Source organism: uncultured Rhodococcus sp. (assembly GCF_963525155.1).
Lineage (GTDB): Bacteria > Actinomycetota > Actinomycetes > Mycobacteriales > Mycobacteriaceae > Rhodococcus_F > Rhodococcus_F qingshengii.
In genome coordinates this window covers 1-57671 of sequence record NZ_CAURKP010000005.1, presented here as the reverse complement: position 1 = coordinate 57671, position 57671 = coordinate 1, and the positions used below count along the sequence as shown (strand labels likewise).

50 protein-coding genes (1 of these 50 running past the window's edge) are annotated in these 57671 nt (G+C 63.6%); 27 read left to right on the top strand and 23 right to left on the bottom strand.

Features of this window, described 5'->3' with window-relative positions:
* Positions 1-935 carry the 3' portion of an ABC transporter ATP-binding protein gene (locus tag RWT78_RS02310; protein ID WP_314673520.1) on the top strand. Its footprint begins 964 nt before the window's first position, so the window shows 935 of its 1899 coding nt (coding positions 965-1899); the start codon falls outside the window, past its left edge; it ends in the stop codon at positions 933-935.
* A 101-nt stretch (positions 936-1036) separates the two neighbouring features.
* On the opposite strand, the gene RWT78_RS02305 is transcribed toward RWT78_RS02310, so the two are convergent.
* Positions 1037-2812, bottom strand: a complete 1776-nt coding sequence (locus RWT78_RS02305; protein ID WP_003945121.1) for a DEAD/DEAH box helicase — start codon at positions 2810-2812, stop codon at positions 1037-1039.
* Between the two features lie 102 nt (positions 2813-2914).
* Here RWT78_RS02305 and RWT78_RS02300 point away from each other — a divergent pair, with 102 nt between their 5' ends.
* The 4 genes from RWT78_RS02300 to RWT78_RS02285 all read left to right on the top strand — a co-directional run bounded on the left by RWT78_RS02300 (position 2915) and on the right by RWT78_RS02285 (position 7175).
* Positions 2915-3742, top strand: coding sequence for a carbon-nitrogen hydrolase family protein (locus RWT78_RS02300; RefSeq protein ID WP_314673519.1), 828 nt, complete (start codon positions 2915-2917; stop codon positions 3740-3742).
* Positions 3743-3797: 55 nt separating this feature from the next.
* Positions 3798-4424: a phosphoribosyltransferase gene (locus RWT78_RS02295; protein ID WP_054825881.1), complete on the top strand. Its 627-nt coding sequence runs from the start codon at positions 3798-3800 to the stop codon at positions 4422-4424.
* Positions 4425-4549: 125 nt separating this feature from the next.
* Positions 4550-5248, top strand: coding sequence for a heme peroxidase (locus RWT78_RS02290; RefSeq protein WP_314673513.1), 699 nt, complete (start codon positions 4550-4552; stop codon positions 5246-5248).
* A gap of 139 nt (positions 5249-5387) precedes the next feature.
* Positions 5388-7175 (top strand): long-chain fatty acid--CoA ligase, encoded by a 1788-nt coding sequence (locus RWT78_RS02285; protein ID WP_003945133.1) that lies wholly within the window; start codon positions 5388-5390, stop codon positions 7173-7175.
* 56 nt (positions 7176-7231) lie between these two features.
* Here the strand turns inward: RWT78_RS02285 and RWT78_RS02280 are convergent, their stop codons facing one another.
* From RWT78_RS02280 to RWT78_RS02270, 3 genes are all read right to left on the bottom strand, one after another.
* Positions 7232-8218 carry an NAD-dependent epimerase/dehydratase family protein gene (locus RWT78_RS02280; RefSeq protein ID WP_241199014.1) on the bottom strand — a complete coding sequence of 329 codons (987 nt, stop codon included), beginning with the start codon at positions 8216-8218 and terminating at the stop codon, positions 7232-7234.
* 87 nt (positions 8219-8305) lie between these two features.
* Complete coding sequence (locus RWT78_RS02275) at positions 8306-9676, bottom strand: FAD-binding oxidoreductase (RefSeq protein ID WP_215516012.1); 1371 nt, start codon at positions 9674-9676, stop codon at positions 8306-8308.
* The gene (locus RWT78_RS02270) at positions 9673-10374 is read right to left on the bottom strand and encodes a FadR/GntR family transcriptional regulator (RefSeq protein WP_007736157.1); all 702 of its coding nucleotides are present in this window, start codon (positions 10372-10374) and stop codon (positions 9673-9675) included. Before RWT78_RS02270 ends, RWT78_RS02275 begins: the two co-directional genes overlap by 4 nt.
* A 92-nt stretch (positions 10375-10466) precedes the next feature.
* Between RWT78_RS02270 and RWT78_RS02265 the strand changes: the two genes are divergently transcribed.
* Complete coding sequence (locus tag RWT78_RS02265) at positions 10467-11084, top strand: cysteine hydrolase family protein (RefSeq protein WP_030536921.1); 618 nt, start codon at positions 10467-10469, stop codon at positions 11082-11084.
* 5 nt (positions 11085-11089) lie between these two features.
* Here RWT78_RS02265 and RWT78_RS02260 read toward each other — a convergent pair whose 3' ends face one another.
* On the bottom strand, positions 11090-11731 hold the full coding sequence (locus RWT78_RS02260) for an alpha/beta hydrolase (RefSeq protein WP_208690434.1): 642 nt from the start codon (positions 11729-11731) through the stop codon (positions 11090-11092).
* An 83-nt stretch (positions 11732-11814) separates the two neighbouring features.
* Between RWT78_RS02260 and RWT78_RS02255 the strand changes: the two genes are divergently transcribed.
* Positions 11815-15258 carry a bifunctional RecB family nuclease/DEAD/DEAH box helicase gene (locus tag RWT78_RS02255; RefSeq protein WP_042923388.1) on the top strand — a complete coding sequence of 1148 codons (3444 nt, stop codon included), beginning with the start codon at positions 11815-11817 and terminating at the stop codon, positions 15256-15258.
* A gap of 46 nt (positions 15259-15304) precedes the next feature.
* On the opposite strand, the gene RWT78_RS02250 is transcribed toward RWT78_RS02255, so the two are convergent.
* The gene (locus RWT78_RS02250) at positions 15305-16480 is read right to left on the bottom strand and encodes an amino acid deaminase/aldolase (RefSeq protein ID WP_003945107.1); all 1176 of its coding nucleotides are present in this window, start codon (positions 16478-16480) and stop codon (positions 15305-15307) included.
* A gap of 70 nt (positions 16481-16550) precedes the next feature.
* Entirely contained in the window at positions 16551-17198 is a 648-nt protein-coding gene (locus RWT78_RS02245; protein WP_020908434.1) for a TetR/AcrR family transcriptional regulator, read from the bottom strand.
* A 78-nt stretch (positions 17199-17276) separates the two neighbouring features.
* On the opposite strand from RWT78_RS02245, the gene RWT78_RS02240 reads away from it, so the two are divergent.
* Positions 17277-18590 carry a D-arabinono-1,4-lactone oxidase gene (locus tag RWT78_RS02240; RefSeq protein ID WP_003945122.1) on the top strand — a complete coding sequence of 438 codons (1314 nt, stop codon included), beginning with the start codon at positions 17277-17279 and terminating at the stop codon, positions 18588-18590.
* 3 nt (positions 18591-18593) lie between these two features.
* Here RWT78_RS02240 and RWT78_RS02235 read toward each other — a convergent pair whose 3' ends face one another.
* The 4 genes from RWT78_RS02235 to RWT78_RS02220 all read right to left on the bottom strand — a co-directional run bounded on the left by RWT78_RS02235 (position 18594) and on the right by RWT78_RS02220 (position 22451).
* Entirely contained in the window at positions 18594-19559 is a 966-nt protein-coding gene (locus RWT78_RS02235) for an adenosine deaminase (RefSeq protein ID WP_003945144.1), read from the bottom strand.
* Between the two features lie 7 nt (positions 19560-19566).
* Positions 19567-20328, bottom strand: coding sequence for a crotonase/enoyl-CoA hydratase family protein (locus tag RWT78_RS02230; protein WP_003945127.1), 762 nt, complete (start codon positions 20326-20328; stop codon positions 19567-19569).
* 35 nt (positions 20329-20363) lie between these two features.
* Complete coding sequence (locus RWT78_RS02225) at positions 20364-21557, bottom strand: class I adenylate-forming enzyme family protein (RefSeq protein WP_007736152.1); 1194 nt, start codon at positions 21555-21557, stop codon at positions 20364-20366.
* 93 nt (positions 21558-21650) lie between these two features.
* Positions 21651-22451: an enoyl-CoA hydratase/isomerase family protein gene (locus RWT78_RS02220; protein ID WP_007736151.1), complete on the bottom strand. Its 801-nt coding sequence runs from the start codon at positions 22449-22451 to the stop codon at positions 21651-21653.
* Between RWT78_RS02220 and RWT78_RS02215 the strand changes: the two genes are divergently transcribed.
* Complete coding sequence (locus tag RWT78_RS02215; protein WP_314673495.1) at positions 22450-23850, top strand: FAD-binding oxidoreductase; 1401 nt, start codon at positions 22450-22452, stop codon at positions 23848-23850. The two genes, RWT78_RS02220 and RWT78_RS02215, sit on opposite strands and share 2 nt — an antisense overlap.
* On the opposite strand, the gene RWT78_RS02210 is transcribed toward RWT78_RS02215, so the two are convergent.
* Entirely contained in the window at positions 23810-25294 is a 1485-nt protein-coding gene (locus RWT78_RS02210) for a DHA2 family efflux MFS transporter permease subunit (RefSeq protein ID WP_314673492.1), read from the bottom strand. The genes RWT78_RS02215 and RWT78_RS02210 overlap by 41 nt on opposite strands.
* Positions 25295-25296: 2 nt before the next feature.
* Positions 25297-25920, bottom strand: coding sequence for a PadR family transcriptional regulator (locus RWT78_RS02205; RefSeq protein ID WP_003945150.1), 624 nt, complete (start codon positions 25918-25920; stop codon positions 25297-25299).
* A 126-nt stretch (positions 25921-26046) separates the two neighbouring features.
* On the opposite strand from RWT78_RS02205, the gene RWT78_RS02200 reads away from it, so the two are divergent.
* Entirely contained in the window at positions 26047-26736 is a 690-nt protein-coding gene (locus tag RWT78_RS02200; RefSeq protein WP_003945114.1) for a hypothetical protein, read from the top strand.
* Between the two features lie 23 nt (positions 26737-26759).
* Positions 26760-27794, top strand: a complete 1035-nt coding sequence (locus RWT78_RS02195; RefSeq protein WP_003945145.1) for a glutathione S-transferase family protein — start codon at positions 26760-26762, stop codon at positions 27792-27794.
* 11 nt (positions 27795-27805) lie between these two features.
* Here the strand turns inward: RWT78_RS02195 and RWT78_RS02190 are convergent, their stop codons facing one another.
* Entirely contained in the window at positions 27806-28216 is a 411-nt protein-coding gene (locus RWT78_RS02190) for a VOC family protein (protein ID WP_003945129.1), read from the bottom strand.
* Positions 28217-28370: 154 nt separating this feature from the next.
* On the opposite strand from RWT78_RS02190, the gene RWT78_RS02185 reads away from it, so the two are divergent.
* The 5 genes from RWT78_RS02185 (at position 28371) to RWT78_RS02165 (ending at position 38743) form a co-directional block, all read left to right on the top strand.
* A complete protein-coding gene (locus RWT78_RS02185; RefSeq protein WP_003945111.1) occupies positions 28371-29120 on the top strand; it encodes a hypothetical protein in 750 nt (249 codons plus the stop codon).
* Between the two features lie 68 nt (positions 29121-29188).
* Positions 29189-30190, top strand: a complete 1002-nt coding sequence (locus tag RWT78_RS02180; protein WP_003945125.1) for an ABC transporter ATP-binding protein — start codon at positions 29189-29191, stop codon at positions 30188-30190.
* On the top strand, positions 30187-30960 hold the full coding sequence (locus RWT78_RS02175) for an ABC transporter permease (RefSeq protein WP_046378894.1): 774 nt from the start codon (positions 30187-30189) through the stop codon (positions 30958-30960). The genes RWT78_RS02180 and RWT78_RS02175 overlap by 4 nt, the downstream gene beginning before the upstream one ends.
* Before the next feature lie 36 nt (positions 30961-30996).
* Positions 30997-34806, top strand: coding sequence for an ABC transporter ATP-binding protein (locus RWT78_RS02170; RefSeq protein WP_314673489.1), 3810 nt, complete (start codon positions 30997-30999; stop codon positions 34804-34806).
* A gap of 175 nt (positions 34807-34981) precedes the next feature.
* Complete coding sequence (locus RWT78_RS02165; protein ID WP_047268983.1) at positions 34982-38743, top strand: multifunctional oxoglutarate decarboxylase/oxoglutarate dehydrogenase thiamine pyrophosphate-binding subunit/dihydrolipoyllysine-residue succinyltransferase subunit; 3762 nt, start codon at positions 34982-34984, stop codon at positions 38741-38743.
* Positions 38744-38815: 72 nt separating this feature from the next.
* On the opposite strand, the gene RWT78_RS02160 is transcribed toward RWT78_RS02165, so the two are convergent.
* The gene (locus tag RWT78_RS02160) at positions 38816-39445 is read right to left on the bottom strand and encodes a TetR/AcrR family transcriptional regulator (protein WP_007736130.1); all 630 of its coding nucleotides are present in this window, start codon (positions 39443-39445) and stop codon (positions 38816-38818) included.
* A 71-nt stretch (positions 39446-39516) separates the two neighbouring features.
* On the opposite strand from RWT78_RS02160, the gene RWT78_RS02155 reads away from it, so the two are divergent.
* The 3 genes from RWT78_RS02155 to RWT78_RS02145 all read left to right on the top strand — a co-directional run bounded on the left by RWT78_RS02155 (position 39517) and on the right by RWT78_RS02145 (position 42923).
* Positions 39517-41091: an NAD(P)/FAD-dependent oxidoreductase gene (locus RWT78_RS02155; RefSeq protein WP_314673488.1), complete on the top strand. Its 1575-nt coding sequence runs from the start codon at positions 39517-39519 to the stop codon at positions 41089-41091.
* Positions 41088-41918 (top strand): SDR family oxidoreductase, encoded by an 831-nt coding sequence (locus tag RWT78_RS02150; RefSeq protein WP_007736128.1) that lies wholly within the window; start codon positions 41088-41090, stop codon positions 41916-41918. Before RWT78_RS02155 ends, RWT78_RS02150 begins: the two co-directional genes overlap by 4 nt.
* A 63-nt stretch (positions 41919-41981) precedes the next feature.
* Positions 41982-42923, top strand: coding sequence for an alpha/beta hydrolase fold domain-containing protein (locus RWT78_RS02145; protein WP_007736126.1), 942 nt, complete (start codon positions 41982-41984; stop codon positions 42921-42923).
* Here the strand turns inward: RWT78_RS02145 and RWT78_RS02140 are convergent.
* Positions 42917-43801: an ABC transporter substrate-binding protein gene (locus tag RWT78_RS02140; RefSeq protein ID WP_314673487.1), complete on the bottom strand. Its 885-nt coding sequence runs from the start codon at positions 43799-43801 to the stop codon at positions 42917-42919. The genes RWT78_RS02145 and RWT78_RS02140 overlap by 7 nt on opposite strands.
* Positions 43802-44004: 203 nt before the next feature.
* Here RWT78_RS02140 and RWT78_RS02135 point away from each other — a divergent pair, with 203 nt between their 5' ends.
* The 4 genes from RWT78_RS02135 to RWT78_RS02120 are packed head-to-tail and all read left to right on the top strand — an operon-like array spanning position 44005 to position 47467.
* Positions 44005-44943, top strand: coding sequence for an ABC transporter substrate-binding protein (locus RWT78_RS02135; RefSeq protein ID WP_003945094.1), 939 nt, complete (start codon positions 44005-44007; stop codon positions 44941-44943).
* A gap of 4 nt (positions 44944-44947) precedes the next feature.
* A complete protein-coding gene (locus tag RWT78_RS02130) occupies positions 44948-46093 on the top strand; it encodes an ABC transporter ATP-binding protein (RefSeq protein WP_003945084.1) in 1146 nt (381 codons plus the stop codon).
* 4 nt (positions 46094-46097) lie between these two features.
* Positions 46098-46781, top strand: a complete 684-nt coding sequence (locus RWT78_RS02125; RefSeq protein ID WP_007736121.1) for an ABC transporter permease — start codon at positions 46098-46100, stop codon at positions 46779-46781.
* Positions 46778-47467 carry an ABC transporter permease gene (locus tag RWT78_RS02120; protein WP_003945081.1) on the top strand — a complete coding sequence of 230 codons (690 nt, stop codon included), beginning with the start codon at positions 46778-46780 and terminating at the stop codon, positions 47465-47467. Before RWT78_RS02125 ends, RWT78_RS02120 begins: the two co-directional genes overlap by 4 nt.
* A 73-nt stretch (positions 47468-47540) precedes the next feature.
* On the opposite strand, the gene RWT78_RS02115 is transcribed toward RWT78_RS02120, so the two are convergent.
* The 4 genes from RWT78_RS02115 to RWT78_RS02100 all read right to left on the bottom strand — a co-directional run bounded on the left by RWT78_RS02115 (position 47541) and on the right by RWT78_RS02100 (position 50996).
* Entirely contained in the window at positions 47541-48734 is a 1194-nt protein-coding gene (locus RWT78_RS02115; RefSeq protein WP_003945072.1) for an NADP-dependent malic enzyme, read from the bottom strand.
* 406 nt (positions 48735-49140) lie between these two features.
* Entirely contained in the window at positions 49141-49527 is a 387-nt protein-coding gene (locus RWT78_RS02110) for a hypothetical protein (RefSeq protein WP_314673486.1), read from the bottom strand.
* Between the two features lie 3 nt (positions 49528-49530).
* A complete protein-coding gene (locus RWT78_RS02105) occupies positions 49531-50145 on the bottom strand; it encodes a MarC family protein (protein ID WP_164490628.1) in 615 nt (204 codons plus the stop codon).
* Complete coding sequence (locus tag RWT78_RS02100; RefSeq protein ID WP_314673485.1) at positions 50142-50996, bottom strand: PHP domain-containing protein; 855 nt, start codon at positions 50994-50996, stop codon at positions 50142-50144. Before RWT78_RS02100 ends, RWT78_RS02105 begins: the two co-directional genes overlap by 4 nt.
* Before the next feature lie 169 nt (positions 50997-51165).
* On the opposite strand from RWT78_RS02100, the gene RWT78_RS02095 reads away from it, so the two are divergent.
* Both RWT78_RS02095 and RWT78_RS02090 read left to right on the top strand, forming a co-directional pair.
* Positions 51166-52236: a magnesium and cobalt transport protein CorA gene (locus RWT78_RS02095; RefSeq protein WP_003945070.1), complete on the top strand. Its 1071-nt coding sequence runs from the start codon at positions 51166-51168 to the stop codon at positions 52234-52236.
* A gap of 134 nt (positions 52237-52370) precedes the next feature.
* Positions 52371-52817 (top strand): SRPBCC family protein, encoded by a 447-nt coding sequence (locus tag RWT78_RS02090; RefSeq protein ID WP_314673484.1) that lies wholly within the window; start codon positions 52371-52373, stop codon positions 52815-52817.
* Between the two features lie 25 nt (positions 52818-52842).
* Here RWT78_RS02090 and RWT78_RS02085 read toward each other — a convergent pair whose 3' ends face one another.
* The gene (locus tag RWT78_RS02085) at positions 52843-53427 is read right to left on the bottom strand and encodes a suppressor of fused domain protein (RefSeq protein WP_219466400.1); all 585 of its coding nucleotides are present in this window, start codon (positions 53425-53427) and stop codon (positions 52843-52845) included.
* Positions 53428-53498: 71 nt separating this feature from the next.
* Between RWT78_RS02085 and RWT78_RS02080 the strand changes: the two genes are divergently transcribed.
* On the top strand, positions 53499-54197 hold the full coding sequence (locus RWT78_RS02080) for a metallophosphoesterase (RefSeq protein WP_219466398.1): 699 nt from the start codon (positions 53499-53501) through the stop codon (positions 54195-54197).
* Positions 54187-55050, top strand: a complete 864-nt coding sequence (locus RWT78_RS02075; RefSeq protein ID WP_003945080.1) for a hypothetical protein — start codon at positions 54187-54189, stop codon at positions 55048-55050. Before RWT78_RS02080 ends, RWT78_RS02075 begins: the two co-directional genes overlap by 11 nt.
* Here RWT78_RS02075 and RWT78_RS02070 read toward each other — a convergent pair.
* Positions 55043-56149 carry a winged helix DNA-binding domain-containing protein gene (locus RWT78_RS02070; protein WP_219466395.1) on the bottom strand — a complete coding sequence of 369 codons (1107 nt, stop codon included), beginning with the start codon at positions 56147-56149 and terminating at the stop codon, positions 55043-55045. The two genes, RWT78_RS02075 and RWT78_RS02070, sit on opposite strands and share 8 nt — an antisense overlap.
* 10 nt (positions 56150-56159) lie before the next feature.
* The gene (locus RWT78_RS02065) at positions 56160-57425 is read right to left on the bottom strand and encodes an ATP-binding protein (RefSeq protein ID WP_314673483.1); all 1266 of its coding nucleotides are present in this window, start codon (positions 57423-57425) and stop codon (positions 56160-56162) included.
* Positions 57426-57671 lie beyond the last annotated feature (246 nt).

Below are 57671 nucleotides of genomic sequence, written 5' to 3'. Positions count from 1 at the left end.
CCCGGGTGGACGTCATGAGCGCCCTGGTCAGCTTCGAGCGGGTATTCGAGATTCTCGATCTGGCGCCGCTCATCACCGAGAAGCCCGATGCACGCACGGTGCCGCAGGGCCCGGTGTCCGTCGAGTTCAAGAACGTCACTTTTGCTTACCCATCCGCGGACAAGGTGTCTCTCGCGTCCCTGGAGGAAGTCGCGATCCTCGACACCCGCGGCGGCGAGGACGTGTTGCACGACCTGTCGTTCCGCACCGAAGCAGGACAGATGGTCGCCTTGGTCGGCACGTCCGGTGCCGGAAAGTCGACCGTGGCGCAGATGATTCCGCGCCTCTACGACATCGACTCCGGTTCGGTCGAGTTGGGCGGCGTCGACGTCCGCGACCTCAGTGCCGATTCCATCCGGGAGACCGTCGGCATGGTCACGCAGGACGGGCACCTGTTCCACGAGAGCCTTCGATCCAACCTGCTCCTTGCGCGACCGGATGCCACCGAAGAAGATCTGCGTGAGGTTCTGGAGCGCGCACGGCTCACCGACCTGGTTGCGTCGCTGCCCGACGGACTGGAGACCGTGGTGGGTGAACGCGGTTACCGCCTCTCGGGCGGCGAGCGTCAACGCCTGACCATCTCACGCCTGCTCCTGGCCCAGCCTCGCGTCGTCATCTTGGACGAGGCCACCGCGCATCTCGACTCGACGTCGGAAGCTGCGGTTCAGGAAGCACTCGGCGAAGCACTCGCCGGGCGGACTGCGGTGGTGATCGCTCACCGATTGTCGACGATCCGTTCCGCGGACCTGATCCTTGTCGTCGAGGCAGGCCAGATCGTCGAGCGCGGCAACCATGAGGAACTGCTCGCGCGCAGTGGCCGCTACGCCGAGTTGTACCGCACGCAGTTCGACACCAACGCCCGGAAGAACGGCGCCCTCGCACCGACGCCGATCTGATACCGCGCAGCGCCTTGCCCCCCACACAGAAAACAGGCGCTGTCCTCCTCGCGGAGGGCAGCGCCTGTTTCAGTCTTCATGACAGTCGTTGAAGCTGTAGGTCAGTCGTTGTAGCGATCGCGTCCGCCACCGCGGCGGTCGTCACGTCCACCGCGATCGTCCCGGCCACCACGGTCGCCACGGCCACTCGGACGTCCCTGCGGCGGGCCGAAATCAGGCTGCAGCTGGATCAGGACGCCGGAGATGCGTGTGCGACGCAAAGCTTCGAGAGTCTCGTTGGAGAGGTCGGCCGGCAGCTCGACGATGCTGTGATCCGGGCGAATGCTGATGTGCCCGAAGTCGCTTCGACGAAGCCCACCCTCGTTGGCGATGGCACCGACGATGGCACCCGGAACGACGCGGTGACGCTTGCCTACGGCGATGCGGTACGCGGCCAGCTCCTGGCCCTCGGGCCCACGCGAGCGCGGGGCCGGGCCGTCGTCGAAACGACGGGGAGGACGTGGTTCACGAGGCTCGCGCTCACGACGCGGCGGTGCCGGCGGCTCGGGAGAAAGCAAGAATGCTTCGCCGTCGCGCGACTGCAACGCCAGAGCGGCAGCGATGTCGATGAGCGGAACGTCGTGTTCCTGGTCGTAGTCCTCGATCATCTTGCGGAACATCGCGAGATTCTCCGAGGCCAGGCTCTCGGTGATGGAGTCACCGAACTTGGCCACGCGCTGGGCGTTGACGTCGTCGACACTGGGAAGCTGCATCTCCGCAAGCGGCTGACGGGTCGCCTTCTCGATGGACTTGAGCAGATGACGCTCACGCGGGGCGACGAACAGCAACGCGTCACCCTGACGACCGGCGCGGCCGGTACGACCGATGCGGTGGACGTACGACTCCGTGTCATGCGGGATGTCGTAGTTGACGACGTGGGAGATTCGATCCACGTCGAGGCCTCGAGCAGCAACGTCGGTCGCGACGAGGATGTCGAGGGCGCCGTTCTTGAGCTGACCGATGGTCCGCTCACGCTGGGCCTGGACGATGTCACCGTTGATCGCGGCGGCCGAGTGCCCGCGGGCGCGCAGCTTCTCCGCAAGGTCTTCGGTGGCCTGCTTGGTACGGACGAAGATGATCATCGCCTCGAAAGCCTCGACCTCGAGGACGCGGGTCAGTGCATCGAGCTTGCGCTGATGAGCAACCTGAATGTAGCGCTGCGTGATGTTCGAGGCGGTCGACGTCTTGGACTTGACGGTGATCTCGACCGGATTGTTCAGGTACTGCTTCGAGATCCGGCGAATCGAGCCGGGCATCGTTGCCGAGAACAGAGCGACCTGCTTGTCGCCGGGGGTGTCGCGGAGGATGCGCTCGACGTCCTCCTGGAAGCCCATCTTGAGCATCTCGTCGGCCTCGTCCAGAACGAGGTACTTGAGATTGGTCAGATCCAGGGTGCCCTTTTCGAGATGGTCGATGACACGACCAGGCGTACCGACGACGACGTGCGCACCGCGGCGCAGTCCGGACAGCTGGACGCCGTAGCTCTGGCCACCGTAGATCGGCAGGACGTTGAGTCCGGGGATGTGCGCGGAGTACTTGCCGAAGGCCTCGGCAACCTGAAGCGCCAGCTCACGCGTGGGAGCAAGCACCAGCGCCTGGGTCTGCTTGATCGACGTGTCGATCCGCGACAGAACGGGAACTGCGAAGGCTGCGGTCTTGCCGGTACCGGTCTGTGCGAGACCGACGACGTCCTTGCCTTCGAGCAGTGGCGGAATGGTGGCAGCCTGAATGGGCGAGGGCGACTCGTAGCCCACGTCTGACAGTGCCTTCAGTACCCGATCATCGATGTCGAGGTCGGCAAATGTTGGGGGTTCGGGGTCACGCTCAATATCACTCATTTGACCAGCAGTTTAGCGGATAGAGTATAGACACGACGACATACCGGGGGTGCTTTTACGACAGATCCACCCTCCCAGCGGGTTTCGCCTAGCGTATGGAGCATGACCGCAGCCACCGCAGCCACCCCCTCCCAGACCGTTGTCGCGATTGCCCAATTCGCCCCGGGGACGGACACGAAAGCCAACCTCGAATCACTGCGATCACTGGCTTCCGATGCAGCAGCACGGGGCGCGAAAGTTGTCGTGGCGCCGGAATACTCGATGTTCACCGCACCGAAGACGGATGAGCGTTTGATCGAGTCCGCGGAGGACCTGGACGGCGAATTCGGTTCGGCGCTGGCGTCGGTGGCCGCGGAGTTCGGAATCTTCCTCGTGGCAGGAATGAACGAGCGGATCGACGACGTGAGCAGAATCTCCAACACCCTCGTCGCGATGGACCCGAACGGCGAACTGGTGGCGACCTACCGGAAGCTGCATCTCTACGACGCTTTCGGTTACCAGGAGTCGGCCGTGATCCGCGCGGGCGAGATCACCGAACCGCAGACTTTCGGGTGCGACGGCCTGACCTTCGGCCTCCAGACCTGCTACGACCTGCGCTTCCCGGAAGTCACCCGGCGCATCGTCGACGTCGGCGCAGACATCTTGCTCCTGCCCGCCCAGTGGGTGCCGGGGCCGCTCAAGGAAGACCACTGGACCACTCTCGTGCGCGCCCGGGCCATCGAAAACACGATGTACATCGCAGCGGCAGATCAGAGCGCGCGCGGCGGCGCGGGTGCCAGCATGATCGTCGACCCGATGGGCGTCGTGATGTGTTCCCTTGGCGAGCAGGTCGGGGTCACCACCGCACTCGTTTCGGCTGCTCGCATCGCCGAGGTACGCGAGAAGAATCCTGCTCTCGCGCTGCGGAGGTTCACAGTCTCGTCGCGGTGACCTGCAGCGAGTAGCGTCGAACTGGTCGGGGTTCGAGCTTCTCGAGGACAACGCAGTGACCCAGTATCGGGATCGATCTTCCGCCGGCAAATTTCTGGCCGGGCGGCTCGAGACCTTGCGTATCGACAAGCCCGTCGTTCTCGGACTCCCGCGCGGCGGAGTTCCGGTCGCAGCCGAGGTGGCTGCGGCACTGAACGCTCCGCTCGACATCGTGGTGGTGCGCAAGCTCGGCAGTCCGTACAACCCGGAACTGGCGATGGGCGCTATCGGTGAGGGCGGCGTGCGGGTCCTCAACCACGACGTCATCGCAGCGGTTCGCGTCTCGAAAAGCGAACTCGTCGCCGTCGAACGCGACGAGCGAACCGAATTGGAACGGCGGGCGCATCTCCTGCGCGAGGGGCGGACCCCGGTTTCCCTCCACGGACGCACTGCGGTGATCGTCGACGACGGAATGGCTACGGGCGCGAGTGCCGCGGTTGCCTGCCGATGCGCGCGCACCGCGGGTGCTGCCTCCGTGATCGTCGCTGTCCCAGTAGCGTCCCCCGAAGCCATGAGAGTGATCGCGTGCTCCGCCGATCGGGTCGTCTGCCCCTTCGTTCCTGCCCTGTTAGGCGGCGTCGGTGCTGCATTCGAGGACTTTCATCAACTCAGCGACGACGAAGTGCTGTCCTTCCTCGCCTGAGTGCACACCTCTCCAGCCTGAGCACAGTCCAAGAGATCTCTGAGAATTTGTGATGTGTGCAACATTTCGCTCCTCGGTGCCGATAGCCCAAATGGAACAAAAGAATTCGGCTTTCTGGAGGAACCGTGACCATCTCGACCGATACCGTCGACGCCGTCGCAGCTGCGTGCCGTGACCGCCTGGGCGACCCTTCCGCCTGGGTTGCGTCAGACGCTTATCGACAGAGCCTCGCCCTGTGCATCATCGAATCCGTTCAGTCCACGTCGGGTCACAGCGAAGTGACCGTCGTCGATCGCTACCTGGCGTACCGGAAAGCCCGCGAGGACAAACCCGTCACGGATGGCGCACGTGAACTACTCCGCACCTTCGAGGAAGCCGGCAGTTCGGACCAGTGGGCAGGCAAGATCGGCTCGTACAAGCGCCGCTACACGGCGACGGGTGTCCCGATCGAGGCACGGCACATCCAACAGGTCGCCGAGAAACTCCATCACTTGCGGATCGACAGCGTCGAGGACCTGCTGTCGGCCGCCGATTCCGACAACGCTCTCGAAGCCGTTCACCATGCCTGGGTGGACGCGTGCGGAGACGGTTCCGAAGTGACCTGGGCCCACCTGTTGATGTTGGCCGGAATTCCGCACACCGATCTGGGGACCGCTGCCGACACCTTCATCAGCGCGACACTCGGCACCACCGAGTTGCCGGGAGACACCTCGGAGATCCTTGCAGCTACTGCAGAGCAACTCGGAGTGGATCCGGACCGATTGGACTACGCAATTCGGCGGTGGCTGTCCGTGCACGGTCGCACGCTCCAACACGTCGCCTGAGTACCTGTAAACAGGCGGTCACACTAAACTGCAGGTCAGCGCCCGACCAGTTCTACCGAATAGTAACGACAGTGCAAAATGACGACTAATGTGATGCAATGCACATCAGAAATGTCAGTAGTCACTGGAGGGGTCAATAGTGCGCGAGTTCTCAGTTCCACAGTCGTTCTCAATTCCGGAGAACGTATCCATGGCCGACTCCGTGTTCCGTCACGCCGAAGAAGACCCCACATTCGTGCCGTTCAAGAGGCCGTCGAACGGTGGATGGGTCGACGTCACTGCAGCTGAATTCGCGAAGCAGGTCTCCTCAGTTGCCAAGGGCCTGATCGCTTCGGGCGTCGAGCTCGGCGACCGCGTCGCTATCCTGTCCGCGACTCGCTACGAGTGGGTCGTTCTCGACTACGCCATCTGGACTGCAGGCGGATGCACCGTCGCGATCTACGAGACCTCCTCCCCTGATCAGGCGCAGTGGATCCTCGAGGATTCAGCGACGACACTTCTGGTCGTCGAAACGGCCAAGCACGCGGAGACTCACAAGGAAGTCACCGACGGCGCAGAAGCCCTCCGCGAGGTTCTTGTCATCGAGTCGGGTGCGATCGACGAGCTGTCCAGTCGCGGTTCGGCAATCACCGACGAAGAACTGCACACTCGTCGTCACCAGGTCACCGCTGCCTCGCCCGCGACCCTGATCTACACCTCCGGAACCACCGGACGCCCCAAGGGTGTCCAGCTGACGCACTCCAACTTCTACGCCGAGTCCAACGCCTGCCGCCTGGCGATGCCGGAGTCCATGGTCCCCGGCAAGAAGACTCTGATGTTCCTGCCGCTTGCCCACGTATTCGCGCGAGCGATCTCCTTCGGCGCTTTCGACGCCAAGGTCACCGTCGCCCACACGTCGGACCTGACGACGCTGCTCGAGCAGTTCGCCGGCTTCAAGCCCAACTTCATCCTCTCGGTGCCCCGCGTGTTCGAGAAGGTGTACAACTCGGCTCGCCAGAAGGCAGTCGACGGCGGTAAGGGCAGCATCTTCGACAAGGCTGCTGCCACCGCCATCGAATACAGCGAATCCCTCGAAAAGGGTGGCCCCGGACTGGCACTCAAGCTCAAGCACGCGGTATTCGACAAGCTCGTCTACTCGAAGTTGCGCGCAGCTCTGGGTGGCGAGTGCGAGCGTGCAGTCTCCGGTGGCGCAGCCCTCGGCGCGCGCCTCGGCCACTACTTCCGCGGCGTCGGCATCCCGATCTACGAGGGCTACGGACTCACGGAGACCAGCGCCGCAATCACCGTCAACACCTCGAGCGCGCAGCGCGTCGGCACCGTCGGCAAGCCGATCAACGGCCATGCAGCACGGATCGCCGAGGACGGCGAACTCCTCCTGCAGGGCCCGGTCGTGTTCGCCGGCTACTGGCACAACGAGAAGGCCACTGCCGAATCCATCGTCGACGGCTGGTTCCACACCGGCGACCTCGGCTCGATCGACAACGAGGGCTACGTCTCCATCACCGGACGCAAGAAGGAAATCATCGTCACCGCGGGCGGCAAGAACGTCGCTCCGGCAGGCCTCGAAGATTCCCTGCGCGCGCACGCTCTGATCAGCCAGTGCCTCGTCGTCGGCGACGGTCAGCCGTTCATCGGTGCACTGATCACCCTCGATCCGGAGACTCTGCCCGGTTGGGTCGAGCGCAACGGCCTGCCCGCCGGCACCCCGATTGCCGATCTGGTGAAGAACGCCGACCTGATCGCCGAGATCGACTCGGCCGTTGCCGACGCGAACAAGAAGGTCTCCAACCCCGAGCAGATCAAGAAGTACACGATCCTCGAGGTCGACTTCACCCAGGAGACCGGTGAATTGACGCCGACGCTCAAGCTCAAGCGCAACATCATTCACGAAGCTCACAAGACCAAGATCAGCGACCTGTACGCCTGATCGAGCGTCTTTCACGAGTCTGGCCCGGTTCGAATGCGAACCGGGCCAGACCCGTTTCACTGTCCGGCGGAGAGTAGTTCCTTTTCGATCTCGGATGGAAGGCCGTGCACCGCACGATCCTCCCGCTGAGTCGGCAGAGTTTCCCGCTGCATCCACTCCCAGGTATCGCGCACGGTGTCTTCGACGGGCCGGCACCGCAGCCCTGCTTGCCCCGCCTTGGCGGTGTCGGCTTCGAGGAAGCCCGCGAACTCACCCTCCTGCGGCACCCAACACGGAAGTTGTGTCCACGGCTGCGCTCCAGCGGCCGCCAGCCTGTCCTCGTCGATCCACACGAGTTCAGCGTCCGAACCGGTGGCAACCACGCACGCCTGGAGGAGTCCGGAGGTAGTGGTGTGGCCGGACGGGCTGATGACGTCGTATGCCCCGCTGATCCCGGCGGCCAGTCCGGACAGGACAAAGGTTGCGATGTCGCGGGCATCGACGTACTGCAACGGTCTGGTCGGCACTCCGGGAGCAACGACACGTCCGCCCGCCGCGATACGCTGCAGCCACCACGGCAACCGCCCGATGTCCTCGCGCGGGCCGAGGATCAACCCTGCCCTCGCGAGTAACGCGTCCGGGAAGGATTCCAGGACAGCGAGTTCGGCCCCGCGTTTGGCGGACGCGTAATCGCTGTAGTCATCGGAGGTCGCAGATGCGGCCACCACTGGTGAGGTCTCGTCTACGTGCAAGCCCCATTGGTAGACGGATCCACTGGAGATGTATGCGTACCGGTCGACGTGACCGAGTAAGACGCGCGCATTTTCCCCGATCACTCGGGGGCTACCCGACCAGGTGTCGACGACAAGATCCCATCGACGATCACCGAGCGCATCAACCATCGCACGCTGATCGGTGCGATCCGCGAACAGGACCTCCGCTGTAGGTGGTGGCGCTCCGGTGAGCCCACGATGGAGCACTGTCACCTCCCAGCCCCGGACCAAAGCGTCATCGACGAGAGCGTGGCCGAGGAACCGTGTTCCTCCGAGCATCAACAGCTTCATGAGGGCCATCGTCACTTGAAAAGCGTCGTGCGGCAACACGTTCGTCTGGTAGCGCAATTTCCGGCGACTGAGGCACGGACGAACCGCTCAGATACCTCGTCCGGGATTGAGAATGTTCTTCGGATCGAATGCGGCCTTGACTGCAAGCATCATTTCGCGTTCGGTCTGGCCGACCATGTCCGCCATGTACGGCGCTTTGAGAACCCCGATACCGTGTTCACCGCTGATCGTTCCGCCCAACGCCAGTGCGCCGGCAACGATGTCGTCGAAAGCTCCGCGCGCACGATCCTGCGCACCCGATTCGGCAGCGTCGAACACGATGGTCGGGTGGAGATTGCCGTCGGCGGCGTGACCGAAGGTTCCGATCGTGACGCCGTGGCGATCGGCCGCTTCACGAATGCATTCCAACATGGACGGCAACGCCGGCACCGGCACCGCGACGTCGTCGAGAAGTACCGTGCCCAACGCCTCGAGAGCCGGCAAGGCCATGCGGCGCGCGGCGGTGAACTCTTCACCTTCCACCGGATCGTCGGTGTGGAAAACCTCTCGGGCCCCGGCACTTTCGCACGCCGCGGCGCAGTCCGCTGCCTCGGCGGCCGCCGACCTACCGTCGCACTGGATGAGCAGCATCGCCCCGGCCGATTCGTCCAGCCCCATCTTGGTCAGCCGATTGACGGCGCCGATGGTGACGTCGTCCATCAACTCCATCTGACACGGTTCGGCCACTGCCGACACGGCGAGGACGGCATCGATCGCGGACTCCGCGGAATCGAAGAAGGCGACCACAGTGGTCGCGGCAGTGGGCGCCGTACGCAACCGCATCGTGGCTTCGACGATGACCGCGAGAGTGCCCTCCGACCCGACGAGCAGATGTGTCAGGTCCAGCCCCGCAACGTTTTTGCGCGTCAGTGCACCGGTACGGATCACACGCCCGTCGGCGAGTACCGCCGTCAGGGCCGCAACGTGATCACCGGTGACGCCGTACTTGGCGCAACAGATGCCGCCTGCATTTGTCGCCAGATTGCCGCCGATACTCGAGATGGACCGGCTTCCCGGATCCGGTACGTACCAAAGGCCCTGCTGTGCAGCAGCTTCCGCCAGGTCACCGTTGATCACTCCGGGCTCCACCGTGGCGGTGCGCGCGGCAGGATCGATCTCGAGAATGCGATCCATGCCCGCGACGCTCAGGACGATGCATCCGTCGAGCGCATTGGCAGCGCCGGCCAACCCGGTACCCGCCCCTCGTGTCACCACCGGAACGGCGAGTTCGTGGGCCACCGTCATGACCGCAACGACGTCGTCGACCGTCTTCGCCTTGACCAGCGCGGCGGGCCTTCCGGCTGCGGTGAGCAGTGATTGATCCCGGACGTACGCGCCCATTCGGTCGGGATCGGTTGTCGCCCTGTCCCCCACCGCTTTCTGCAAGCGTTCATCCAACAGATCGATACTCGTGGTCATTGTGTTCGTCCTTCGTAGAATCCGCGCACATGGCGCTCGACCAAAACGGCGGCCTCGTCAGCTGCGCCGCGCTCGATCGCGTCAGCGATACCCTCGTGCTCTGCCAACAGTGCGCCGAGCGTGGCCGCCGAGTTCTCGCGCGAGTCGAGTTCACTCAGCAGGTAGCCGGCGATGCTGTCGCGGAGAACCGTCATGACCAACCCGAACGCCTTGTTCCCGCCGGCTCCGGCCAGCGCAACGTGAAAGTCGACATCGGCGTCGTGGAATGCGACCGAGTCGTCGGCAAGGGTTGCGACGCGCATCCGCTCGATCGCATCCCGGGCGCCGTTCGGCACCGCGACGACAGTGCGCAGCGCAGCAGCTTCGAGCAGCACTCGCAATTCGACAAGATCGCCCAATGGAACTGCACCCACCTGCAACGCCGTGCTGAGAGCTGTGGCCGCGGAATCGGCCGTATGCTCGTGCGTCACCCGAGGCCTGGCAGTAGAAGTGGTGTCCGCGCCGGTCAACAATCCCTGCGCTTGCAGAACCCGAAGGGCCTCACGGACCGTCGATCGACCCACCGAGAACGTCTGTGCAAGTTCCTGTTCGGTGGGCAATGCCTCACCGACCGGGAGTGAACCGTCGAGAATGGCAGCGCGGATTCGTCCCGACACGGCAAGGCTGAGCGGCATGCGCGACAACGGAGTCGTATCCATGCCGCGACGCTACCACCCCTTGCCTGCTTGTCTGACAAACTGTTTAATTGAGGAGATTCGTGACCCGGACCACAACAGAGAAGGTGCCGACCATGACCGACAAGCTCGAATTGGATCCCGCGACCACCGCCGTCGTGCTCATCGAGTACCAGAACGACTTCACCACCGAAGGCGGTGTCCTCCACGAGGCCGTCGCACCAGTCATGGAATCGAACGGACTCCTCGCGAACACCGCCGCGCTGGTCGATGCGGCCCGGGCGGCGGGTGTCACCGTGATGCACGCACCGATCACCTTCGCCGAGGGGTACAACGAAATCACCTCGCATCCGTACGGAATCCTCAAGGGCGTCGTCGACGGAAAGGCCTTCGTGAAGGGTTCGTGGGGCGCCGCTATCGTCGACGACCTCACTCCGAAAGACGGCGACATCGTCATCGAGGGCAAGCGTGGACTCGACACTTTTGCCAGCACCAACCTCGATTTCATTCTGCGTAGCAAAGGAATTCGCACGATCCTTCTCGGCGGTTTCCTGACCAACTGCTGCGTCGAATCGACCATGCGCACCGGATACGAGAACGGCTACCGGGTCATCACACTCACCGATTGTGTAGCCGGAACTTCGGTCGCCGAACACGAGAACGCGATCACCTACGACTACCCGATGTTCTCCCACCCCGTCACGTCGAAAGAGGTGCTCGGCGCGCTCTCCTGAGAGGACTACCTGGAATGCGCGAGAAGGAATTCACGGCTGACGTTGGTGACACTGGCGTGAACCTTCTCGTGCAGCAGGTCGTGACCGGCGTCCTCGAACTCGCGCATCTCGACGTTGCGCAGCGTCCGCGCCCAGTCCCGGACGGGATCGACCGGGGCGATCCGGTCGTCGGTACCGTGAACGACCAGGACTGGGATGCCCGCGTCGGAGAGTTCCGCCCACCCGTGTTGCTCGACCGCACTGCGCGGAATGCCGCACAGCACTGCGGAGGCAAAATCGTGATCGCGATGAGCCAGCATCGTCAGCGCCGTCACCGCACCCAAGGAATGGCCCATCACCGCCTGCGGGACTTCGGGCAGTTCCGCCAAAGCGATGTCAGCGAGCGTTGCTGCGTCGGCGGCAAGATCGGAGAGCGGAGCCCCGACTCCCGGATCACCCTCCGACAAACCGTGCCCGGTGTGATCGATCGCCCACACGTCTATCCCCGACGCCGTCATTGCGCCCGCGAAGCGGTGATACTGGCCGCTGTGCTGACCGAGACCGTGCAGAAAGACCAGTGACACCGTGGGCACCGCGCCCCCTGCCGCCGGCCAATGCCGAAAGTGCACCTGACCGGTTCGTCCGTCGAAGAAAGGCATGATCGTCATTCTGCACGCCGCTACCGGTATCCGCGGCTCGTGGGCGATTACTGGTGGGTTGCCTTGTCGGTGAGCGATGGCACAATCGCCCTGTGTTCCTACTCGATGATCAGATCGTCTACAGCGCCAGCGACCTCTCGGCTGCGGCCTCGTGCGAGTTCGCACTGCTGCGGCAACTCGACGCCCGAACCGGTCTGATCGCGGCCGAGGCCGCCGAGGCGGATCCGATGCTCGAGCGGACGTCGAGCCTCGGCGACTCGCACGAGCGCGAACAGCTTCAGAAGTTCATCGATCAGCACGGAGACGGCGTCGTCGTCATGCCGCGACCGGAACACTCACGCGCAGGCCTGACCGCTGCCACGTTGGCCACCGTCGAGGCAGCACGATCGGGCGCGCCAGTCATTTATCAGGGAACCTTTTTCGACGGCCGTTTCCTCGGGTTCTGCGATTTCCTCGTCCGCGAAGGCGACACCTACGCGGTCTACGACAGCAAGCTCTCCCGGCACGCCAAGGTGTCGGCACTTCTACAACTCGCCGCATACGCGGATGCGTTGGAGCGCAATGCAATCGCCGCCTCCGATCAAGTTCATCTACTGCTAGGCGACGGCAGCACGTCGTCGCACGACATCGGAGACATCGCGCCGGTATTCGCGGCACGTAGAGCTGAACTCGAACGAGTCCTCGACGAGCACCGCGCCGAGGGGAAACCGACACAGTGGCTCGACGATCGGTACCTGCGTTGTGGTCGATGCGACACCTGCAGCGTCGAGGTCGAAAGCCATCGAGACCTGCTGCTGGTTGCGGGCGTCCGCGGCAATCAGCGTGAACAGCTGATCGTCTCGGGGATCACGACAATCGACGAACTCGCCGCGAGCACCGGCCCAGTCGAGGGCATCCGCCGGGAAACACTCGACAAACTCCGTGCACAGGCCGCGGTTCAACTACGCCAGGAACTGTCCGGCGACGCCGAATTCGAGGTCTACGAACCCTCGGCGCTCGGCGGACTCCCCATCCCCGACGACGGTGACATCTTCTTCGACTTCGAGGGCGATCCGCTCTGGGCCGAGGACGGGTCCACCGATTGGGGGTTGGAGTATCTGTTCGGTGTGGTCGAAGGGCCTGCGGACGACTACGTGTTCAAGCCGTTCTGGGCACACGATCGCGAGGGCGAGCGCCAGGCGCTCCTCGACTTCCTCGATTACGTCACCGCGCGTCGAGAAGCTCATCCAGGCATGCACATCTACCACTACGCCGCGTACGAGAAATCGGCGCTGTTGCGCTTGGCCGCACGTCACGGTGTCGGCGAGCAGACCGTGGACACGCTGCTCAGCGAGAACGTGCTCGTAGACCTGTACCCGATCGTCCGCGCGTGCCTGCGGATCGGACAACGCTCGTACAGCATCAAGAAACTCGAGCCGCTCTACATGGGTGAGCACGGCCGCGACGGCGACGTGACCAATGCCGCCGCTTCGGTCGTCGCCTATGCCGACTACTGCGAATTGCGCGACGGCGGACAAGCCGACCAGGCCCGGGAACTTCTTCAGGGTATCTCCGACTACAACGAGTACGACTGCGAATCCACCCTGCGCCTGCGTGATTGGCTTGCGGAGCGCGCCGCCGAACACGGCGTCGAACTTCGTGAGCCGACCGGGCAGATCAAGATTCCACTCGAGGAGCTCACCGAATCGGAGATCGCGCTCCGCGAATTCGCAGGACACAAGGCAGGTTCGACGCGTACCCCCGATCAGCAGGCAGCTGCTCTACTGGCCGCAGCGGTCGGATACCACAATCGCGAGCGGAAGCCGTACTGGTGGGCCCACTTCGACCGATTGGTCACACCGATCGAAGACCTGGTGGACATCCGCGACGTCATGGTGGTCGAGCAGTCCGAAATCGAAGCGGACTGGCACAAGAGCACCCCGCGGCAGAAGAAGTTTCGTCGCCACATCCAGTTGACCGGAAGTTTCGGCACCGGAACGTCTTTGAGCCCGGGCAGTGATCTTTTCGCGCTCTACGCAACCCCCTCCCCGGATGCCGTTGCAAGCGAGAACCCCACCCAACGCGGCACCAGCAGCGTCAAGGTCACCGCCGTGGTCAAGGCCGAAGGGCTCGACGTGGTCACCGTCGAAGAACTGCTCGGCGGTGACGAATACCTCGATACCCCAGTCGCGTTGGCACCTGGTCGTCCGATTCCCACGGGACGTATGGAGAAGTCGATCGCCGCTGCCGCAGCCGCCGCCAGCGAGATCCTGCCCGAACTGCCACCCGTCGCAGCGGTCGACATTCTCCGGCGCAGCACCCCGAGGACACGCTCGGGTTCACCGCTCCCTCCCGTCGGGACCGACAACAACTACGCGGAGGCCATCACCGCCGCACTTCTCGACCTCGACGATTCCTACGTGGCAGTACAGGGTCCCCCTGGTACGGGCAAGACCTACACGGGCGCTCGTGTCGTCAAGACACTGATCGAACAACATCAGTGGCGAATCGGAGTGGTGGCACAATCACATTCGGTGGTCGAGAACATGCTCGGCGGCATTCTGAAAGCCGGCGTGGACCCTGCACTGGTCGCGAAGAAGGGCAGCCGGAGCAAGACCGCAGAATGGCAGGACATCGCATCCGAAGAATATGCGGGATTCATCGCCGAGGCCGAAGGCGTCGGCTGTGTCATCGGCGGCACTGCGTGGGACTTCTCGAACACCGATCGTGTTCCAGCGGGCAGCTTGGACTTGCTCGTCGTGGACGAAGCAGGCCAATTCGCGCTGGCGAACACCATTGCCGTCGCGATTTCCGCGCGAAACCTGTTGCTGCTGGGCGATCCGCAGCAGTTGCCGCAGGTGAGCCAAGGCACTCACCCCGAACCGGTCGACGAATCGGCACTCGGTTGGCTCGCCGAGGGACACGGCGCACTGCCACCCGAACTCGGCTACTTCCTCGAGAAAACGTGGCGGATGCACCCGGATCTGTGTGCGCCCGTGTCCGCATTGTCGTACGAGGGCAAGCTGCATTCCCAGGAAACCGTGAGTGCGGCAAGAAAACTCGACGGACTCGCTGCCGGAGTACACACGGTGTTCGTCGATCACCGCGGCAATTCCACCTACTCCCCGGAAGAGTCCCAGGAAATCGTTCGCCAGATCCAGGGCCTTCTCGGTACGCCTTGGACCGACCCGAGCGAGTTCGAGGGAACCAGGCCGCTGGAGCAGTCGGACATTCTCGTAGTCGCGGCGTACAACGCCCAGGTGGGCACCGTCGAGCGCGATCTCACCGAGGCCGGTCTCACGGAGGTCGAGGTCGGGACCGTCGACAAGTTCCAGGGCCGCGAGGCTGCGGTGGCAATCGTGTCGATGGCCGCATCTGCCGTCGAGGACGTCCCGCGAGGGATGTCGTTCCTGCTGTCGCGAAACCGTCTCAATGTTGCTGTCTCACGCGGCAAGTGGTGCGCGATCATCGTTCGATCGCACGCGTTGACGCAGTACATGCCCAGTACGCCTGCGGGATTGGTCGAACTGGGCGCGTTCATGAGGCTGACGAGCTAGCCGAAGCCTGTCTTACCCGAAACACTGCCTTACCCGAAGCACTGCCTTACCCGAAGCACTGCCCTTCGCCGCGATAGGTGGGAACCGAGGTTCGGGTGCCGTCGGCTTCGACCACGTACACGCGGTCGAAGCGCTCGCACAGCTCGCCGGCCTTGGCGTGACGGAACCACACGCGGTCGCCGATCGCGATGTTTCCGGCTTCCTTCCCGGTGACCGGCGTCTGGACTTCGCCGGCACCTTCGTTGCGGAGCAGTTTGAGACCGGCGGGCCAGACCGGTGACGGAACGCGGGTGGCTCCGGCAGGTCCGGACGCGATGTATCCGCCGCCGAACAGGGTCGTGACGGACGGCGTCGGTTTGCGCACTGCCGACAGTGCGAAGAACAGCGCCGGATCGGGGCGGAAGGCGCGGTAGCGGTCGAACAGGGTCGGTACGTACAGTCCGGAGCCTGCTGTTACCTCGGTCACCACAGGATCGGCCGAGCTGACCTCCAGCGACCCCGTACCGCCGCTGTTGACGATCTCGAGTGCACCCACGGCATCGGTGACGGCCGCGACCACAGCGCCTCTTCTGGACGCCAGTTCGCGGGCAGAGGCCTTCTTGACCCAACCGATCGGAGCGCTGGTGTCCGGGAGGCCGGCGATCTGGGCTTCGTAGAACATCACTCCGACGACGGAGAATCCGCGCTGACGAGCACGCGCCGCGAGTGCGGCGACCGCGGCAGGTTCGCGCAGCGGCGAGCGTCGTACGCCTAGATGAATCGGACCGATCCGAAGTGACGCATCGACGTCGAGACACACCCGGACAGGCGCATCTCCCGTCGACGCCGAACGAATGAGGTCCAACTGCGCATCGTCGTCGACCATCAAGGTGATCGATGCGAGAGCGGTGTCGTCGGCAGCGAGATCCGCGATGGCGCCACGATCGGCGGTCGGGTACCCCATCAGGATGTCCCGTGCGCCCAGCCCGACCAGCCACAGAGCCTCGCGCAGTGAGTACGCCATGATTCCGCGGAATCCGCCGGACGCGGTCAGTGTGTCGCCGAGAGTTTCAGCCAGAACCGTCCGACAACGAACCGATTTGCTCGCCACTCGCACCGGGGTTCCACCGGCGCGGCGCACCAGGTCGGCTGCATTACTGCGCAGGGTGGTCAGATCCAGAGCAGCCAGAGGCGGGTCGAGTTCTCGCGTGGCAGCAGTGAGTCGATCAAGGGTCCGGGTCACAGATGATCCAATCGTCGCGGCGTGCGACCAGTCAATCACCAATCCTGGACGTATGTCCAGGATGGCAGCTCTACTGAGGCGCGACCACGGCTTTATTGGCGATTACCTGAACCATTTCTCCGAACTCGGCAATAGTCGCGTCGGAGTCACGATCGACCAGCCATCGCAGAACAAGGCCGTCGATCATTGCAAGACTCAGTCGCGCAATCGAACTCAACGGCTCCGTCCACACCGTGCCCGATATCTTGGCGCACTCTTCGAGAAACGACACCGCGAGCTCATCCATTATTCGGTACTGCTCAAATGCAACCGCCCCAGCACGTTCGGCTCCGAGATTGCGACTACGCAGTGCCTGCGCGGTAATTTCGTAGGTCAACAACTGGCGATCCGGGGTTGCCTCGATGGTCGGCCACATTCCGGTCAGGCCGATGTGCAGCAATTCCCTGAGCCCCTGCACGCCACTGAGATCCGGCGCATGGCGGACCTGCGCGAACGCATACTGCATCGACGCACTGAGCTGCAGAATGAGCGTTTCACCCATTGCCGCGATCAGCGCTTCCTTGCTCTCGAAGCAGTAATGAACGACGCCGAGCGATACCCCGGCCTCCTCTGCCACCGCCCTTACCGTCACAGAACTGACACCGCGCTGTTCCGCAATAGACAAGGCGGACTCGACCAATTGTGTGCGGCGTTCGTCCGCCGGGAGCCTGTTCAGCATCCAATGATCGTAGAACGCAAATGACAAAATCTTCGCGCAATACTTGCCTGGACGACCGTCCAAGTACATTATTGCGTAATGGCTTCGGACACTTGGCAGAACTGGGCGGGCACTCAAAGCGCCGCGCCGCGTCGCTTTGCGACGCCGACAAATACCCGTGAACTTTCGTCGTTGGTCGCCGAGGCCGCCTCGCGTGGCCAACGCGTGAAGGCCGTCGGCGCCGGCCACTCGTTCACCGGTGTCGCGGTCACTGACGGTGTCCTCGTCAGCCTGGACAACTTGAGCGGAATCGACTCGATCACACCGACCGACGACGGTGCGCTGGTCACTGTTTTTGCAGGCACTCGCCTTCATGCTCTCAACGACGCCTTGTGGCAACGCGGATATGCGATGGCAAATCTCGGTGACATCGACGTCCAGTCACTGGCCGGCGCGACGTCCACCGGCACGCACGGCACCGGCGCACGATTCGGCGGTATCGCCACACAGATTCGCGGAATCGAGGTCGTTCTCGCCGACGGATCCGTCGTTTCCGCAAGCGCCGACGAAAACGTCGAGTTGTTCGAAGCGGGCCGCCTCGGATTGGGCGCAATCGGCATCATTTCGAAGATCACTCTCGCCTGCGTTCCGCGATTCACACTTCGCGCAATCGAGGAACCCGACACGCTGTCTCACATACTGGACACCCTCGAGGGCGATCGCCTGGGCCTGGATCACTTCGAGTTCTACTGGTTCCCGCACACCGATCGTGTCCTGACGAAGAGCAATACGCGACTCCCCGGAGATACCGAACCCGATCCGGTGGGCAAGGTCCGCGCGTTCGTCGACGACGAACTCCTCTCGAACACACTCTTCGAAGGTGTCAACCGCGTTGCCACCCTGGCACCGGCCGCGATCCCGAGAATCAACAACGTGTCGTCCCGATTGCTCGGCGCCCGCGAGTTCACCGATCGCAGCTACCGGGTATTCGCGTCTTCGCGCCGCGTGAAGTTCAAGGAGATGGAGTACGCGATTCCCCGCGAACACGTCACCGAGACACTTCACGAAATCGATCGCTGGATGAAGAAGTCCGGAACCAACGTAGCTTTCCCCGTCGAAGTACGTTTCGCTGCCGCCGACGACCTCTGGCTCTCCACTGCTCACGGACGCGACACCGCATACATCGCGGTACACCAGTACCACCGCCGACCCGAAACCGAATACTTCGCCGCGGTGGAAGCCATCGCGCGCGCCGTCGACGGCCGGCCGCATTGGGGAAAAATGCACAACCGGACCGTCGACGACCTGCGTCCTACGTACGACCGACTCGACGACTTTGTCGCCGTTCGAGACAAGTACGACGCGAATCGTGTGTTCGACAACGAGTACTTGCGTCAGGTGCTCGGCGACTGACGGTCAGTGCCGCAGCAGTTCCGCTTTTCGCGCATCGCTCGCAAACGAGGCTTTGATCGAGTTCCGGGCGAGGGTGTCTCGCTCGGCCTCCGTCAGACCCAGGGCTCGGCCCAGTTCGGTGAAATTGTCGTCGACATATCCCCCGAAGTAGGCCGGGTCGTCGGAGTTGACCGTGACGATCAAACCCATCTCGAGCATCGATCGAAGCGGATGATCCGACAGCGAATCGAACACCCGCAGACGAACGTTCGACAACGGGCAGACCGTCAGTGGAATCTCCTCGTCGACCAGACGCTCGATCAGGGCAGGATCCTCGAGTGCCCGGACTCCGTGGTCGATCCGCTCGGCGCCGAGAATGTCGAGCGCCTGCCAGATGTACTCGGGCGGTCCCTCTTCACCGGCGTGAGCCACAACGTGCAAACCCTCGGCGCGCGCGCGGGCGAACACGTCCTCGAACAGTGACGGCGGGTTGCCGACCTCCGCGGAGTCGAGTCCGAGCCCGACGATCGGAGCCTGCAGGCGAATTATCTCGGAGAAGATCTCCTCGGCGTCCTTGACGGGCTGATCCCGGAGGATGGCGGCGATCGCCGCGCTGCTGAGCCCGAACTCGCGCTCACTCGATGCCACCGCATCCATGATCCCGTCCAGGACCTCGGTCAGCGGAACACCACGGACCACGTGCGCCTGTGGATTGAAGAAGAACTCGGCATGCGCGACGCCGGCGGCAGCCGCGCGGCGGAAGTACGCTCGCGTCAGGTCGGCAAAATCCTCCGCGGTGCGCAGGACGGCCATGTTGGCGAAGTAGAGATCGAGGAACGACTGCAGATCGGTGAACTCGTACCTCGACTTCAGATCGTCGATGTCCTTGTACGGCAAGTCCATTCGATTGCGCTCGGCAAGTCGGTAAATCTGTTCGGGTTCCAGAGAACCCTCGATGTGCATGTGCAGCTCTGCGACAGGTGTAGCCATGTCGGTATTACCGCCCCTTCCAGACCGGGGCGCGCTTCTCGGCGAACGCCGTCGCGCCCTCGCGTGCATCTTCGGACGCGAACACCGGCGCCATGACCTGCAACTGCTTCGCGAAAGCTTCGTCGTCGGACCAACCGCCGGCCTTGACGATGATCTCCTTGGTGACCGCAACCGCGAGCGGTCCGTTGCGGGTGATGCGATCAGCCAGCTCCAGCGCGCCTTCGAGCGCCTTACCCGGCTCGGTCAACGTGTTCACGAAGCCGTAGCGGTAGGCCTCCTCGGCCGTGAAACTGTCACCGGTCAGGGCCAGTTCCAATGCCTTCTGGTACGGAATCCGCTTGGGCAGGCGCAACAATCCGCCTCCACCTGCGACCAGCCCTCGCTTGACCTCCGGGATACCGAACTTCGCTTCGGACGACGCGACCACCAGGTCGGTGGCAAGCACGAGTTCCGTGCCGCCTGCCAACGCGAAGCCCTCGACCGCCGAAATGATCGGCTTACGCGGCGGCCCTTCCGTGAATCCGAGACCGCGTCCCGGCACGAGTACGTTCTCGCCGGCCACGAATGCCTTCAGATCCATACCGGCACAGAAGTTTCCGCCGGCTCCTGTCAGCACCGCCAAGGACAGATCGTCGTCCGCATCGAGCTCTTCGACCGCAGCGGCCAATGCGTGACTGACCGCCGAGTTGATGGCGTTACGCGCCTCGGGCCGGTTGATGGTGATGATCAGTGTCCGCCCGCGCCGCTCGGTGAGAACCTCGTCCGCCATGATGTCCCTCTCGTTTGTCGACCACGCTCGCGTGACTACGCGACGTTGCGTTCGACAATACGGACGAAGCCATCGGGGTCGATCTGCGCGGTGTCGTGAGTGCAGAACCACCCCTGGGTGAACCTCGTCGAGGTCGCTTGCGGCGAGTTCCAATACCGACGCGTGACACTCGGTCCACGGCACAGCAACTCACCGAAACCACCTGGAGCGTCCGGGCCGTACAACGCCACTTCCATTCCACCGAAAGCGATTCCGACGCTTCCGAGGTGGGTGGGTGCCGACTCGGTTGGCAGAATGAGACCAGCCCCACAGGTCTCGGTTTTGCCCCACCCGATCACATGCCGAGCAGCCGGGAACAGGGTCAGCAGCTTGGCTTCCTGTTCGACCGTGATCGGCGACCCGCTGCAATCGATCCACTGCACCGACCTCGAACCGGCACGCGCCGCCGGTCCAAGGGTGAGCAACCGTGGCTCGAGCAGGTCCTCGGGCCGCCCGGTCACGATGTCGACGGTATGCACACTCTCACGCCAGAAGTCGCCGGCGAGGACCACCGTTCCACCGACCACCAACGTCGCGAGCACGTGCACGAACTGCCGCACCGACTTGAAGTCATTGTCCACCAACAGATTTCGCACACCTTCGACGCCGTAATCGCGCGAGTGCAGAATGCCGACGATGGCGGAGAGCACGTTCTCGTTGCTCAACTCGACGCCCAGCATTTCGCCCGAAGAATCGGCGGTGTACGCGAGGATCGCCATCTCCTCCGGGGCGGCACCGTCGTCGATGAACGGAACACCGTGTGGGAGTTCCCCGTCGAGCACCAACACCGAGCCACTGTCCGCGATGACGAAGTCCGCCGCGTCGTCGCTCAGATGAACACCCACGGAGACCGGAACACCGCCGGCGAGAATGACGCCGAGGCACGCCTCCATCCACCTCACCCCGGCGGCGACGCGAATGGCCACACGGTCACCGATCTCGACGCCTCGCGACTTCAGCCCGCCTGCGACCCGCGACGCCTCGGCCCACAACTCCGCGAAGGTGACCTGCTCGCCGTCGACCTCCTCCACCGCGATGCGTGAGGAGAATCGATGAACGGCGATATCGAGGAGTTCGGACAGCGACGGGTCGAGTTGGCTGTACCGAAGCACCCCGTCACCCGCACGGGTGACACGGGCGTCGGCGAGGAGCTGAGTCGAACACGGGTATTCCACAAGCGTCGACCGCATCGATACCTCCACGTCACTGACAACCCACCGGCCATTCGACTATATGACGTGGATCACAGTTCGTGGAGGTCTCTGGCGATAATCGTCGCAAACTTACTTTCCGGAGTAGACCGCTTTGCCCGGTCCGACCTCGAGGAAACTGCGGACAGCGCCGCGTAGGTCATCGGTGGCGAACAGCGCACCGGACACCCCGGGAGTCACCGAATCCGCGTGGGCGATCCCGCCGGAACGCCAGGCCGCCACGATCTGCTTGGTGGCGTCGTGGGCTCGCGTGGGCCCGTCCGCCAACCGGGCCGCCAGGGCACGCGCCGCAGCATCGACATCGTCGTGAACGGCATTGACGACGCCCCACGAGTGCAGGGTTGCGGCGTCGTAGAGATCGCCGGTCATGACCAACTCCCGAGCCCGTCCGGAACCGGCGCGCTCGGCCAAACGCTGCGGTCCACCCATGGACGGCGTCAGACCGACCACTGTCTCGACCAGTCCGAACTTCGCCTTCGGCGCCGCGAGGATGATGTCGCAGGCCAAGGAGATCTCGAAGGCAGCAGTCAGCGTCAGCCCGTGCGCCGCGTAGATGACCGGGCACGGCAACGCCTCGAGCGGATGGCAGATCTGGGCGAACAGTTCGCGCCACAATTCCGCTCCCTGCTCCGGGTTCAGTCCGTCGAACACATGGACGTCGACGCCGGCCGAGTTGACCTTGCCCTCGGCGCGCAGAAGCACAGCGCGCGGTGGGTTTTCGGTCAGCGCTGCAACATCGGCGATGACGGCGTCGAACATGGCCTGATCGAACAGATTGAGTGGTCCGTGCGCGAACGTCAGGACAGCCACCTCGGCACCACCATCGGTGGTGAAGCGCTCGAGGCGGGTGGGATGCGATTCGGGAGCAGTCATGCCGCCACACTGCCACATCGAACCGGCCTACGATCGTCGGGTGGACGGTCTGAGAAATGCACTCGCGGACGTTGTGGGACACCGGTTCGTCGTCGACGACGCCGACGTGTTGGCGACCCGTTCCACCGACCAGACAGGGCGCTACAGCGGGCGCGCCAGCGCTCTGGTCCGACCCGGAAATACCGCCGAAGTCTCGGCAGTGCTGAACGTGTGCCGCTCGCGCGGCGTACCGGTCACCATTCAGGGCGGGCGAACCGGTCTGGTCGCCGGGACGGTGCCCGAGCACGACGACGTCCTGCTCTCCACCGAACGCCTCGAGGCGATCGGCGAAGTCGATGTTGCCGCCGGTCGGATCACCGTCGGTGCGGGAGTGACACTCACGCAGGTACATTCCGCGGCGGCCGCCGCACGCCTGAAATTCGGCGTGGACATAGCTTCACGGGATACGGCGACGATCGGCGGCATGGTCTCCACCAATGCCGGTGGGCTGCACACGGTTCGATACGGGAACATGGCCGAACAGGTGCTCGGCCTCGAGGTGGTGCTCCCCGACGGGACCACGGTGCGCCGGTCACCGAAAGTGTTGTCCGACAATTCCGGATACAACCTGCCCGCACTGTGGGTGGGCAGCGAGGGAACTCTTGGTGTGGTCACGGCGGTCGATCTGAAACTACGTCGGGTACCGACTCACCGGGTCACGACGCTGACCGGTTTCGACAGACTGCAAGACGTCGTGGACGCGGGGCGCACGTTGCGCACTCTCGACGGCGTCGACGCACTGGAGTTGGTGGACGGGCGCGGTCTCGAACTGGCCGCCCGCCATTTGAACGCCGCGGTTCCGACGGGGCGACCGTGGTACCTCCTCGCCGAGGTGTCCGCGGCCCACGATCCGCTGGAAGACCTGGCCGAGCTGCTCGAACGCATCGGCCCACCGCAGACCCCGGCCGTGGCGATCGACGCCCCCGGCTCGACGCGCTTGTGGGCGGCACGCGAATGCTTCGCCGAGGTGGTCGGATTGTTCGGTCCCCCACTGAAATTCGACGCGGCGCTGCCGCTGAACTCGCTTGCCACCTTCGCCGAGGACGCCGCGGCGGTGATCGCGACTCGCGCCCCCGAGGCAATTCCGATCCTCTTCGGACACGTCGCCGAGGGAAATATCCACCTCAACGTCCTGAACTGCCCGAACGGCGACACCGTGTACCGCAGCGTCCTCGAACTGGTTCGCGATCACGGCGGAAACGTCAGTTCCGAGCACGGGGTGGGCTCGCTCAAACGCAACTATCTGGACCTGGCCCTCTCTGCGGAGGACATAGCCACGATGTGGGCGATCAAGCGAGCCCTGGACCCGAGCGACTATCTCAATCGTGCAGTGATGTTTCCCGACGCGCTTCGGCACTGACGGCCATCGCGTCGTCGTGTGCGTCGCCGCGCAGAGGCCGAGCGAAGCACACCGAAGCGACGAAGCCGATGAGCAGCACGCCTGCGGGCAGCCAGATCGACTCCGACATCGCCGTGCTGAACGGTTCACGGACGAACTCGGGTAGGTGACCCACTCCGGCTTCGGAACTGCCGCCGGTCAGACCCTGAGCCGCCAATCGTGCGGTGATCAGTGCTCCGATCGCGGCACTGCCGAGAACCGCACCCACCTGCCGGGTGGTGTTGTAGACGCCGGCGCCGGCGCCGGCCTGCATCGGAGGCAGGTTGTGTGTGGCGGTGGCCGCGAGCGGCGACCAGATGCATGCGTTGGCGAAGCCGATCAGGCCGATCGGCAGGAGCAGTTCCCAGATCGCGACGTCGGGAGACATAACCAATGCCAGCCAGCCCAGGGCGATCGCGAACAGCAGGAAGCCGGTGCCCGCGATGTAGCGCGGATGCGTCTTGTCGACGAGCTTGCCGATGATCGGCGCAAAAATGCCGGTCAGCACGGCCATCGGAACGAGGAGGAGCGCCGACTGCGTCGGGGAGAGTCCGCGAACTGCCTGGGTGTAGAACATCAGCGGAAGGACCATCGACGTGATCGCGAAGCCCATCGCGGTGATGGCGACGTTGGCGAGCGAGAAGTTGCGGTCCTTGAAGAGTTCGAGTGGAAGCAAGGGCTCGTTCTTGTTGCGCGACTGGTAGAACACGAACACCGCGAGCAACACCACACCGGCGCCGATCAGGCTCCAGACGAATCCGTTCCAGTCGTACGAACTGCCTTCCTGGATTCCGAACACGAGCAGGAACATGCCTGCGGCGCTGAGAATCACGCCGGGAATGTCGAACTTGTGCTCGCTGGTCGGCAACGACGGAACAAGCTTCCACGCGAGGAGGAAGGCGATGACACCAACCGGGACGTTGACGATGAAGATCCATTCCCAGCCGAGATTGTCGACCAACACACCACCGGCAAGCGGACCGACCAGCGTCGCAACACCGGCAACCGCGCCCCACAGGCCCATTGCGGCGCCACGCTTGTTCGGCGCGAACGTGCGTGTGATGACGGCCATCGTCTGAGGCGTCATCATTGCGGCGCCCAGACCTTGGAAAGCCCTTGCCACGATGAGCATCTCGACGCTGCCGGACAGACCACACCACAGTGAAGCGCCGGTGAACAGTACGAGGCCGATCATGTACAGGTTCTTCGGTCCGAACCTGTCACCGAGCCGGCCGGTGACGAGCAGCGGCACCGCGTACGCCAGCAGGTACGCGCTGGTGACCCAGACGACCTTGTTGATGTCGGTGCCGAGGTCATCAATGATCGCAGGGTTGGCTACAGCGACGATGGTGCTGTCCACCAGAATCATGAAGAACCCGATACACAGCGCCCACAGCGCGTGCCAGGGATTGACCTGCTTTTCCATCTTCAGTCCTTAGGTAGTGCGGACGAGCCTGCGGAGCCGGCCAGCCGGTCGAGAAGTTCTTGTGAGAGCCAGGGCATTTCGCCGCTCTCGATGTCTGTCACCAACGCGCCGATCCACTCTCTTTCGGCGACGGTCAGTGCGTGGGCGTAGTCCGCGCCCACCGTGAAGATTCGTGGTTTTTCCGCCGCCTTCACCGCTTCGTAGTCGACCTCGAATTTCGCGATCGTCTTGTCGAGGTGCGCGAGACGAATTCGAAGCATCTGACACGCGGTGGACGCGGAGAGGTTGTGCATTTCAGCGAGCGCGAGCGGCAACCGCGGATACTCCCGCACCGGAACCGCCAACATCTCACGTAGTTGATGCTCGAGGGCCTCACGGCCCCGGGCGGTGATCTCGTACGTCGTCCGTTCGGGCCGGTTGCCCTCACGATCGGTCCCGATCGAAGCCAGAAGTTCCTGCTTCTCCAGCCGGGAAACCGTGTGATAGAGCGATCCCGGCTTGATCTTCACCAACTGATCGCCCCGGCGAACCGAGGCAAGTTGATACATCTCGTACGGATGCATCGAACGCTCGGACAGCAGGCCCAGAACGGTGATTCCCAGAGGCGTCAGTGACACGTCACCCATGAGTCCCCCTCCCTGACAAGCCGCAATTGACTATTTCTTGACTATTCCACCTGAAATAGTCCACATGGAATATACGACCTCTGTCCATCTCGATCAACCCGTTCGAATCGGACTAGCCTGTAGCGAGTGGACGAACATCACCTCGACATCATCCGACTCGCTTGGGCACGTGAACTGGGCCTCGGCGACTCGGCACTTCGGCCGGCACACACGGCCCGCGTCGTCGGCGACGACATCCACGTTCTCGATCTGGCAGGCTCAGGTGCGATCGTCGGGCCGCAGTGGTTCATCGAGCGCACCGAGGACATCTCCGTCGACGCCCTGCTGCAACCGGCGCGTCTACTCGAGATCGCCGGCGATCACGGCGGCAGAATCACCGGCCCCGTCGATCTCGCTTTCCTCGGCGACTACACGGACGCGCCACCCGACGAGCAACTACTGATTTCCCACGACATCGACGACGCCCTCGCCGTCGCTGCGCTGTGCCCACCCGACGACAGCACCACAGCCGACCTCGGGAACCGGACGCGGTGGTTCACCGCCCTCACCGATTCCACCGAGGTGCTCGGATGCGCGGCGTACTCCGAATTTCAGGGATTCGTGGCAGATCTCACGACCCTGACTGCTCCAGCGCATCGCCGTCACGGAATCGGCTGCGCAGTAACGCTTCTCGCTGCGGAGGACGCTCTCGATTCCGGATTGATCCCGCAGCTACGCACAAGTCGCGGCAGTGCGATCGGAGCGACGCTTCCACGTAAAGCCAAATTCGACGTTCTGGGGGCATACGCTCGGGTACACGTGCACCTGCCCAGTTGACACTCGAACGAGAGGGACCGCAGATGAGTACGGAAGACGGCGCGAGCGAACCGACATTCGTCGAAGAGGGTCGTGAATTCAAACGCGACACCAACTACATCCCGACCCGGATCACCGAGGACGGCCGCGACGGTTATCCCGTCGAACCCGGGCGATACCGGTTGATCGTGGCACGTGCCTGCCCGTGGGCAAACCGCGCCATCATCGTACGCCGCCTGCTCGGCCTCGAAGACGTACTGTCGATGGGCATCTGCGGTCCGGTTCACGACAAACGAAGCTGGACTTTCGATCTCGACCCGGGAGGCGTCGATCCCGTACTGAAGATCCCGCGACTGCAGGACGCATACCTCGCCCGAGATCCCCACTACCCCAGGGGAATCACGGTGCCCGCCATGGTGGAGATCGCCACGGGCAAGGTGATCACGAACGACTACCCACAGATCACCCTCGACTTCTCGACGCAATGGAAGAAGTACCACCGCGAAGGCGCACCGGATCTGTACCCGGAGCCTCTGCGAAACGAAATCGACGAAGTGGCCGAGTACGTTTTTCGCGACGTCAACAACGGCGTCTACCGCTGCGGTTTCGCCGGTTCACAGCAGGCGTACGACGAGGCATACGACACGCTGTTCGCTCGCCTCGACTGGCTCACCGAACGTCTTGCCCGGCAACGTTTCCTGGTGGGCGACACCATCACCGAAGCCGATGTGCGCCTGTTCACCACGCTGGCGCGGTTCGATCCCGTCTATCACGGCCACTTCAAGTGCAACAGAAGCAAACTCAGCGAGATGCCGGTGCTGTGGGACTACGCGCGCGATCTGTTCCAGACCCCCGGATTCGGTGACACCATCGACTTCACACAGATCAAAGCGCACTACTACATCGTGCATTCCGAGATCAATCCCTCCGGAATCGTGCCCAAGGGACCGGAATTGACACACTGGCTCGAACCGCACGGACGCGAACAGTTGGGTGGCCGACCGTTCGGGGACGGCACACCACCTCATCCGCCCATCCCGTCGGAAGTGGTTCCGGCAGAGCACTGGGCCACCAGGTAGGTCGCGGGGGGCTACTCCCCTGCGTACGTGCCGAAACTCCAGTACACACCTTCGGGATCACGGCAGGTGAACCCCCGCGAACCGTAGTCCTCGTCGCGCAATCCCTGCGTGATCGTGGCGCCCGCGGCGACAGCGCGTTCGTGGAGTGCATCGGCGGCGTCCGCGTCGTCCACGACGATGTACACCGAACCGATTCCAGGGGGCAGGCCGGCGATCGCCGAATCGGTGCGCGGCGAACCCAACATGATGCCGCCACCGCCCGGCCAGTCGAGTTGGGCGTGGTCCACCACGTCTCCCTCTCCGTAGACGGCCTTCTCCACGAAACCGAAGGTGCTCACCAGAAAGTGGATTGCCGCACGGGCGTCGAGGTAGCGCAGCGTCGGCCAGATGGTCGTCGAACGAGATTCCGAAGTGGCGGTCATAACACTCGAACTCCTGCCTGGGAAAACTCACGAAGAAAACCGAGTCTCGTACGAGCCTATGGCCCCGGTGATCACCGCCGCCAGCGAAAACTTCACCTATTCTCGAGATACGGTCCACCTCGCTTCAGAGGAGGACAACTGTGGAGGGGCAGCAATGAGCAAGTCGACGAACAACGACAGCGGGCGTATCGAGAAGGTCCTCGTTTCCGTTCTCGACAACGGAAGCCGCCTGCAAGCGCCCGCAGTGGCCAAATACGTCAACCACGTCCGTAAGGCGCACCCCGACGAGTCACCTGCTCAGATCGTCGAGCGGATGGAGAAGATGTTCATTCTCGCCGTGACCGGCAGCGGCAGTGCCGTCGGCGCCACCGCCGCGGTGCCGGGCGTCGGAACGGTCGCGTCCATCGCTGCCGTCGGTGCGGAATCGGCTTTCTTCCTCGAGGCGTCAGCACTGCTGACGTTGGCAATTGCGTCAGTGCATGGAATCTCCGTACAGGATCACCAGCAACGACGCGCCCTGGTCCTGGCAGTCGCCCTCGGCGAATCCGGTATGGAGATCGTGCAGAAGGCCACCGGAATCACAGCCAAGAACTGGGGAACGGCAATCACGAGCAAGATTCCCGGACCCACGATGAGGGGAATGAACAGCACCCTCGTGCGGAAATTCGTGACCAAGTACGCCGCGAAGCGCAGCGCACTGATCCTCGGCAAGCTCGTTCCGGCCGGAATCGGTGCGGTCATCGGCGGTGCGGGCAACCGTGCAATCGGCAAGGGCGTCGTCAAGAATGCGCGCGAAGCCTTCGGACCGGCACCGGCCAGGTGGACCGACCACCTGATCGTGATGCCTGCCGACGATGCCGCAGTGCTTCCCCAGACGGAGACACGCCGGGCCATCCGCAGATAGCCGTCCGGGCCGTAGGCTCGCATCACGTATTCGCCGCCGACCCGGGAGCAGCATTGACGAACACCGCAATGGGATCCTTCTCTGCCCCCATCGAGATTCGTGGGTTGACGAAGACGTTCAAGGCGGCGCGCGCGGTCAACGACCTGAGCTTCGACGTTCAGGCGGGCTCGATCACCGGGTTTCTCGGCCCGAACGGTTCGGGCAAGACGACCACGTTGCGGATGCTCCTCGGACTGGTGTCACCGACGTCGGGATCGGCCACGATCAACGGCACCCCGATGCGTTTGCTGCCCAACCCGGCCCGGACCGTCGGCGCAGTACTCGACGTCGGCAGTCTCCATCCGAAACGAACGGCGCTCGGACACCTCGAGATCTACGCGGCCGCTATCGGCATGCCGCCTCAGCGCGCGGCGCAGGTGCTGGACATGGTCGGTCTGAGATCGGTCGGAGCCCACAAGACCGGCACCTTCTCGCTCGGGATGCGCCAACGCCTGATCCTTGCCACCGCGATGCTCGGTGATCCCGAGATCCTCGTGCTCGACGAACCCGCGAACGGACTCGACCCCGAGGGCATGGCGTGGCTTCGTCAGTTCCTGCAGACCTTCGCCGGTTCCGGCCGAACGGTTCTGATCTCGAGTCACGCGCTTCGTGAAGTGGAAGCGACCGTCGACAGCGTGGTCATCGTCAGCGCCGGCTCACTCGTCTACCAAGGGACCATGGACGAACTTCGCCGCTCGCAGCGCAGTCGACTGCTCGTCTCGTGTTCCAACCCAGCGCTCCTCGCCACGGCATTGGCCGCTCGCGGAATCATCGACGCCCAGATCACCCAGGACGGACGGCTCGCCGTGGGCGGCACCGACACGTCGGTACTGCCACCGGTGGCGTCGGCCGCCGGAGTCACGATCTTCGGTGTCGCAACCGAAGGCGCAGATCTCGAGCAACTGTTCCTCGCGATGACAACACCGCAGTACGCGGTTCCCCAGGTCGGATACCACCGCCCACCCGGTCCCGGTTCCGGACCGGGCTATTACGGCCCTGCCGCATACGGACCTTCCGGAGGACACAGATGACCACGCTCGTGCGCGCGGAGACACTCAAAGTTCTCACCCTGCGCTACTGGTGGGCACTGGCCATCGCACCGGTGGTCGTGGCCGTGCTGATTGCTGCCTCGACTCGGACGTTCGTCGAAGTCGTGGCCGATTCGGCCGACACCACGTTCGACGTCGATGTCGTGTCCACCGGCGTCAGCCTCGGTGTCTCGAACACGCTTGTCCTGGTGTTCGCGGCCGTCTTCGGAGCACTCACCGCCGGATCCGAATTCGGCTACAAGACTCTCACCACGACGTTCCTCACAGCTCGTGGCCGCGACGGAGTTCTCGGCGCAAAACTTGCCGTCGTCGCGGTATTCGCCGTCGGCTACGCACTGGCGGTCGAAGTAGTCAGCATCGGCGCGATGTTGCTCTTCGGCCGGGACTTCAGCTTCACCACCGATCTCTTCGCCATCTGCGCCGCAGGCATCCTGGCGTGTGCGCTGTGGGCACTACTCGGCGCCGGGGTGGCCCTGCTCACCGGTTCGTCGATGGCCGGTGCCCTCTCGGTCGTCCTGTGGTTCGTCTTCGGTGAATGGATCGTCCGCGCCGTGCTGCTCGCGATGGATCTCGGTGGGATCGGGGCCGCGCTTCCGGTGTCGGCCACGATCGGCACGATCGTCAATGCGGCACCGTCGATCGACGTCGACGCGTTTGCGTCCTGGCCGAGCGGCCCGATGATGCTGGCCGCTTGGGTAGTTCTGTTCTGCGGGCTCGGTTGGCTACGGACCAGGACCCGCGACATCACCTGAAAAAGCTGTCTGGGGCCGGGTCTACCGTGGATCTCGATGAACACGATCAACACGGACAGTCCGGTAGCTGGAGAGGTGGATCGAGCTCCGGGCTGGATCCGCCGCTTGGCCCACGCATGCTGGTTGCACCGAAGAGTTGCGATCGGCGCGCTACTCGTTACGGTCATCGCCTCTGCGATCGACATCTCGTTTCCTCTCCTGACCCGCTATGCGCTCGACGCCGCAAGCCAGGAGAACCCGGGCAAGGTGATCGGGTTCGTCGCGTTGGCGATCGCGTTGCTCGCGATCGTCCGCTTCGCGTGCCAGTACGGCCGACGGATGCTTGCCGGCCGACTCTCGCTCGACGTTCAACACGACTTGCGGCTCGCCCTGCTCGGTTCGCTGCAACGCCTCGACGGACGCGGGCAGGATCAGATCCGCACAGGCCAGGTGGTCTCCCGGTCCATCACGGATCTGCAGCTCGTCCAGGGTTTACTCGCGATGGTGCCGATGTCCGCGGGAGCGCTCCTGCAATTCGTGCTGGCGATCGGCATCATGGCGTGGCTCTCGCCGCTGTTGACTCTCGTCGCTGTCGCCGTCATCCCAGCAGTAGGGCTGGTGGTGTTCCTGATGCGACCGATGCTCTTCGCCGCAACATGGTCCGCGCAGCAGCGGGCCGCCGACCTCGCCCAACACGTCGAGGAAACCGTCACCGGCGTTCGCGTCGTCAAGGGATTCGGGCAGGAACAACGAGCCGTCGACCAACTCGAAAAGCACAGCCGCACGCTGTATTCGGAGCGCCTTCGCGCCGCGTGGTTGAACGCGAAATTCGCGCCGACCATGGCCGCCTTGCCCCAGCTGGGGCAGGTGGGAGTGATCGCCCTCGGCGGGTATCTCGCACTGCACGACAAGATCACCGTGGGAACGTTTCTCGCGTTCGCCACCTACATCGTGACGATGACCGGCGTCACCCGAACTCTGTCGTCGGTCATCGTCATGGCGCAGCTTGCGCGCGCCGCTGTCGAGCGTGTCTACGACGTCATCAACGCTCAGCCGGACATCGCCGATCCTGACCATCCGGTGGACCTGCCCGACGGTCCGCTCGGAGTCACCTTCGACGACGTGGCATTCGGATTCGACACCGAACGCGACGTCCTGACCGGGCTGAACCTCCGCATAGAACCGGGCGAGACCGTCGCCGTCGTGGGGCCGGCCGCGTCGGGCAAGACCGCGTTGTCCTTGCTTCTCCCCCGGTTCTACGCCCCGACTTCGGGTGTAGTGACCGTCGATACCGCGGGCGAGACGTTCCCCATCGGCGAACTGCGCACAGAACAGCTTCGTGCCGCCGTCAGCCTGGTCTTCGACGAACCTTTCCTGTTCTCGGACACCATCGCCGCCAACATGGCACTGGGGCGCGAGGACGCCTCCGACGAGGACATCCGCGCCGCAGCTGCACTGGCACAGGCGGACACCTTCATCGAGGCACTCCCGGACGGATACGACACCGTTGTCGGTGAACGAGGTCTGACGCTGTCGGGCGGCCAGCGTCAGCGCATCGCACTTGCCCGAGCCCTCCTCGTCGACCCACGGATCCTGGTCCTCGACGACGCGACCTCCGCAGTCGATGCGGCAACCGAGGCTGCGATCTTCGACGCGTTCCGGGCCAGACGGCGCCAGACCACGCTGATCCTCGCTCACCGGCGGTCCACCCTGACGCTCGCAGACCGGGTCGCGGTTCTCGACGGCGGACGGATCATCGACTCCGGAACCGTGGACGAACTGGAAGCGCGATGTCCGCTCTTTCGTGCCCTGTTCTCCTCGCCGCCGGAACTACCGGCCGAACTCGACGACGTCGACTCCGATGCTTTCGGACGTGACCGCAGCGAGCCCACAGCCGAGCAGTTGTGGCCGCAGGCTCCGGAATCCGAAGCCGACAGCACTACCGCTTCGGCGCAGGGTGCGGGCGGACCGATGGCCGGAGCGCTCAGCGGAATCGCGGTGACTCCGTCCCTGCGGGCAGCAGTCGACGCTCTCCCACCCGCACGCGAAGACCCCGGAATCGCTCCTGAGAGCCTGCGCGAATCGAATCCACAGTTCTCACTCCGACAGATCTTGAGGCCGGTCCGCTGGGTTCTACTGGCGGTTGTCGTGTGCCTTGCCCTGGACTCCGCAGCGGCGATCGCATTTCCCTCCCTCGTCAGATACGCGATCGACCACGGAGTCGTGACCGCGGACAGCAGCACGCTCTGGATAGCGACGGCATTCGGCGCGCTCCTGGTCGCAGCGGACTGGGTCGTCGTCGCGGTCATGACGGTGCTCACCGCCCGGGCCGGCGAACGCGTGTTGTTCGGGCTCCGCGTACGCAGCTATGCACACCTGCAGCGCCTGGGTCTGGACTACTACGAACGGGAATTGTCCGGCCGCATCATGACGCGTATGACCACCGACGTCGACGCGCTCTCGTCGTTCATCCAAACCGGTATGTCGACGGCGATCGTGAGCGTCCTGACCGTCGGCGGAATTTCGATCGCCCTCCTGGCGACCGACGTGACGCTCGGCCTGGTGGCGCTGGCCGTCATCCCACCGCTCGTGGTTGCGACCGTGATCTTCCGCAAGATCTCCTCGGTTGCCTACAGCCAGTCCCGCGAACGGATCTCGCTCGTCAATGCCGACTTCCAGGAGAACATCGCCGGTCTGCGAGCAGCTCAGGCCTACCGCCGCGAAGAAGGTGCGGCGCGTAGGTTCGCAGAACGCTCCGAAAGCTACCGCCGATCGCGGATGCGGTCGCAGCGAGCCATTTCGATCTACTTCCCTTTCATTTCGTTCCTGTCCGACCTCGCGTTGGCCGCGGTCGTGTTCGTCGGTGCGCACCAGATCGCCAACGGATCGACTTCGCCCGGCGTACTGATCGCTTTCGTGCTCTACCTCGGTCTGCTGTTCGGACCGATTCAGCAACTCTCACAAGTGTTCGATGGTTACCAACAGGCAAACGTCGGATTGCAACGAATCGGCGACCTGCTGCGCACTCGCAGTTCGATCGAGACTGCCGACAGCGAGGATTTGATCGCGATCTCCGGACGACTCGACGGCGCCGTCCATCTCGACGGGGTCGGGTTCCGGTACTCGGGTGCGGACGTCGACGCCCTCTCCGATTTCGATCTGCAAATCCCGCCGGGCACGACCGTCGCTCTGGTCGGCCGAACCGGTGCCGGGAAGTCGACGGTCGTGAAGTTGCTCGCCCGCTTCTACGACCCGACGTCCGGATCGGTCGACGTGGACGGAACCGACATCCGGAACTTCCACCTCTCGCAGTACCGACGTCGCCTCGGCGTGGTCCCACAAGAAGCCCATCTGTTCACCGGCACGGTCGCCGACAACATCGCGTACGGCAGGCCGTCGGCGTCGCACGCGGAGATCGAGGAAGCGGCACGTTCCGTCGGCGCACTGAATTCGATAGCCGACATGCGTGGAGGCATGAATCATCCCGTCGGCGAGCGCGGCCAGGGGCTCTCGGCGGGCCAACGCCAACTGATCGCATTGGCCCGTGCCGAACTCGTCGACCCGGACCTTCTGCTCCTCGACGAGGCGACCGCGACGCTCGATCCCGCGACCGAACGAATGGTGCTCGAAGCAAGTCGGTCGGTCACCCGGAAACGGACTTCCGTCGTCGTAGCTCACCGCCTCGCGACAGCTGCCCGAGCGGACCTCGTTGTCGTAGTTGACCGGGGACGTATCGTTGAATACGGCCCGCACGATGTTCTGCGGTATGCCGGTGGTCACTACTCGGGACTCTGGGATGCATCGCAGGCGCGTGAGGGGAATAATCTGACGTCGAGAACTGTCATCGAAGGCAACCCCGTCGCGTGACAGTCGGCACGGATTTGTACCGCCGAGAGGTAGTGCGCGATCGCAAGATCACGGACTTCCGTGAGACAGCTCACAAATTGTGTGCCGCACAATTGCTCGTCACACGCTCGGGCTAATCTCATGTATATAGGCGCTCTGATCGGGTACCGAAATAGAAACGAGGCGAACACCTGCCGTGAGCAGCAGTTCTACATCCCAATTCGGACAGAACCAGTGGCTGGTTGACGAGATGTACCAACGCTTCCAGGACGATCCGTCGTCCGTGGATCCCAGTTGGCACGAATTCTTGACCGATTACTCGCCGGACTCGGCGAACACGGGAGGTGGAAACGGGACTGCCTCGAACGGCAACGCGGCTGCACCCGCCGCTGTTGTAGCTCCGCCTGCTGCTCCCAAGGCCACGCCTCCCGCCCCCAAGACCGCACCTCCTGCGCCGGCTGCCAAGGCTGCCGCTCCGGCCCCCGCGAAGACGGCAGCGCCCGCCGCCAAGGCCGCCCCGGCCCAGCCCGCAGCAGCCAAGCCCGCGGCCGCTACTGCGAAGCCCGCCCCTGCCGGCGGAGCCGAGGAGACCAAGGTTCTCCGCGGCGCCGCAGCCGCAGTCGTCAAGAACATGTCGCTCTCGCTCGAGATCCCGACTGCAACCAGCGTGCGTGCCATCCCCGCGAAGCTGATGTTCGACAACCGCATCGTCATCAACAACCACCTCGCGCGTACCCGCGGCGGCAAGATCTCGTTCACCCACCTCTTGGGTTACGCGATCGTCCAGGCAGTCAACGCGTTCCCCAACATGAACCGGCACTTCGCCGAAATCGACGGCAAGCCGAACGCGGTCACGCCCGAGCACACCAATCTCGGACTCGCGATCGACCTTCCCGGAAAGGACGGCAACCGCTCACTGGTAGTTGCCGCCATCCGGAACACCGAGTCGATGAACTTCGTCCAGTTCCACGCGGCATACGAGGACATCGTCCGACGCGCCCGTGAAGGCAAGCTCACCGGCGAAGACTTCACCGGCGTCACCATTTCGCTGACCAACCCGGGCGGTATCGGCACGGTTCACTCCGTTCCTCGCCTGATGAAGGGCCAGGGCGCCATCATCGGTGCCGGCGCGATGGAATACCCCGCCGAGTTCCAGGGCGCCAGCGACGAGAAGCTGGCCGAGATGGGCGTCGGCAAGTTGATGACTCTCACCTCGACCTACGATCACCGCATCATCCAGGGTGCCGAGTCGGGCGATTTCCTGCGCACGATCCACAACCTGCTGATCAGCGACGAGTTCTACGACGAGATCTTCCACGCGCTCGGCAACCCGTACGAGCCGGTGCGGTGGCGCAAGGACGTGCCGGAAGGCGCTGTCGACAAGAACACCCGCGTTCTCGAACTGATCGCTGCATACCGTGACCGCGGCCACCTCATGGCCGACACGGACCCGTTGCAGTTCGTCAAGGACAAGTTCCACAGCCACCCCGACCTCGACGTCATCAGCCACGGCCTGACGCTGTGGGATCTGGACCGTGAGTTCAAGGTCGGCGGCTTCCACGGCCAAGAGAAGATGAAGCTGCGCGACGTGTTGAGCGTGCTGCGCGACGCGTACTGCCGCCACGTCGGCGTCGAGTACACGCACATCCTCGAGACGGATCAGCGTCAGTGGATCCAGGACCGCGTCGAGGGCCATCACGCCAAGCCTTCGGTCGCTCAGCAGAAGTACATCCTGAGCAAGCTCAACGCCGCCGAGGCCTTCGAGACGTTCCTGCAGACCAAGTACGTCGGCCAGAAGCGCTTCTCGCTCGAAGGCGCCGAAGCAGTCATCCCGATGATGGACGCCGTGATCGACCAGGCCGCCGAGCACCAGCTCGACGAGGTCGTCATCGGCATGCCGCACCGTGGCCGTCTCAACGTGCTTGCCAACATCGTCGGCAAGCCGTACTCCAAGATCTTCACGGAGTTCGAGGGCAACATGAACCCGGCGGCCGCTCACGGCTCCGGCGACGTGAAGTACCACTTGGGTGCCAGCGGAACGTACATCCAGATGTTCGGCGACAACGACATCGCTGTCTCCTTGACCGCAAACCCGTCGCACCTCGAGGCCGTCGACCCGGTTCTCGAAGGCCTGGTCCGCGCCAAGCAGGACATCCTCGACAAGGGCGAAGAAGGCTTCACCGTCCTGCCGCTCATGCTGCACGGTGACGCTGCATTCGCCGGTCAGGGTGTTGTCGCCGAGACGCTCAACCTCTCGCTGCTTCGCGGTTACCGCACCGGTGGCACCGTGCACATCGTCGTGAACAACCAGGTCGGCTTCACCACCGCTCCGGAACATTCACGCTCGTCCGAGTACTGCACCGACGTCGCGAAGATGATCGCCGCACCGGTCTTCCACGTCAACGGCGACGACCCCGAGGCTTGCGTCTGGGTTGCTCAGCTGGCCGTCGACTTCCGTGAGAAGTTCGGCAAGGACGTCGTCATCGACCTCATCTGCTACCGCCGTCGCGGTCACAACGAGGGCGACGACCCGTCGATGACCCAGCCGGCCATGTACGACGTCATCGACACCAAGCGCAGCGTTCGTAAGAGCTACACCGAGTCCCTCATCGGCCGCGGTGACATCTCGCTCAAGGAAGCCGAAGACGCACTTCGCGACTACCAGGGCCAGCTCGAACGGGTCTTCAACGAGGTCCGTGAACTCGAGAAGTTCCAGCCCGAACCGTCCGAGTCCGTCGAACTCGACCAGACTCCCCCGGCTCGCCTGACCACGGCTGTCGCTCCCGAGGTCCTCGAGCGCATCGGTGATGCGTTCGTCAACGTCCCCGACGGCTTCACCGTTCACCCGCGCGTCAAGCCGGTTGCCGAGAAGCGCCGCGAGATGGCCCGTGAGGGACATGTCGACTGGGCGTTCGCAGAATTGCTCGCGTTCGGCTCGTTGGCCGAGCAGGGTGCCTTGATCCGCCTCGCGGGTCAGGACTCCAAGCGAGGAACGTTCACGCAGCGTCACTCGGTCCTCATCGACCGCAAGACCGGCAACGAGTACAGCCCGATCGCCAAGATCGCTGCCGACGCCGAAAACGGCGGCAAGTTCATGGTCTACGACTCCGCACTCACCGAGTACGCAGGTCTGGGCTTCGAGTACGGCTACTCGGTCGGTAACCCCGACGCTCTGGTCCTGTGGGAAGCGCAGTTCGGTGACTTCGTCAACGGCGCGCAGACCATCATCGACGAGTTCATCTCTTCGGGTGAGGCCAAGTGGGGTCAGCTCTCCGACGTCGTGCTGCTCCTGCCGCACGGTCACGAGGGTCAGGGTCCGGACCACACCTCCGGTCGCATCGAGCGTTTCCTTCAGCTGTGTGCAGAAGGCTCGATGACCGTTGCGGTTCCGTCGACTCCGGCCAGCTACTTCCACCTGCTGCGTCGCCATCACCTCGACGGCATCCGCCGTCCGCTGGTGGTTTTCACGCCCAAGTCGATGCTGCGTAACAAGGCTGCCGTCAGCAACGTCGAGGACTTCACGACGGGCAAGTTCCGTTCGGTCTTCGAGGAGCCGGCATACGAGAGCGGCGAAAGCGCACGCGAATCGGTCAAGCGGGTTCTGCTGGTCAGCGGCAAGCTGTACTGGGAACTCCTGGCGAAGAAGCACAAGGACGAGCGTGACGACATCGCCATCGTGCGCATGGAGCAGCTCTACCCCGTGCCGAAGCGTCGCCTCAAGGAGACCCTGGACCGTTACCCGAATGCGGATCAGTTCCGTTGGGTCCAGGAAGAGCCCGCAAACCAGGGTGCGTGGCCGTTCCTCGGGCTGGCTCTGCCGGACCTTCTGCCGGAGACCTTGACCGGTATCAAGCGCATCTCGCGCCGTCCGATGTCCGCTCCCTCTTCGGGATCGAGCAAGGTCCACGCGGTGGAGCAGCAGGAGATCTTGGACGAGGCGTTCCTGCCGACCAACTGATCTCAGTAATTTGACAAGGGCCGGGCCCCACATTCCGCAAGGAGTGTGGGGCCCGGCCTTTCTGCGTTCACGTCAATTCGATTGCAGCAGACCCAGATCCGGCCCGGCATCGAAGCCGACGGCGGCCAGTGCCAACGCAGGTAACGACTGAACCGTCAGGTCGATCAGTTCCTCGCGGGTGATGGCGGGCGCTCGGAGCCAACTGATGGTGGCTTCCTCGACAAACGCGATCCAACCGCGAACGGCCAACTCCACCTGAGGTGTTCGAGTCAGGCCGATCTTCGGGAGCTGATCGAGGGTTCTCTTGGCCATGATGTCGCGAGTCTGCTCGAACACCTCACGCATCTGCGGATCCCCGCTGGCGGTCCCGCGGAGCAGCGAGACGTAGGTATTGCGGTTCTCGGTCACGTAGTCGACGTACGACGCCAGCACCGAGCGGAGGGTGAGCATCGGATCGTCCGACTCGCTCGGCTCGGTGCGCTGGAGCATCTGTTCACTGCTGTGTCGGACGATCGCCAGATGGAACTCGCTTTTCGACGCGAAGTAGTGGAACAGAAGCCCCCGCGAGACACCAGCCTGATCGGCGATGTCCTCGACGGAAATCTGTTCGAGCGGCCGTTCGGCCAGCATCCGCGCCCCGAGGTCGATGAGTTGCGCTCGGCGTTGCGCAGGGTCGAGCCGCGTTCGCTTTACTGCGTCCATGCCCAATAGACTACTGAATATTCGTCAATAAGCTATTGACCGTGACTCAATAAAGGCATATCGTTCCCTACATGAGTCTTCCAGTTACAGATACCTCAGCACCTGCCGCGGATACTCGCCACGTCGGCACACTGATCATCGGCAGTGGTTTCGCCGGTCTCGGTGCGGCGATCAAACTGGCACAGGCCGGCATCACGGACTACGTCGTTCTCGAGCGCGGCAACGACGTCGGCGGAACCTGGCGTGACAACAGCTACCCGGGCGCCGCGTGTGACGTGCCGTCGCATTTGTACTCGTACTCTTTTGCACTCAATCCGGAGTGGACGCGCTCCTTCTCCACTCAGCCCGAGATCTACAAGTACATCCAGTCGGTGGCCAACCGCCACAAGGTGCTCGACAAGCACATCTTCGACTGCGATGTTCTCTCCGCACGCTGGGACGAGGCGTCTGCTCGGTGGCACGTCAGCACCAACAAGGGCGAATTCGTCGCAAAGATCGTCGTCTCGGCCGTCGGCGCATTGTGTGAGCCTTCACTTCCGGACATCAAGGGCATCGACGGCTTCAAGGGCGAGATCTTCCACTCCTCGCGTTGGAACCACGACGCCGATCTGACCGGCAAGCGCGTGGCCGTCATCGGAACCGGCGCCTCGGCCATCCAGATCGTGCCGGCCATCGGCAAGAAGGTCTCGCATCTCGACGTGTACCAGCGCACGGCGCCGTGGATCCTGCCCCGCGCAGACCGCGAGTACACCAAGATCGAGCACCTCGCGTTCAAGTACCTCCCCGGCTTCCAGAAGTTGTGCCGCACCGGTATCTACTGGATGCGAGAGACGCAGGTCGTCGGCCTGGCCAAGGCGCCGGTCTTCATGAAGCCGCTGCAGTTCGCCGCCGAGCGTCACCTGAAGGCCCAGATCAAGGACAAGGATCTTCGCAAGAAGGTCATGCCCAACTTCCAGATCGGCTGCAAGCGCATGCTGATCTCGAACAACTACTTCCCCACCCTCGCCCAGGACAATGTCGACCTGGTGACCGAAGGCATCGAGGAGGTCACCGCCAACGGGATCGTCTCGAAGACCGGCACCACGCGTGAGATCGATGCCATCGTCGTGGCGACCGGATTCCACGTCACCGACTCCCCCACCTTCGCGGGAATCTTCGGCAAGGACGGACGCTCGCTCGCCGAGGTCTTCGAAGAGACCGGCATGCAGGGATACAAGGGCGCGGCAGTTGCCAACTTCCCCAACATGTTCTTCCTCGTCGGACCCAACACCGGCCTCGGACATTCGTCGATGGTCTTCATGATCGAGTCGCAGATCAACTACCTGGTCGACGCGATCGCCACCATCGACAAGTACGACATCGGCACCATCGAGGTGCGCAAGGACAAGCAGGACAAGTACAACAAGGACCTGCAGGCAGCTATGTCCAAGAGCGTGTGGAACAACGGCGGTTGCGCCAGCTGGTACATGGACAAGCACGGAAACAACACCACCCTGTGGCCTGGCTTCACCTTCCAGTTCCGCAATGCCACCAAGCATTTCGACCTCGCGGCATACCGCAGCGTCGCCACCTCGGATCTCGGCGCCGTCGGCACCACGACCACTTCACAGATCGACCTCGACGACGAGAAGGCAGTAGCACAATGAGTGATTTTGCAGGCAAGGTCGTAGTCATCACCGGAGCGGGATCGGGCATCGGTCGCGCACTCGCACTGAACCTGGCCGGCCAGGGCGCCAAGTTGGCAATCTCCGACGTGGACACCATCGGGCTCGCCGAGACAACGCGTCTGGTGGAAGCCATCGGCGCCGAGGTGAAGTCGGACCATCTCGACGTCACCCAGCGCGAAGCGGTTCTCGAGTACGCCGACGCGGTTGTCGCCCATTTCGGCAAGGTCAACCAGATCTACAACAACGCCGGAATCGCCTACCACGGCACTTTCGAGAAGTCCGAATTCAAGGACTTCGAACGTGTCATGGACGTCGACTTCTGGGGAGTTGTCAACGGCACCAAGGCATTCCTCCCCCACGTCATCGCATCCGGCGACGGGCACATCGTGAACGTGTCGAGCCTCTTCGGTCTGCTGTCGATGCCGGGTCAGAGCGCCTACAACTCGGCCAAGTTCGCCGTTCGCGGTTTCACCGAGTCGCTTCGCCAGGAAATGCTGATCGCCAAGCACCCGGTGAAGGTCACCTGTGTGCACCCGGGCGGAATCAAGACGGCCATCGCACGCAACGCCACCGCAGGCCCGGGTGAAGATCTTGCGGTCTTCTCCGAGTTCTTCGACCGCAAGCTCGCGCGCACCACACCGGAGGACGCCGCCAAGACGATCGTCAACGGTGTTCGGAAGAGCAAGCCGCGAGTTCTCATCGGGATGGACGCAATCGCACTCGACGCCTGGGTTCGCCTCGTAGGATCGGGCTACCAGCGCATCGTCGCGATCGTCGCCGGCCGAATGATGCCCAAGTCCAGCTGAGTTCGTTTCACAGCGCAGTTCGTTTCACAGCGCAGTTCGCATATAGAGTCAGGAGCCCTGCCGGTGAGCACGTTCACCCTTCCGCTGCCCGTGGTCGCATTCTTGTTGAAGCCGTACTTCCGTCTGGCTTTCAACTCGCGGCTGCCGTATCGGATTCAACGTCTGTTGCTCGAGGCCGGGGCACCGCTACAGCAGGTTCCAGCGGGCGCCGTCGTGCGCCCGCTGGAGCTGGCTTGCCGACCGGCAGAGAAGATCACCGTCGGCGCAACCGAGCGCCCCACCGCAGTTCTCTACCTGCACGGCGGGGCGTACACACTGGGTTCGCTGTCCACACACCGTTCTCTCGCAGCTCATCTCGCCCGTGAGTCGTCCAGTGCGGTCTTCACCTTGGACTACCGTCTCGCGCCGGAGAATCCGTATCCCGCCGCTCTCGACGACGCGGTCTCGGCCTTCATGCAGTTGGTCACCGAGTTCGACTATTCGGAAGACCGCGTTGCCATCGCCGGCGATTCGGCCGGTGGCGGCCTGGCCGCGGCGACCGCTATCCGTCTGATCGAGCGTCACGGCGTGACCCCCGGCGCGCTTGCCCTGATCTCACCGTGGGTCGATCCCGGCGATCGGGGTGCTACCAAAAAGGCCGACCTGGTGGTCAACACAGCGTGGTCCTTCGACGCCGCCGACGCCTACCTTGCCGGAGGCGACCGTACTGATCCCGGCTACGCACCGATGCACGGCAAGCTCGACGGGTTGCCACCCACCAGGATTCACGTCGGTTCCGAGGAAGTCCTTTACCCGCAGATCATGACGTTCACCGACAAGCTCTCCGCTGCCGGCGTCGACGTGTCCCTGGTCGAGTACGCAAGACTCTGGCACGTGGCTCACGCACAGGCGTCACTGGTGAAGGAAGCAGCAGACGCCGTTTCCGACCTCGGCCAGTTCATCGCATCGAAACTGATTCGCGCCAAGGATGATTCGAGTTCAGCAGTGGGCTCGAACAGTCACTGACGGGTGTCCCACCAGGTGCGGGCGACTTCCGAGGCTGACGCCTTGCCGGTCCGCACCTGCTCGATCATTGCGGCGAGATCGGTGGTGGACAGTTCACCGGCAACGACGCTGAGCGCCTTGACAGCCGAATCTCCCAGTGCGCCCGCTCGAAAGAGCGGAACGACATTCTGCGCAGCCAGATCGTGATTCGAATCAGCGAGCACTGTGACGGCATCGGATTGTGCCAACGCCGACAGCGTCGTGGTTCCGAATACTTGTGCACCGGGTACGTCTGCCGGCGTTGCCTGATCGACACCGGCGAAGACACACTCGGCGCCCTCGGCCAACTGTTCCACTGCCCCGTCCTCGACGAATCTCGCGGAGACGAGCGGCGTCGCCGCGGCACACGAAGGAGCAAAGGCTTCTATCGTCTTCGCTCCCAACGACTGTGCGTATCCGGTGTCGAGTGCGAGGACCGCACGATCTTCGGCCATCGCATAGTCGGAGACCGAAAGACCCTCCGGCAGAGAGCGACTCAAGGCTTCGAAGACGTCGTCGGCCTTGCGGGCCGGGGATGACGGGTCGTAGTGATCGAGCAGCGCGCCGGTGAACTCGGGCACCAAAGTGACTCGCGCTGCGTCCAGAGCCTCGAGTGATTGGTTTCGGCCACCTCCCAGCGATTCGACGCGAGCCGACAGGCCGGAGGAGGAGAGCACCGTCGAATACACCTCGGCCAACACCGAACTCTCCACCGATGCGTCAGCAGCCACCACGATCTGGTCACGAGACTCCGCTTCGGCACCCTCTACCACCGAATCACCGTTTGCGCATCCGCTGAGAATCGGCAGGACCATCAGTGCTGCAACAACAGTCGAATACTTCGTGCGTGTGCTCTTCACCGAAATCCTCACATCCAATCCCATGGATCGAAAACCGTGCCATGTCGGTACCTATCGTTACACTTGTCGGGCGATGCGCGGTAACCAGTCCTGACGCAGCCACTCGGTGGCGGCGCCGTCGAAGTCACTCGGGTGGCTTCGCCACAAGGGAATGGTTTCCGACGCCCGAAACACGGGACGCCCGAAAAACCGGAAGGACGCTCATGCGCACCTCACGATTTCGTTCCAACCGTTGGCTCGTAGCCGCGGCAACCGTTGTCTCTCTGACTGCACTGACAGCGTGCGGTAGCAGTGACGGTGACTCCAACAGCGATCCCAACGCGATCGTCGTCGGCTCCGCCAACTTCACCGAATCCGAGACGATCGCCAACATCTACGCCGAAGCACTGCGTGTCAACGGGTTCGATGTGTCCACGTCGTTCAACGTCGGCAGCCGCGAGGCGTACATTCCGGCACTCAAGGACGGGTCCATCAGTGTCATTCCGGATTACACGGGAAATCTCCTGCAGTACTTGGATCCCGACAGCACGGCCACCAGCTCCGCTGACGTCCTCGCTGCTCTTCCCGCAGCTCTCGGGTCGGAATTGGCAATTGCGACGCCTGCATCCGCCGAGGACAAGGACGCCGTCGTCGTCACGAAGGAAACCGCTGACAAGTGGAACCTGAAGACGATCGCCGATCTGGCTCCGCATTCCGCCGAGGTCAAGTTCGGTGCTCCGGCCGAGTTCCAGGAACGTCCAGCCGGATTGCCCGGTTTGAAGTCCAATTACGGCCTCGACATCTCGGCAGCCAACTTCGTTCCGATCGCCGACGGCGGTGGACCGGCAACCGTGAAGGCTCTCTCCTCCGGTGACATCACCGCGGCAAACATCTTCACGACGTCGGCCTCCATCCCGGAGAACAACTTCGTGGTTCTCGAAGACCCGAAGAACAATTTCCCGGCTCAGAACGTGGTGCCGGTGCTGCGCGCGTCGAAGTCTTCCGACAAGTTGAAGACAGTCCTCGATGCGGTGTCCGCCAAGCTCACCACCGAAGAGTTGTTGGCACTCAACGTCCAGGTGTCCGGCGACACCAAGACGGAGCCGGCAGCGGCGGCCAAGGCGTGGGTGACGGCGCAGGGCCTCGACAAGCCGGTCTCGTAGTCACGTGATCACCTTCGAGGGCGTCACCAAGCAGTATCCGGACGGCACCACCGCCGTCGACCGTCTCGATCTCACCATCGAGGCCGAGTCGTTCACGGTGTTCGTGGGGCCGTCCGGGTGCGGCAAGACGACGTCGATGCGCATGATCAACCGGATGATCACACCGACGTCGGGCAAGATCTTCGTCGACGGTCGTGACATCGCCCAGACCGACGCGGTGAAGCTGCGTCTCGGCATCGGGTACGTCATCCAGAACGCCGGCTTGCTTCCGCATCGCACCGTGATCGACAACGTCGCAACAGTTCCGGTACTGCGCGGTGAGTCCCGCCGCGCAGCGCGCAAAGCCGCGTTGGGGGTACTCGAACGCGTCGGTCTGGACATCTCCCTTGCCACCCGCTATCCCGGGCAACTCTCGGGTGGGCAGCAACAACGTGTGGGAGTTGCGCGTGCATTGGCTGCCGATCCGCCGATCCTGTTGATGGACGAGCCCTTCAGCGCCGTCGACCCGGTGGTGCGTGAGGATCTGCAGACCGAAATGCTCCGTCTTCAAAGCGAACTGAAGAAGACGATCGTCTTTGTCACCCACGACATCGACGAGGCAGTCAAACTCGGTGATCACATTGCCGTCTTCGGTCCCGGCGGGCGGCTTCAGCAGGTTGCGGCACCTCGCGACGTGTTGGCCGCACCGGCAACGGATTTTGTCGCCGGATTCGTCGGACGCGATCGCGGCTATCGGGGATTGTCGTTCCGCGCTGCCGACGAGGTTCCGTTGCACCCTGTACGCACGGCCGTCGAGAACGAATTGAAGGCTCTGCGTCTCGAATTGGGCGAATGGGTTCTCGTGGTCACGGACAACGGAACTCCGCAGGGATGGATCGACGTGACCGGCGTCGAAGGCCTGCGCTCGGGACGAACCCTTGCTCAGTCGACGTCTGCCGGTGGTTCGCTGTTCTCCCCCGGCGGCGATCTCCGCCAAGCACTCGATGCGGCAATCTCGTCGCCTTCCGGTATCGGCGTTGCCGTCGACGGCGAGGGCGCGGTCATCGGCGGGATCCTCGGTTCCGAAGTCGTGGCGAAATTGGCAGATCAGCGTCGACGCGAGGACGAGGAACGCAACCGCGTCGCCTTCACCGAGGGATTCGGGTCGTAGCGGCATGCGCTGGCTCATCGACAATTTCTCGACGGTCGTGGACTACTCGAAGACCCATCTGTATCTGGCACTGCTTCCTTTGCTGATCGGTCTCCTGATTGCCGTTCCGGTCGGAACAGCGATCCGCAACGTCAGATGGCTGCGCCGAATCACGTTGACCCTGGCGAGCATTGCGTTCACGATTCCGTCGCTCGCGCTGTTCGTCACCATCCCCCAGTTGTTCGGACTCAAGACCCTTGATCCTCTCAACGTCGTGATCGCACTCAGCGTGTATGCGACGGCACTGCTCATCCGGGCAGTACCCGAAGCACTCGACTCGGTGCCGGACAACGTCATCGACGCCTCCACCGCCGTCGGTTTCACACCACTACGACGCGCTCTGACGGTCGAGTTGCCATTGGCGCTGCCGGTGATGATCGCGAACATCAGAGTTATTGCCGTTACCAATATTTCGCTGGTGTCAGTCGGATCTCTGATCGGAATCGGCGGGCTTGGAGTCCTGTTCAAACAAGGCTACGACCGCGACTATCCCGACCAGATCGTTGCGGGCATCATCGCGATCGTCGTGCTGGCACTGGCGCTCGATCTGATCCTGTATCTGATCGGCCGATTCCTGACCCCGTGGACCAGAACGTCGACCTCGTCGAAGGTTCCCGCCGTCCTGTCGGCCGAGGGGGAACCCGTATGAGCATCTTCACCGGAGCTTGGGACTTCATCGTCGATCCCGGCAATTGGAGCGGCGACACCGGAATCGGCACCCGCATCCTCCAGCACCTCTGGTACAGCGTTCTGGCCGTGGCACTTTCGGCCGTGATCGCGGTGCCCATCGGGTTACTCATCGGCCATCTGCGTCGCGGTGAGATCGTGGTCGTCAGTCTGGTCAACGCACTGCGGTCACTGCCCACTCTCGGCCTGCTGACCTTCCTCGTTCTTCTCATGGGCCTGGGAGTGATGCCACCGATTCTCGCCCTCGTCATCCTCGGCATTCCCCCACTCCTCGCCGGCACGTACGCCGGAATCGCCAGCGTCGACCGTGGCGTCGTCGAGGCCGCGCGGGCGATGGGTATGACCGAACTCCAAGTGCTCTTCCGCGTCGAGATACCCAACGCGCTGCCATTGATTCTCGGCGGACTGCGTAACGCGACACTGCAGGTGATTGCCACGGCAACGGTCGCCGCCTACGTCAACCTCGGCGGCCTCGGCCGGTACATCTTCGACGGTCTCGCACTCTACAAGTACGACCGAGTCGTCGTCGGCGCAATCCTGGTCGCGGTTGTGGCTCTCGTCGTGGACGGCTTACTGGCGCTGGTGGTCTGGGCATCGGTTCCCGGCACCGGCAGGCTGCGCCGAACACCCGACCTCACTCGTCTGTAGCTCTCGGTACACACGAAAAAGCCCCGATCGGAACCTTGTGTGCGGGTTCCGATCGGGGCTTTCGTAGTCCCTCTTAGCTGGTCACGCCCTCAGCATGCGCTGCGGCCGCGACGGCTTCCGCTACTGCGGGTGCCACGCGAGGGTCGAGTGGGCTGGGGACGATTTTGTCCGCCGCCAACTCGTCGCCGACCACCGACAGGATTGCCTCGGCGGCAGCGAGCTTCATACCTTCGGTGATGCGACGGGCGCCGGCGTCGAGCGCGCCCTTGAACACACCGGGGAAGGCAAGAACATTGTTGATCTGGTTCGGGAAATCACTGCGACCCGTAGCCACGATCGCCGCGTACTTCGACGCGGTTTCGGGGTGAATCTCCGGGTCCGGGTTGGAGAGTGCGAACACGATCGACTCGGGAGCCATCGAAGCGATGAGCTCCTCGGGGATCTTGCCCGCCGAGACACCGAGGAACACGTCAGCACCTTCGAGAGCCTCGATGGCACCACCATGCAGGTCACGGGGATTGGTGCGGGCCGCGAGTTCTGCCTTCACGTCGTTGAGGTCGCTGCGCTCACCCGAGATGATGCCCTTCGAGTCCAGCACGATGACGTCGCTGATTCCGGCGGCGAGCAGGATGTTCGCGCAGGCAACACCCGCAGCGCCGGCGCCGGAGATGACGACCTTGAGTGTGGTGATGTCGCGGCTCTGGACCTTCACGGCGCCCTTGAGTGCCGCGAGGACCACGATGGCGGTTCCGTGCTGATCGTCGTGCATGACGGGGCAGTCGAGAGCTTCGATGACGCGCTTCTCGATCTCGAAGCAACGCGGCGCCGAGATGTCCTCGAGGTTGACCGCGCCGAAGCTCGGGCGCAGACGGATGAGCGTCTCGACGATCTCGTCGGGATCCTTGGTGTCGAGAACCAGCGGAATGGAGTTCAGTCCGGCGAAGTTCTTGAACAGTGCCGACTTGCCCTCCATGACGGGCAGCGACGCGCGGGGGCCGATGTCGCCGAGTCCGAGAACCGCGGTGCCGTCGCTGACCACGACGACGAGTCGGTTGGTCCACGTGTATCGATCGGCGAGGGTTTCGTCTGCAGCGATGGCGCGGCTCACCTGAGCAACACCCGGCGTGTAGGCGATCGAGAGGGCCCGCTGCGTATCGAGCGGCGCGGTGGTCTCGACCGAGAGCTTGCCACCGACGTGAGCGGCAAAGATTTCTTCGTCGGTCAACTCGACCTTGGGTACGTTGATGGCTTCAGTCACGAGGGACACGATGACACTCCTGATTAGTCCAGCCTCAAGCGGGGCTGGGTTACTGGGAAGTAATCCTTCGGACCGCTGCGAAACTACGTTCACAACGGTCAGAGATCATTTCTTCCGCGAACGACTACTGAGAAGAAGAGCATTCGGCGTGCGCGAGAAAGTGGGCCGCAATACATCCGAAGCGTCATGGTGTGGGGCGGGTGAGCCCTGGCGTATCCATGCAATCTAGGTTTCGGGAGAAATTCTGACGAAACCTGCACTTCGGGGCCGGGCTGTGGCGCCGCCTCGAAGTAACTCCAGTTTGCCACCAGAGTCGGATCACAATCAAATCCTCCAAGCGGTCGGATTCCTCACCACACTCGAACCCGAGCCGTCATCCCCACCGTGTCATCCCCACCGCGTCATCCCCACCCAGTCATCCCCACCACTGCGTCACCAACAACAGCCCCGCCACCACGAGCACGACCACCGATCCGGCAACCGCCGCGATACCCCGCCTGCGGTCGCACCAGATCTGCGCGGCGAGAGCAACCACCGAGGCCGCAATGTGCGCGGTGATCGACGTTGTTCCCGGACCCGGGAATCCGCGGTTGCCGCCCAGATATGCCGAACCGATGATCACGAGTGTCAAGACCACGATTCCGGCCGCCACGGTGCCGCTCAGGGCACGTAGAGCACGGACCAGCAGCCATTGACGACTGTCGGCGGGATAGTCGTCTTCGTACTGATAGTCCTGATAATCCTGGTACTGGTATTCGTCCTCGTACCTGTCGTTCCGGTCGTACCTGTCGTCGTATGTCATCTCTTACGCTCCCGCGACGAATCCGCGGACTGATTCCGCAATGAGTTGAACCGCGATGGCGGCGAGCAGAAGACCGGCGATGCGTGCCAGCAGACTGATGCCACCCTCGCCCAGTATCCGGATCAGTGCGGTCGAGAAGCGCAGGACCACGAACAGCACGAGGTGGATGGACAGAATCGCCAACGCGATGGCCAGATACGACGCCGCTTCACCGTCGGCCTGGGCGACAAAGACGATGACGGCTGCAATCGCACCGGGACCGGCCATCATCGGCGTTCCCAGAGGAACGAGTGCGACGTTGACGTCGTCGGCTCCCTGCGGACGGTTGGAGGCCTTGCCGGTCAGCAGTTCGAGTGCGATGAGAAGCAGGAGTAGTCCGCCGGCACCCTGCAACGCCGGAATGCCGATGTGGAGGTAGTTGAGGATCGCCTGACCGCCGATGGCAAAGACCGAGATGACCGCCAGGGAGACGGCGGGGGCCTGCCATGCCGCTCGATTGCGATCTTCACGGCTTTTACGTCCGACGAGTGACAAGAACACCGGGATGACTCCGGGCGGGTCCATGATCACGAACAGCGTGATGAACACGGTGAGGTAGAGCGTGGTGTCGAGCATCAGCGCCCCAGTACCTCCACGCCGGTGGCAGCCGAGACGAGTTTGTCGAACTCGGCTTCGTCCGTGAGCTCGTCGCCGAGTCCGATCGTCTTGTTCTCGCCGTGGTAGTCAGAGGATCCGGTGACTGCCAAGCCGAGATCGACGGCCAGTCGGCGCAGGACGTCACGATCGTCGCTGCGATGGTCCGGGTGATCGACTTCGAGACCCCCGAGACCCAGCTCGGCCAGATCACGGATGTGGTCGAGCGCAAGCAATCCGCCGCGCGAACGCGCCCGTCCATGCGCAAGGACAGTTACTCCCCCGGCCGCTGCCACCAGTTCGACGGCGTACTCGAGCGGAGTGTCGTACTTGGGAACGTCGTATCGCCCTCGACTGGACAACAGGTCGGAGAAAGCCTCACTGATGCTCGACACCACTCCCGCTCGCATCAGGGCCGCTGCGACGTGCGGGCGTCCGACGGACGGACCGGCGTCGGCGAGGATCTGATCGGGATCGACGGGCAGACCGTCACGCGCCATCATGGTCGTCATCACCCGGATACGTTCGACGCGTTCGGCGCGCAGTCGCTCACGTTCTTTTGCGAATTCGGGGTGCGTCGGATCGAACAGGTACGCAAGCAGATGTACAGCGACCGGCCAACCACGCTCACCTCGACCTTCGCACGACATCTCCATCCCACGAACCAGGCTGACGCCGGCCGGCAAGGCCTGCGCCGCCTCGGCCCAGCCCGAAGTCGTGTCGTGATCGGTGATGGCGACGACGTCGAGTCCGGCGTCGGCTGCGGCGCGCATGAGGGCAGCCGGGGTGTCGGTGCCGTCCGATGCGTTGGAGTGGGCGTGAAGATCTATTCGCACTGTTCCAGTGTGTCAGCAATCGGCAACTTCATCGCGCTCCGGTGGGCGAGCCGGAAGCTGACGTACGATTACGCCGCAGCGGCAGCGCAATTCGATCAGGTGTCGCTGTAGTGCCGTTCCCCTGCCGTTCCACTGCATTACAGACCGAGAAGGAGCGAGCGTGCCAACCATGCCGTCACTGCCGAATTGGTCGAACGGCAAATCGACGCAAGCCGATGCGCCCAAGATCCCCGTTCCGGCTGCCCGCGCGATCGTCGACTGCGCGGTCTACGTGGATGGCGTGCGGTTGCCGGGCAAGTACACGCACCGCGCCGCGTTGGCCGAGGTTCGTAGTCGCGACAACGCGTTCGTCTGGGTGGGCATGCACGCTCCCGACGAAGGTCAGATGCAAGATGTCGCAGCAACTTTCGGACTCCACGAGCTGATGGTCGAGGATGCCGTCCATGCACACGAGCGCCCGAAACTCGAACGCTACGACGACGTCATGTTCCTGGTGCTGCGCACGGTCGTCTACGTGCCGCACGAGTCCGTCGCGACGGCGAGCGAGATCGTCGAAACCGGCGAGATCATGGTGTTCGTCGGCCCCGACTTCGTGGTGACCGTCCGGCACGGGGATCACTCCGAACTGGCAAGCGTGCGCAAGTCACTCGAGCAGAACCCCGAGCGCCTCACCATGGGCCCGTTCGCGGTGTTGCACGCGATCACCGACCACGTCGTAGACAGCTATCTCTCCGTCATCCAACTCGTCGAACAGGACGTCGACAGCATGGAAGAGTTGGTGTTCAACCCGCGGAACACCGTTGCCGTCGAGCACATCTACCTGCTCAAACGTGAAATCGTCGAACTACGACGCTCGGTAACTCCACTCGGATTGCCACTGCTCCAGCTGACCCAGCCCGCGGGCGGCCTCGTCCCGAAGGAGATCCGGCGGTACTTTCGTGACGTCCGCGATCACCACACGATCGTGTCCGAACGGATCTCGGAATACGACGAGGTGTTGAGTTCGCTGGTCGACGCCGCACTCGCGAAGATCGCGGTGCAGCAAAACACCGACATGCGCAAGATCTCCGCGTGGGTCGCGATCGCCGCCGTGCCGACCGGCGTTGCCGGCATCTACGGGATGAACTTCGAGAACATGCCGGAACTCGGTTACAAGTACGGCTACCAGTCCATCCTGTTCCTCATCGCCTCGGTGTGTGTCGGCTTGTTCTTTCTCTTCCGCCGCAACAACTGGCTGTGAACCACTCACGCTGACTCCCTGTACTTGCCACCGTCGCAGGCGGACAATGGATATGGGTACGCATTTTCATTCCGTTCCCGAAATCCATTTTGCGACAAGCAAATTCAGATCCAAGGAGAAGTGGAGGAGCAACCATGCCTACAGTCGAGCAATCCGTGGAGATCGCGTTGCCACCCAAGGACGTCTGGGAGTACATCGCCGTCGCCGAGAACTGGCCCAACTGGGAGAATTCGATGGTCGAGTGCAAACAGATCACCGACGGCCCGATGGGCGTGGGAAGCCGCTGGCACGGTGTCTCGCGAATCCTGGGCAAGCGTCTCGAGTGGACATCCGAATTCACCGAGTACGACCCACCGAGATCGTCGAAATCGACGTCCGTCGAAAGTCCGGTCAGCTTCTCGCAGACCACGACCTGCGAAGAAGTCGGTGACGGCACTCGGGTCACCTACCGACTCGACAGCGAAAGCGGCCGGGGAGGAGTATTCGGCAAGATGGCCGACCCGATCGTCACGAAAGCATTTTCACGGACGGTTCGGGTAAGTCTCGAGAACTTGGCGGACATCCTCGTGCACGCCGAATGATCTGACGGACAAAGCGCCAGCGCGGCTAGAGCGAGGCGGCGGAACGGTGCGGATCGCGGATGTCGATCCCCGCCTCGGTCCACGCTTCCCGCAGTGCCTCTGCGCCGCGCAGACGCACCCAGGCGGCTTCGGTACCGGTGAGGGGGACCACGCCGAGGAAGCGCACCGGATCGAACGGCTCCGGTAGCGTCAGGTCTTCGATCCCGCTGTCACCGAGAAGCACCGCCGTGAACGCGGTGTCCTTCCAGAGCGGCTCGCCCAGGTCCAGTAGCGCGTCTTCGAGCAGCACGACGCCTTCGACGGAGGGTGCTGCGGCCAGCACCGCGAGCGTCCTGGCCACACCCGACGCGATACCCGTTCCTCCGCGCAGGGTGAGCACCAACTCGGCGCGGGGTCCGCGCGTGGGGTCTGCGACCAGTTCGTTGGGGTCGCCCATCGGATGACGCGAGCAACCGAGGGTGATGTAGCGGACCAGGCCGTCGGGTGATTCGAAACGCAGCACGTCCAGCGGTTCGACACCCAGGAACGTCACCGAGGCAGCCGCGGGCTCCGGCCCCTCGATGCTGCTGACGAGATGGGCCCGGACGGAAGATACGACGCTGTCTGACACTCGTCCATCTAAACACCGCGCCCCCGAGGTTCGCAGCGCAGATACCTCGCGCTGGCGGTAGCGTCGTCGAAATGGTCTCCGTTCTTGCTGTCAGCGACGAGACCGTCGAATACCTGTGGAGCAGTCAGGTTCGTTCACTCGGAGTCGACGTGATCCTCGGTGCGGGCGATCTGCCGTTCGCCTATCTGGAGTACCTGTCGGATCAACTGAACGCACCTTGCGTGTTCGTTCCCGGAAACCACGACGTCGATCTGTCCGGATACTCGAACAAGAGATCGGGTTGGATGCGGGCGGGCATGCCCGCGCAGTGGCCAGGGCCCACCGGCGCGGTCAACGCCGACGGACGCATCGTGACCGTCGCCGGTCTGCGGATCGCGGGCCTCGGTGGTTCCATCCGGTACAACACCGGCCCCAATCAGTGGTCCGAGCGCCAGCAGAGTCGACGCGCTCGCTCGCTCACCTGGCGAAACGCTTGGCAATCGAGACTTCCCGGCAGTCGGAGGGGCGTGGATGTGCTGCTCACCCACAGCCCCGCCCGTGGCGTCGGCGACGCCGAGGATCGGCCACATCGAGGGTTCGAATGCTTCACGCCTTTGATTCACAACCTCGATCCGACGGTCATGGTCCACGGACACATCCACCCACACGGGCGAACCCCTCTCGATCTGGAGGTAGGCCGGACTATCGTGCTCAATACCGTCGGCTTCACGCTGATGGAGATTTCCCCAGGTACTCCGCCGACGATCGTGAGGCGCCGACATGGCTCGTGACACCGGATTTCCCACAGCCGACGCGGAGAACGACTTCGCTCGTCAGCGTCGACGTGCCGACGTTGCCCGTCTGGTCAGTTGGCTACGACGCGAACCCGACGACGTCAACGCGATCCTGCCGTTCGACGAGGTTGTCGCAGCTCTGGGCAAGGTCGGCGAGAAGTCTCTGGGGCTGCAGGTCGTCACCATCGAATCAATAGTCGGAAGTGTCGACCGCACAGGTGATTTCGACAGGTACTTCCGTCCGACGTCCACTCACTCGCGCGCTCGTTGGGAGCGACTTGCGGTGGCGCAACGACGCGGCGAATCGGTACCACCTGTTCAGTTGTATCGCGTCGGCTCCATGCATTTCGTGATCGACGGACACCACCGAGTGTCCATTGCGTGTGCGATGCACCAGAAGACAATCGACGCGTACGTCACCGAGATCATCACGCGCATCTCGCCGGAAGGCATCACTCAGCGCGCCGATCTGCTCATCAAGGACCATCGCCGACTCTTCCTCACTCGCGTTCCGCTGCAGGGTTCACAACGCGAAGCTGTCCAGGTCACCGACCCGTGGGAGTACGCCGAACTCAGTGAGTGCGTGGAGGCGTGGGGTTTTCGGCTCATGCAGGAAAAGGGTGAGTTCCTCGGCCGAGACACGGTCGCCCGGCGCTGGTTCGGCGAGGAGTTTCTCCCCGTCGTGCGAATGCTGAGGGGCGCCGACATGTTGCCCGAGCACACCGATGCCGAGGCGTACTTGTGGATCGCCCGGGAGCGGTACCGGTTGGTGCGGCGCCACATGTGGAACGACGAGATCGTGGCCGAACTGCGCGATCGAGCACCCCGAAAGCACAAGCCCGCTACGTAGATGCAGTGAAGCGAACCTCGCGGTTCGGGATCTTCGGGTGCATGAACTTCAGCAACGAACGCGCTTCTTTCTCGATGGACGCGAGGGCGGTCTTCGGTTGCTGCGCAAACAGAGTCGCACCCAACTCGACCGTCTCCTTTGCCGGCGTCACCGTCGCATATCCCACCACCTTCCCGCGCACCAGGATGGCGGGCTTGATGATGCCGTTCACGGTGAAGACGCGAGTTCGGTACTGCTCGTCCATGATTCGAGATCGGTCGGCGTGCGAGAGCAAGATGTTGTCGAACGGTGCAAGGATTCTGACCGGGGGTGTTCCGGAGGTCGGTCGTGGCGCGTCCGGCAGGTCGAACACCTCGGTACCCTTCGCGTTGACAAAGTTGATCAGGCCGGGACGTAGCCTCTCGAAGACTTCGGCGAGTCTGGTCAGACCCGACCACGCCTGGGCGTCCTTCACACTCGCGGGCCCGAAGGCAGCCAGATAGCGCAGCACCATCGCGTCGGGATCTGGAGTTGAACTCACCTCTGCGCCAAGCCAATTCTCCAAGGTCGTCAGTGCCGGTGCTCCGGATCGTCCCCACAGACCTCGCGGTGGAACCTGCACCATCGGCAACAGTCCGCGAACTCCGTGTGCCAACCCTTCTGGCGCGTGGCCGGGAAAACGCTCCGCCAGTAGAGGCCTCATCTGCATTTGGGTAAGCGGCCCGTCTGCTACCAGGTCGCGTCCCGCCTGCGCCAGCGCGTCGAGATCCAACCCGGTGAGCGCCGCACGCTGTGTGCTGTTGGTGTGGAGATCGCGTTCCATGATCGTCTGAACCGTCGCCCGGAAGGGGCCCACATCCGCGGCCGAGAGAGCAAAAACCGTGCCCCGCATGGCAACCAGCCGCACCACCTGGCGCTTCTCCACAAGGGTGGAGAGGTCTTCTGCCGCAAAGTTCTTCAGCCGCGCCCACAGCGCCAGGTAGGGCGGATTCGGCGCCTGGGCCTGCAGACCTGCCAGGTGCTCGATCGCATCCAACGCACTGACCTCGGCCCTCCGCAGCAGGAACTGCCGCGCCAGAGTCGACAGGTTGAGCTCGCGATCGGTGATCAGTGCAGCCATCGACAACTCCTCAGCGCTCGTGGTCGGATTCGGTGACGATCTGGAACGGTATCTCGACTCGCGCGAGGGTTCCGGACTCTTCACCCGGCCCGACCGAGAACGAGCCACCCGCGGCAACCACCCGCAACTCGTGCGAGAGCAGCCCTATGTGGCCGGCGGCCCGTCGTTCGGCAATCCGATCGGCGCTGATCCCCCGGCCGTCGTCCGAGACCACCAGCACCGCACGGTGGTCCAGTCGTGCGAGCTCGATCCGAACATTGTACGCGCCGGCATGTTTGACGACATTGCCAAGGAGCTCTCGGGCGGCGCCGAACAGGACGTCGTCCGCGGACGTGCGCAGATCGTCGTTCCAGCCCGAAGTGTCGACGTCGACCACCACTCCGCCGCGTCCCTGCGCCGAGCGCGCGAGGTCTCCGATTGCACGGGCGAGACCCACGTGCACGAGGACTGTGGGATGCAGCTCCGAAACGGAGGATCTCAACAGCGTGGTCGCTTCACCGAGCGCTTTTCCGGCTCGCGCCAACGCGACAGGCTCCGCACTGTCTGCCAATTCGTCGAGATCCATCCGCGCCGCGAGAACGTACTGGAGCGCCCCGTCGTGCAACTGCTCGGACAATTCCGTGCGCTCTCGCTGCTCCAGCCCCATGAGTTCGGCCAGAAGGCTGGTTCGATGCCCGACGAGTTGTCCGATGGTCAACACGCGTGATCTTTGAATCCGAGTCAATCCGATTGCGCCCGCGCCCACTCCGGCCAAGGCCATGGTGCTCAGCAGGATCGACGGCCACGGCTCGGAGTTCGAAGTCATCGTTGCCCAACTGGAAACGAAGAACACCCCGATCGTGCAGGCAACGACGCCGACACACACGTCCGTCCGCAGTTGCGTACACGCAAGAACCGGAATGACGAAGAGCCCGTTGCTCAAGATGTCGGCGGTCCAACTCTGCTCGGCTGCGAGACCGGTCAGCAATGTCAGAGTTGCGAGCACGGCGAGGTCGACGAACAAGCCGAGCCAGATCATCGTCACCGGGCCGGTGCCGCCCTTGCGGATCCACAGCGCCACGGCTGCCGACCAGAGGGCATAGGCGCCCAGAATCGCGAAACACCATCCCGCGTCGTTCATCGGCGGGACGAAGATCAGTGTCAGGGCGATGAACAGCACCAGAGCGCCGCGCACCGTCAGTTGGAGGTACGCACCGCGGTAGGCGTGTTCGCGCAAGATCCGCTCGAGGTCCGGGCCGCCGGGCAGGTGCTCGGTTCGTACCGAGGATTCGTTCATCTGTCCTCCTGTGCCGCCCATCCCAGTTCCCTGTGAATGAGCTTCGCACACGAGATTTCACAATCAACCCGCAATACCGTGAATGGCACAGCATTCACCGAACCTCGAAACCACGCAGGAGTGCTCATGATCTCGACCCGAGCAAGCAAGCGCCGCATCGCCACTCGATTTGCCGTCGCCGGCGCCCTGGCAGCGGCGCCGATCGCCGTGGTCGCCGGGACAGCGCAAGCCGCCCCGGCCTCCACC

Bases quoted from the DNA above. Each gene is read 5' to 3' on its own strand.
- RWT78_RS02220 (WP_007736151.1), bottom strand. From the start codon at position 22,451: ATGACTGCTCCCGAATCGCATCCCACCCGCCTCGAGCGCTTCACCACC.
- RWT78_RS02225 (WP_007736152.1), bottom strand. From the start codon at position 21,557: ATGCGGTCGACGCTTGTGGAATACCCGTGTTCGACTCAGCTCCTCGCC.
- RWT78_RS02080 (WP_219466398.1), top strand. From the start codon at position 53,499: ATGGTCTCCGTTCTTGCTGTCAGCGACGAGACCGTCGAATACCTGTGG.
- RWT78_RS02195 (WP_003945145.1), top strand. From the start codon at position 26,760: ATGAGTACGGAAGACGGCGCGAGCGAACCGACATTCGTCGAAGAGGGT.
- RWT78_RS02175 (WP_046378894.1), top strand. From the start codon at position 30,187: ATGACCACGCTCGTGCGCGCGGAGACACTCAAAGTTCTCACCCTGCGC.
- RWT78_RS02070 (WP_219466395.1), bottom strand. From the start codon at position 56,149: ATGGCTGCACTGATCACCGATCGCGAGCTCAACCTGTCGACTCTGGCG.
- RWT78_RS02300 (WP_314673519.1), top strand. From the start codon at position 2,915: ATGACCGCAGCCACCGCAGCCACCCCCTCCCAGACCGTTGTCGCGATT.
- RWT78_RS02270 (WP_007736157.1), bottom strand. From the start codon at position 10,374: ATGGATACGACTCCGTTGTCGCGCATGCCGCTCAGCCTTGCCGTGTCG.
- RWT78_RS02240 (WP_003945122.1), top strand. From the start codon at position 17,277: ATGGCTTCGGACACTTGGCAGAACTGGGCGGGCACTCAAAGCGCCGCG.
- RWT78_RS02120 (WP_003945081.1), top strand. From the start codon at position 46,778: ATGAGCATCTTCACCGGAGCTTGGGACTTCATCGTCGATCCCGGCAAT.
- RWT78_RS02110 (WP_314673486.1), bottom strand. From the start codon at position 49,527: ATGACATACGACGACAGGTACGACCGGAACGACAGGTACGAGGACGAA.
- RWT78_RS02150 (WP_007736128.1), top strand. From the start codon at position 41,088: ATGAGTGATTTTGCAGGCAAGGTCGTAGTCATCACCGGAGCGGGATCG.
- RWT78_RS02215 (WP_314673495.1), top strand. From the start codon at position 22,450: ATGCCGCCACACTGCCACATCGAACCGGCCTACGATCGTCGGGTGGAC.
- RWT78_RS02205 (WP_003945150.1), bottom strand. From the start codon at position 25,920: ATGGGTGACGTGTCACTGACGCCTCTGGGAATCACCGTTCTGGGCCTG.
- RWT78_RS02135 (WP_003945094.1), top strand. From the start codon at position 44,005: ATGCGCACCTCACGATTTCGTTCCAACCGTTGGCTCGTAGCCGCGGCA.
- RWT78_RS02180 (WP_003945125.1), top strand. From the start codon at position 29,189: ATGGGATCCTTCTCTGCCCCCATCGAGATTCGTGGGTTGACGAAGACG.
- RWT78_RS02155 (WP_314673488.1), top strand. From the start codon at position 39,517: ATGAGTCTTCCAGTTACAGATACCTCAGCACCTGCCGCGGATACTCGC.
- RWT78_RS02075 (WP_003945080.1), top strand. From the start codon at position 54,187: ATGGCTCGTGACACCGGATTTCCCACAGCCGACGCGGAGAACGACTTC.
- RWT78_RS02230 (WP_003945127.1), bottom strand. From the start codon at position 20,328: ATGGCGGACGAGGTTCTCACCGAGCGGCGCGGGCGGACACTGATCATC.
- RWT78_RS02125 (WP_007736121.1), top strand. From the start codon at position 46,098: ATGCGCTGGCTCATCGACAATTTCTCGACGGTCGTGGACTACTCGAAG.
- RWT78_RS02210 (WP_314673492.1), bottom strand. From the start codon at position 25,294: ATGGAAAAGCAGGTCAATCCCTGGCACGCGCTGTGGGCGCTGTGTATC.
- RWT78_RS02305 (WP_003945121.1), bottom strand. From the start codon at position 2,812: ATGAGTGATATTGAGCGTGACCCCGAACCCCCAACATTTGCCGACCTC.
- RWT78_RS02235 (WP_003945144.1), bottom strand. From the start codon at position 19,559: ATGGCTACACCTGTCGCAGAGCTGCACATGCACATCGAGGGTTCTCTG.
- RWT78_RS02185 (WP_003945111.1), top strand. From the start codon at position 28,371: ATGAGCAAGTCGACGAACAACGACAGCGGGCGTATCGAGAAGGTCCTC.
- RWT78_RS02275 (WP_215516012.1), bottom strand. From the start codon at position 9,676: ATGACCACGAGTATCGATCTGTTGGATGAACGCTTGCAGAAAGCGGTG.
- RWT78_RS02065 (WP_314673483.1), bottom strand. From the start codon at position 57,425: ATGAACGAATCCTCGGTACGAACCGAGCACCTGCCCGGCGGCCCGGAC.
- RWT78_RS02170 (WP_314673489.1), top strand. From the start codon at position 30,997: ATGAACACGATCAACACGGACAGTCCGGTAGCTGGAGAGGTGGATCGA.
- RWT78_RS02095 (WP_003945070.1), top strand. From the start codon at position 51,166: ATGCCGTCACTGCCGAATTGGTCGAACGGCAAATCGACGCAAGCCGAT.
- RWT78_RS02280 (WP_241199014.1), bottom strand. From the start codon at position 8,218: ATGAAGCTGTTGATGCTCGGAGGAACACGGTTCCTCGGCCACGCTCTC.
- RWT78_RS02090 (WP_314673484.1), top strand. From the start codon at position 52,371: ATGCCTACAGTCGAGCAATCCGTGGAGATCGCGTTGCCACCCAAGGAC.
- RWT78_RS02245 (WP_020908434.1), bottom strand. From the start codon at position 17,198: ATGCTGAACAGGCTCCCGGCGGACGAACGCCGCACACAATTGGTCGAG.
- RWT78_RS02265 (WP_030536921.1), top strand. From the start codon at position 10,467: ATGACCGACAAGCTCGAATTGGATCCCGCGACCACCGCCGTCGTGCTC.
- RWT78_RS02190 (WP_003945129.1), bottom strand. From the start codon at position 28,216: ATGACCGCCACTTCGGAATCTCGTTCGACGACCATCTGGCCGACGCTG.
- RWT78_RS02160 (WP_007736130.1), bottom strand. From the start codon at position 39,445: ATGGACGCAGTAAAGCGAACGCGGCTCGACCCTGCGCAACGCCGAGCG.
- RWT78_RS02260 (WP_208690434.1), bottom strand. From the start codon at position 11,731: ATGACGATCATGCCTTTCTTCGACGGACGAACCGGTCAGGTGCACTTT.